The organism is Caldibacillus debilis DSM 16016 (assembly GCF_000383875.1).
GTDB classification, from domain to species: Bacteria; Bacillota; Bacilli; order Bacillales; family Caldibacillaceae; genus Caldibacillus; species Caldibacillus debilis.
In genome coordinates, this window is the sequence record NZ_KB912882.1 from 1 (window position 1) to 57,671 (window position 57,671).

Below are 57,671 nucleotides of genomic sequence, written 5' to 3' on the forward strand. Positions count from 1 at the left end.
AATCGTTTCTATCTTACCTTTAAGGGATTGAAACAAATCGAATAGCACGGTTTTAATTTCTTCGAGGGTAAGTTTCTATCTTACCTTTAAGGGATTGAAACATATCTTTCATGATGTCAGCTGTCAGCTCTGCAATCGTTTCTATCTTACCTTTAAGGGATTGAAACTGCGCTTGACGATCCAGCTTGGGCGTTGGATCGTCTGGTTTCTATCTTACCTTTAAGGGATTGAAACTTTTGTTCGCACGATTTTTCATGCTAAAATCGTGCGCAGTTTCTATCTTACCTTTAAGGGATTGAAACGATTATTATCGCGCTTGTGGATTCGATAGCGAAAAGCGTTTCTATCTTACCTTTAAGGGATTGAAACTAATCGTCAACGGTCATGCGAATTTTCGGCATGCACAGTTTCTATCTTACCTTTAAGGGATTGAAACAACGAAATATCGATCTGTGTGTTTACCCTTGATGTGTTTCTATCTTACCTTTAAGGGATTGAAACTTCATGAATTCGACTTCTTCTTTCAATCGGCTTAGCTGTTTCTATCTTACCTTTAAGGGATTGAAACTTGATCACCAGAGTCCGCACGGGTTTCCCGTTGAAAAGTTTCTATCTTACCTTTAAGGGATTGAAACGCAACTGTTGAAAAGACTGTTGCAGAGCTGCCAGCGGGTTTCTATCTTACCTTTAAGGGATTGAAACTTATACTCATCTTTGCTATGAAATGCAACATTTTTTGTTTCTATCTTACCTTTAAGGGATTGAAACGATATTTTTTTGTATCATCTTTCTCAAAGTGTATGTAGTTTGTCTTACCTTTAAGGGATTGAAACTTTGAAACCGATTCAAATCCTCATCACGGATCATTGGTTTGTATCTTACCTTTAAGGGATTGAAACAACTCACGGAAAAACTCCGTGAATTCAATCCGGCAGAAGTTTGTATCTTACCTTTAAGGGATTGAAACTCTCACTAAAGTGTCGCCCATGGCTAACCATGGGCCGTCGTTTGTATCTTACCTTTAAGGGATTGAAACTCGGAAACATCTACGAATACCCCCATTTGTTGGAGGCGAAGTTTGTATCTTACCTTTAAGGGATTGAAACTTCAATCGGATCATCTTCAAAACGATAACCAAGTTTTCTGGTTTGTATCTTACCTTTAAGGGATTGAAACAACCACTTTGCCGCCGGTTTTCGGTTGGGTCGCGGCCGTTTGTATCTTACCTTTAAGGGATTGAAACCTTTCTGTGCCAATTCTTTCATCAAGAACGGCACGTTTGTATCTTACCTTTGAGGGATTGAAACAACATATATAAAATTGATTATACAAATGACAAAATTCGTTTGTATCTTACCTTTAAGGGATTGAAACAGTCCCGCTTCGATATAGAGCTTGGCCGTAACCAGAGCGTTTGTATCTTACCTTTTAAGGGATTGAAACCAGAAGGAAAGGGTTCCGTGACCTGGACGCTTTCTGTGCCGTTGAGGTTTTGGTTTAAGTTTGTATCTTACTTTTGATAGATAGAAAACAAGATTTCATTATCTATCTGTTCCTCTAATTTCAATCTTTTACCTATTAAAGATGTCGAAATCGTTTAACCGTTCGGCCGAAAATCTTTGATTGCGTTCGCCAGTCCTTTTCGGACATAAAACCGGCAATGAACGTTTATAAATAGAAACCTTTTTTAATTTTTGCTGGCAACAAATTGTTTTTTACTCCTTCATTTTTGTAAAATACACATGCTTTTTTATTTCCAATGATGGGAATCAGCAGATATGTATCTGACACCGTTTCCGCTTTTTCCATCCCAAACATAGCGAAAGAAAGCATTCCTTCATAACAAAGATTGGCAGGTGCGGTATTTGGCGCGGAAAAAGAAAGTGATCGTGGATGTGGATACGGGGATTGACGATGCGTTAAGCATCCTCTACTTGTTGAAACAGGATGTGGAGTTGCTGGGGATCACGGCGGTTTTCGGGAATGTTTCCGCGGAACGGGCGGCGGCAAACACGTTAAAAATCTTGGAGCTGGCCGGTGCGCCGGAGGATATTCCCGTTTTCCAAGGGGCGGAACAACCGCTGTTTCGCCCGTGGCAAGGCCCGGCCGTCCGATTCCATGGGGAAAACGGCCTTGCCAATGTGGAGCTTCCGGAATCCGCCCGATCCGTCCAGCCGGGCCACGCCGCGGATTTTATCGTCCAAAAGGCGGAGGAATATCCGGAGGAATTGACGCTCCTCTTCCTCGGCCCGCTGACCAATTTGGCGCTGGCGCTGGCCAAGGACGTCCGGCTTCCGGAAAAGGTAAAAGAAGTGGTCATCATGGGCGGCGCGATCCGCGTCCCCGGCAATGCGACCCCGGTTTCGGAAGGGAATATCGCCGGCGATCCGGAGGCCGCCCATATGGTTTTTTCCGCCGGATTTCCGCTGACGATGGTCGGGCTGGATGTGACGATGAAGGCCATTTTTACGGAAAGGCATCTGAAACTTCTTGAAGAAAAATACCGGAAAGATGCGGGCGGCCAAAAAATTGTCCGGGTCGTGAAAGAACTGCTCGAATTCCGTTTTGGCGCCTATGCAGGGTACTGGGAAGAACGGGGCTGCCCCCTCCACGATCCCTTGGCCGTTGCCGTCGCCTTGGATCCTTCCCTGGCGGAAAAAGTGCCGATGCAAGTCCAAATCGAAACGAAGGGAACCCTTTCCTTGGGAGCGACGGTCGCGGATTTCCGTATCGGGAGGGGCGCCGAACCGAATGTCCTCGTTTGCGTAAAAGCGGACTACGAAAGGTTTTTCAACCGTTTCATCGATGCCTTGGCAAAATAGGGAGGAAACGGAACGATCCCTGCGCAGAAAGTGTCATGCGGAGGGGACGTCCCGCTTCAATGGGACCCCTTTAAACCGGAACAAAAACATTTGCGGGTGAACCGAATGAAAAAAGTCATCCTGGATGTGGATACCGGCATTGACGACGCCCTGGCGCTCGTCTATGCCCTGCGTTCGCCGGAGCTGGAAGTGCTCGGGATCACCACCTGCTTCGGCAATCATACCGTGGAACAGACGACGAAAAACACGTTGAAGGTGTTGGAGCTTTTGAACAGGACGGATATCCCCGTCGCCAAGGGGGCGCGGGAGCCGGTTTTCCGGCGGAACGACAAAGATCCGTCCTCTTTCCATGGATCGGACGGCCTTGCCTGCGCACCCCTTCCCGAACCGAAGGCCGAACCGGCGGACGAACATGCGGCCGATTTCATCGTCCGGACGGTCCGCGCCTATCCCCATGAAGTGACCCTGATCCCCGTCGGCCCGTTGACGAATCTTGCCCTGGCCGTCATGAAAGATCCCTCCATCGCCCGCCTCGTGAAAAATGTCACGCTGATGGGCGGCGCCGTTTTCCATCCGGGGAATTACACGCCGGTCGCGGAAGCGAACATTTACGCAGATCCGGAGGCCGCCGAGCTGGTCTTTCGCTCCGGGATGCCGGTCACCATGGTCGGCCTCGACGTGACGATGAAAACCCTTCTTCCGCGGAGCGTTTTGGAAGAATGGCGGAAAATCGGCACGCCATTGGGCAGATTTTTAACTCATATTACGGAATTTTACATGGACGCTTATTTAAAGTTTTATCCGTCCATCGGCGGCTGCGCCCTCCACGACCCTTTGGCCGTCGGCGCGGTCATCGATCCGTCCTTTGTCAAAACGGAACGGCTGTACGTGCAGGTGGACACGGAGGGGGAGATCTCGAAGGGAAGGACCGTCGCCGACTTGCGGCCGGGCCATCCGGAACCGAACGTGGATGTGTGCACGGAAGTGGACGCCGAACGTTTCCTTCGGCATTTTCTCGACCGAATGAACCGTCCCGGATCATGAAGGGACGGTTTTTTCTTCCCGTTTCCGAATAGGGGTTGCGTCCAAATCTTTGTAAAAATTTTGCCTCCCGCTTCGCGGGCACGGGTCTTGGCAATAGGACCCTTTCCCGTCCGCTTCTTTTTACACGGTTTCTTGGACTTCATCCAAATAGGGCGGCGGAAACCAATACCGTCCGGGTTAGCCCGTTTAATCCTTACAACCTGTTTCAGGCAAAATCCCAGCTAGTTTCTGTCGCCGCCGTCATATAAGCCGTCCTAAATACCGGTCACGTCCGCCCGTCCTTCCTTTGAATGCTCCGCATGGTCCGCAGCCGGCCGCAAGACGCCTCCCTTTGAAATTCCTCCGAAATACCGTTGCGGGCGTCAATGAGCGAATACGCCGCCGGTTTCTTCTCCATTAAATTCCGGATGAAATGCCGGAGCTTTTTCATGACGGATAGAAGGAAATGTTTTATCATATCCTGGGAGATGATTTTTTCCTTCTTGCCCGGATCTTTTCGCATCAGGAAGGCAGGTGGCTGGGATGAACGAGCGGCAGAAGGAAATGTTAAAAATATTGTTGACCGGAAAAAAGGAAATTTTTCGCGTCGAAGAATTGGCGAAGCAGCTCGGCTGTTCGGAAAAAACCGTGAGGAATGATCTGGACCAGATCGAAAATTTCCTCCGGAGGACCAGCGGGGCAAAACTCATCCGCAAACCCGGGGTTGGCATATCTTTGGCGATCGGGGAAGGGGAAAAGGCCGGGCTTTTCCGGGAGCTTTTTTCCACACGCTCGCTGAGCGGCGAAGAACGGCTGTTTGAGATCGCTTTCCAGCTGCTGACCAGCCGGGATCCGATCCCGCTTTCCCGATTTGCGGACAAGTATTTTGTTTCGAAAAATATCATAAACAAAGATATGAAATCTCTCGCCGGCTGGCTGGAACGGTTCCGTTTGCGGCTCGTTTCCAAACCGAAACTGGGAAATAGGGTCGTAGGGTCGGAGCTGGACAAAAGGATGGCCCTGGCCCACTTGAATGAACTGTTCCCGGAAGCCGCCTGCCATAAAAGCTATGTCCTTGATCTGTTTTTGCCCCATGAAGTCACGACGGTAAAAAACGCCTTGGATGATATGCAGCGGAGATTCTCCGTTTCTTTTACGGACGATGCCTTGGAAAGTTTGCAGATCCACGCCTTGATCATGGTCAAAAGAATCCGGCAACAGTCGCCTGTGGCCGTTCCCGAAAAGGAAAGGGAAACCGCCGTCCGGCAAAGGGAATATCATTGTTCGGAATGGTTTTGCCGGCGGCTTGCGAACGATCTCCGGTTGGCTTTTCCGGAAGAGGAAAAGATCTATTTTACTTGGCTTCTTGTCGGCAGCCGGAAAAAATGGGACGAGGGGACCCGGGACAAATTCCGATGGGACGAGGAAACGGCCGGCATCGTCCGGCGGCTGATCGAAAAAATGACCCGGTTGACCTTCCTTCCTTTTGCCGATGACGAGGCTTTGTTTCATGGTCTCGCCGTCCATATGCACGCCGTCCGGTTCCGGATGAAATACGGGCTGCCGATTACCAATCCCCTCTTGGAAAATATCAAAAAGATGTATCCCTATATGTTCAGCATGGTCATTCTGGCCATGGAAGGCATCGACGAAATCGCGAATATGCCGGAGGATGAGGCGGGGTACATCGTCTTGCATTTTCAAGCTTCCGCCGAGCGCCTGGAAAACAAAAGAGAGAAGGTAAAAGCATGCATCGTCTGCCACATGGGGATCGGGATGTCCCGGCTCTTGGAAACGAAAATCACCCGTCAGTTTCCGGATATCGAGATTTTGGGCTGCTTGGGAAAAGCGGAACTTCCGGATTTCTTAAAGAACCACGCCATCGATTTGATCCTTTCCACCGTTCCCGTTGAAAAAACCGAGATTCCCTGCATCGTCATTTCGCCCCTGTTTGAAACGAGGGACGGGGAAAAGCTGAAACGGCTTCTGGCCGGGTGGGACAAGGGAAAATCCTTTGTCGCCGGGAAACCCGTGCTCGCCAATTTCATCCGTGAAGATACCGTCTTTTTCGGATGGCAAAAAGAACACCGCTATGAAGTGGTGGAAATGCTGTGCATGGAACTGTACAGAAAAGGCTATGTCGAAAAAGGGTTCATCGCCAGCGCCATGCAAAGGGAGCGAAAATCGGCGACGGCCATAGGCGGAGGCCTCGCGATTCCCCACGGCGACCCTTCGATGGTTTTGCGTTCCGCGGTTGCTTTGGCGGTATTGTGGGAGCCAATGGAGTGGGGAAATGAGAAGGTATCCCTCGTCTTCCTGCTCGCCATCGGCAGCCGGGAAAAGGACGAAGCCCGCGGCGTCATGAAGGAAATCGCGTTGATCAGCGAAACCCCGGATGCCGTCAAATCCTTCATGGAGGCGAGGAATTATCAAGATCTTCTGCGCGTGCTGAAGGACTTGGGGGAAGAAAAAGCCTTTGCAAGTCCTCTCGGTACGGTGCCGCAATAAGGGGACGCTTTTTCTTCTATTGAAAGGAAAGTTCTTGCAAAGATTCGCTGGCTGCTGCGATTTCTGCCGGGTGCTTTTTCTTCTATTGAAAGGAAAGTGCTGAACATATCATCAATCATCCGGTAGTGCATTGGCGCTTTCCCTTCTGAAAGAAAAAGGCGTCAAAGCCATGGGATCCTGCGGCGATACCATGTTCGGACGTTCCCGGACGGGCGGGAACGCCCTTATTTTTTAGGCCGAACGCTTCCCCCGCACAAACCAAACGCAAGGATCCGCAAAGGGTAGCTTTTTCCTCCTCAGCCGGCGCGTAACGGCCTTTTCCCGGAAATCCGTACCGGGCCCGCCGCCCTTGCCGCCATCGTTTTTTTTGTGGGATGTCCGGACGGGCGGAGGCAACAGGACTTGTTTTTCCGCCAATAAACATTTCTTCCCGCAAATGTCCGAACGGGAGAAGGCAATACGGCTTGTTTTTTCCGCCGAACAACCTTTTTTCCCGCGGAACATCCGAACAGGGGGACGAAAATACGGACTTTTTTCCGTCAATAAATGTTTCTCCGGGGGCGGCAACACGGTCTGTCCTTTCCGTAAATAAACGTTTCTTACCGCAAGTTCCGGTAAAAATTAAAAATATTTTTCGGACAAACCGGCATTATGATAAAGAGGAAAGAAAATCATGCATCAGAGAAAACGCTTCAGGGAGGAACAAGAAAACGATGGGAAAGGCAAAAATACTTGCGGTTACGGCGTGTCCGGTCGGCATCGCGCACACGTATATGGCGGCAGAAAACCTGCAAAAGGCCGGTGAAGCGCTGGGCGTAGACATCAAAGTCGAAACCCAAGGTTCCATCGGTGTTGAAAACCCCTTGACGGAAAAGGATATCGCCGAAGCCGACGGAATCATCATCGCCGCGGACAAGGAAGTCCCGAAGGAACGTTTTGCCGGGAAACGGGTGCTGATCACGGGCGTCCAGGACGGGATCAAACGCCCGGAAGAATTGATCAAACAGGTACTGGAAGGGGACGTCCCCATCTATCGGCCCCAAACCGCCGCGGCGGATGCGGACCAAAAAAGCGTCCGGAAAGAAAATCCGGTGTATCGGCATTTGATGAGCGGCGTTTCCTACATGGTTCCCTTCATTGTTGTCGGCGGGCTGCTGATCGCCCTGTCCTTGTCCCTCGGCGGGGAACAAACGCCGAAGGGGATCGTCATTCCGGATGATTCCTTCTGGAAACACATCGAAAGATTGGGTGCCGCTTCCTTTATGTTCATGGTCCCGATCTTGGCGGGCTTTATCGCCGTAAGCATCGCGGACCGGCCGGGTCTCGTTCCCGGCATGATCGGCGGCTACATCGCGGCAAACGGCAGCTTCTACGGAAGCGAAGCCGGAGCCGGGTTCATCGGCGGGATCATCGCCGGATTTCTCGCCGGTTACGTGGCCCTTGCGATCAAGCGGATCAAAGTGCCGAAGGCCGTCCAGCCTGTCATGCCGATTATCTTCATCCCGATCATTTCTTCGCTGATCGTCGGGCTCTTGCTGATTTTTGTCATCGGCGCTCCGGTCGCGAAGCTGTTTGAATCCCTGACGGACTGGCTGGCAACGATGGAAGGCGGAAGCTCCATCGTCTTGGCCATGATCCTTGGCGCGATGATCGCCTTTGATATGGGCGGTCCCCTCAATAAAGTCGCCTTCCTGTTCGGCGCGGCCATGATCGGGGAAGGAAACTACAGCATCATGGGTCCGATTGCCGTCGCCATCTGCATTCCGCCCATCGGCATGGGATTGGCTACCTTCATCAACAAACGAAAATACAGCCAGGAAGAAAGGGAAGCCGGAAAAGCGGCCTTCACCATGGGATTGTTCGGCATTACGGAAGGCGCCATCCCCTTTGCAGCGCGGGATCCGCTGCGGGTCATTCCGGGCATCATCGTCGGCTCCATGGCCGGTTCGGTGATTGCCATGATCGGGAACGTGGGAGACCGGGTCGCCCACGGCGGTCCCATCGTGGCCGTCCTCGGCGCGGTGGACAATGTTTTCATGTTTTTTGTGGCGGCCATCATCGGTTCCTTCGTTACGGCATTCATGGTTAATCTTTTGAAAAAGGACGTGGAGGACGGGAACGGAAAGGCTGCAAAAAGGGAAAAAAAGGAGAAATCCGTCGCCGATGAAGCCCAAAAACCTTCGGATTCCGCTGAAACCCCGGAAAACTTTAAACTGGCCGATCTGACGAATATGAATTTGATCGAACCGGATTTGAAGGGCTCAACCCGGGACGAGATCATCGACGAAATGATCGAAATGCTGGACAAGGAAGGAATTCTATCTTCCAAGGAAGAGTTTAAAAAGGCGATCTTCAACCGGGAAAAGGAAGGCTCCACGGGCTTGGGCATGTCCATCGCCATCCCCCACGGCAAATCGGCCGGGGTAAAACGCCCCGCGGTCGCCTTCGGGCTGAAACGGGATGGCGTGAATTGGAACAGCATCGACGGAAACGACGCAAAACTGATTTTTATGTTGGCCGTTCCCGAACGGGCCGCCGGAAACGCCCACTTAAAAATTCTTCAAATGTTGTCGCGGAAATTAATGGATGAAACCTTCCGGTCCCGGTTGTTGAATGTCCAATCGAAAGAGGAAGCCTACCGGCTTTTGGGAGAAATCCAATAAACAGTACGGGGCCGGTTTCATCCCGGCAATAAGGCCATAGAAGTTGCGGAAAAAGCGGATGCAAATAGGTGCTTATTCCGAGTCCGCAGCGCAGGAGAACGGTTTTGCCGGAAACCTGCGGGCTTGAACCGGCTGCGGGGGAAGGGGCATGATGCCCCCTCTTTTTTATGGCCGGAAAAATTCCCTCCATTTTCCCGCAAATTCCGTTGACATGAAAGCACTTACATTTTATAATGAAGGAAAAGATCGCGAATCTTTGAAACTTCTTTGTGGAAAAGAAGTTATATATTTTTTGAAATGTGTAACCGGTTACCTATCGGAAAAATCCCAAATCTTGATGAAACGGCTGGTAGGAAAGATGGCAACGATCCGTGATGTGGCAAAGCTGGCGGGCGTATCGGTCGCCACCGTATCCCGGGTGCTGAACAACCGGGGATACGTGCACCAGGACACCCGGAAAAAAGTCGAAGAGGCCATTCTGAGCCTCGACTACAAACCGAACGCGGTGGCGCGGAGCCTGTTCAAAAAAACTTCAAAATCGGTCGGTTTTATCATTCCGGACATTACGAACCCCTTTTTTCCCCAACTGGTCCGCTCCGTGGAAATGGTCATGAAAAGGGCCGGGTATACGATCCTATTGTTCAACAGCGATGAAATCCTTGAAAACGAGCTGAAGAGCATCGACTTGATGGTCTCCAAATACGTGGACGGGTTTTTGGTCGTATCGAACACTTTGAAAAAGGAGCACATCAGCGAGCTCCCGCTTCCGGTCGTTTGCCTGGACCGGGTGATCGGCGAGGAAATACCTTCCGTCTCCGTCGACAACTACGCCGGCGCACGCAAGGCCGTCCGGCATTTGCTCGAACGGGGGTGCAGAAACATCGCCCATATCCAGGGCCCGGCGAAGGTCTGCACCGCGGAAGAGAGGTTGCGGGGATACAGGGACGAAATCCGGGCAAACGGTTTGAAACCGTATATCGTTCCCGGAAACTACGATCTGAACACGGCGATGGAGAATGCGCTGGAATTGTTCGAAAAACACCCGGAAATCGACGGGGTTTTCGCCGGAAACGACGTGATGGCGGTCGGCGCCATGAAGGCCGCTTCCAAATTGGGCATTCCGATCCCGGGCCGGCTGAAAATCATCGGGTTTGACGGCATCGAATGGGGAACGGCCGTGACCCCCGAATTGACGACCATGGAGCAGCCGATCAGCGAACTGGGGAAAAAGGCGGGGGAACTGCTACTCGAGCTGATCAACGGCGGAAAATTGCGGACCAGCCATTACGTTTTTGAGGCGAAGCTGATCGTCAGGGAATCGACGTAAGCAAAAATTTCAAATTCGCGAGGAGAGCGGAGGTAGACCATGATCACCGTTGTCGGAAGTTTGAATATCGATCTGATTTCCACCGTCGACCGTTTTCCGAAACCCGGAGAAACGCTCATCGGCAGCGAATTCCGAACCAGCTTCGGGGGAAAGGGGGCCAACCAGGCCGTCGCCGCCGCCAGGCTGGGCGGAACCGTGCAGATGATCGGCTGCGTCGGGGACGATCCTTTCGGGCATGAATATTTGACCTATTTGAAAAAGGAAGGCATTCTTGTCGACCATGTGAAACCGGTTACACACGTTTCCACCGGCACCGCCCTCATCGTTCTCGCCCAAGGGGAAAATTCCATCATCGTCGTTCCGGGGGCCAATTTCCAATTGGCTCCGGAAGATATCGACCGGATGAAAGACGCACTGGAAAAAAGCGACATCATCCTCATGCAGCTGGAGACCCGGCTTGACACCGTCGAACGGGTCCTCTTCTGGGCGGAACGGTTCGGGATCCGGACGATTTTAAATCCCGCTCCGTTCCAGCCGATCCCGGACGGCTGGTGGGAGATGATCACCTACCTTACCCCGAATGAACATGAGGCGGAAGCGCTGATGAAAAGCGCAACCTTCAAAGAAGAATTCCTGGAAAAGCTCATTATCACCCTCGGAAAAAAGGGAGCCGTCTATCATGAAAAGGGGAGGAAGATCGAAATCCCGGCTCCGCAAGTGGATGCGGCGGATACGACCGGCGCCGGGGATACGTTCAACGGGGCGCTGGCCCATTTCCTGAGCGAAGGCCTTTCCTTGGGAGAAGCCTGCCGGTATGCGGTCCATGCCGCCAGCCTTTCCGTAACCAAGCCAGGCGCTCAAGGGGGAATGCCGACAAGGGCGCAGCTGGAAAGTTTTATGAACGGACGGTGACGTCCGCAAACCGGAAAATGAGGGCCGGCCAACCGGAGCCACAAAAGATGCGGGGAGGATAAGAGCATTGAAAAAATATCGAATTGGTGGGACCAGTTGGCGAGATCCGCATCCTTCCCCGACTCCGATGAACCGGCCCGGCCGTCGATTCCCGCGATCTTGGCCGCCTCGTCGGTGATGCTTCGCAGGGCGGCGGTTTCATCCAATCCGCGCTTTACGGTCATGCCATGAAAGGTTCCGCCAGTCCCGAAAAAAGGGTAATCGCGGAATTGCCAGACCGGCTTGTCCTTTCCCTTTATCCCTTTCCTGGGTCATCGCCGGCGGCCCGGTCAAAAAGTTCTTCACAATTTGTTCATCTTTTTTTCACATCCTGTTCCTTTATCTGAACCCCGCATTCCGTCAAAATGGAATGGGAGATTTCGTTCTGTCGAACGTCAAAAATTCGACATGTTTTTTACCGTTCGGCGAATGGCGGGGAGCCGGAAACGCCCCGCCATTCCGATTCATTTTCAATCCTGCATCCATCGGGGACGGGTTGTAAAACAACGGGAAAGCGAAGGGAGGAACGACCGATTCGTTAACACCTTTTCACATGGACAGCACGGATGGAATGCTGGGAGGACAGAAGATGGAAAACAAAAAATGGGGACTTTCCGTTTTGACGGCCATCGTGGTCGGGAACATGATCGGCGGCGGCATTTTTATGCTGCCCGCTTCCTTATCCCATGTCGCCAGCCCGATGGGGACCACCTTCGCTTGGATGCTGACGGGATTCGGGGTGTTCATGATCGCCCTCGTTTTCGGGAACCTGGCATTAAGGAAGCCGGAACTGAAAGCGGGGCCGCAAAGCTACGCCCAGGCCCTTTTTTCTTCCCCGAAGGCGGGAACCGTCGCCGGCTACAGCATGACCTGGGGATATTGGGCGGCGAACTGGAGCGCGAACGCATCCATTATCATTTCCTTCGCCGGATACCTTTCCACATTTTTTCCCGTCTTGCAAAGCCGTGAGGTGCTGTTTGCGGTCGGGAATTTTCAGCTGGAGACCGGGCGGGCGCTGACCTTTGCCATCTGCACGGCGGTTTTATGGGCCATCCATTGGATCTTGTGCCGGGACTTCAGCAGCGGCGGAAAAATCAGCGTCCTGGCGACGACGGCAAAGGTGGCCGGCTTTCTATTATTTATTTTGCTGCTCGGGGGAAGTTTGGAACTGGCCTTCGCCAAGGATGATTTTTCTTTCGTCCGGCCCGGCGGAGAGACGGTGCCCCTGTTGAAACAGATGAACGCCGCGGCCGTATTGATGCTCTGGGGATTTATCGGCATCGAATCGGCGGTGATGCTTTCCAATCGGGCCAGATCGCAGAAGGATGTGAAACGGGCGACCCTTCTCGGGCTGATGATAACCGTCTTCATCTATATTTTTATTACATTGCTGACGATGAAAGCTGTTCCCCTCGCCCAGCTGCAGGAATCGCAAAAACCTTTGGTCGACGCTTTGAACCGGGCGATCGGCGGCGGGGGTGGGATGATCTTGGCCCTCTTGGCCTTGATTTCGTTAACCGGCTCCATCATCGGCTGGATTGTCGTGAGCGCCGAAGTGCCTTATCAGGCGGCAAAAAACGGCTTGTTCCCGTCCTTTTTCGCAAGGACGAACGCCAAGGGAAGCCCGGGCCGTTCGATGTTTTGGACCAATTTGTTGACGCAGGTCTTTCTGTTTTCCACGGTGTCGGGAACCGTCGGCCAAGCCTATAATTTCGCCGCAATCGTCGCCACTCTTTCCTATTTGGTGCCATATTTCGTCACCGTCTTATACCAGCTGAAGCTGGTCGTGACCGGCGAAACCTATCAAAGCCGCTGGATAAGCCGGACGAAGGACGGGATCATCACCTTTTTCGCCCTCCTGTATTCGCTTTGGGTGATCAAGTCGGGAACGGACGACTGGCTGACGTTCGTTCTGGGGATCGGCCTGTTCGCTTCCGGGCTCATCCTGTATCCCATCCTGATGAAAAATCGGGGAGAAGAAGCGGATAAACCGGAAGGGGAAGGGATGCTGCCGGCCAAAAACGCGTTGCCTTTTCAGCAAATCAAATAGAAATCAAGAATCCGGGAAAGCGGAAATTCCCGGATTTTTTTTTGCGCGAATGCGCGCCGGCATCCGGGATGACGGAAGGGAAAGGCCGGAAAAAGGAGTCCTTTTTCCCATTTTTTTGAAGAATTTTTTCCCTTGACAAAAATATAAAAAGTAGTATAGTAAAGTATCTGATCAGTTCTTTTCTTTTTCGGTCCATCGTTTCTTTGGAACGAAGGGTGTCCTTTGTTCCCGAAACCTTCGGCCGAAAAGCGCTGACCCTTTCTAGATTGAAAGCGAGTGATCGTTGATGATAGGAAAAGCAAAACGGAATCTTTCCACAGCGACAGGTTTTTTCCTTTTGGCCGTCGTTCTCCTTTGGTTAAAAACCTACGTGATCCAGCAGACCCAGTTTGAGCTGGGGACGGAAAAAGCCATCCAGAAATTTTTGCTGTTTTTGAATCCGCTGGGATCGTCCCTATTGTTTTTGTCATTCGCTTTATTTTTGAGCGGACGGAAAAAGTACGCCGGGATCCTTTTCATCGACCTGGTCCTTTCCGTTCTTTTGTACGCCAACGTGGTTTACTACCGCTTCTTCAGCGATTTCATTACCTTTCCGACGATGTTCCAAACCCAGAATTTCGGGGACTTGGGCACCAGCGTTCTATCCTTGATGTATCCGTCGGACATTTTGTTCTTCAGCGACTTCATCCTGCTTGCTGCCGTTTTTGCTTCCCGCTATAAAAAACTGGACGCTTCCAGGATCGCCCGCAGGAAAGTCGCCGCATTGCTCATCTTTGCCCTGGGCGTCATCAGTTTCAATATCGGTCTCGCGGAAGCCGACCGGCCGCAGCTTTTGACGAGGGGCTTTGACCGGCACTACATCGTCAAATATTTGGGGATGTACAATTACGTTCTCTATGACGCGGTGCAAAGCACCCGTTCCACGGCGGAAAAGGCCTTGGCCGATTCCAGCGACGTGACGGAAGTGCTCAACTTTACGCGATCCCATTACGCGAAGCCGAATCCGGAATATTTCGGCGTCGCCAAAGGGATGAACGTGATTTACTTCCATTTGGAATCGATCCAGCAATTTTTGATCAATTACCGATTGAACGGGGAAGAAGTGACCCCGTTCCTGAACTCCCTGATCCGGGATAAAAATACGATCTACTTCGATAATTTCTACCATCAAACCGCGCAAGGGAAAACCGCTGATGCGGAATTCATGATCGAAAATTCCCTGTTCGGCCTGCCGCAAGGGGCGGCCTTTACGACGAAAGGGTTGAATACCTACCATGCCGCCCCGGCGATATTGAGCCAGCTGGGAGGATATACGACGGCCGTGTTCCACGGCAATAACGGGACTTTCTGGAACCGCGACGAAATTTATAAATCCTTCGGCTACGAAAAGTTTTTCGACGCGGATTATTACCAAATGGATCCCGAAAACACCGCGGAATACGGGTTGATGGATAAACCGTTTTTCGCCCAGTCGATCCCGTATCTCGAGTCGCTGCCGGAACCGTTTTATGTGAAGTTCATTACCGTTTCCAACCATTATCCTTACCTGATCGATGAAAAAGACGCGACGATCCCGCCGCACCATACGGGGGATAAATCCGTCGACCGTTATTTCCAAACGGCAAGATACGCGGACGAGGCCTTGAAGGAATTCTTCGACTATCTGAAGGAATCCGGCCTCTATGACCGTTCGGTGATCATCATGTACGGCGATCACTACGGCATTTCCGAAAACCATAAAGAGGCGATGGAAAAGGTTCTCGGGAAGGAGATCGACGCCCTCGAAAACGCCAAATTGCAAAGGGTGCCGCTGATCATCCGCATCCCCGGGGTCAAGGGAGGCGTCAACCATACGTACGGCGGACAGATCGACTTGCTGCCGACCCTCCTGCACCTTCTCGGCATCGATTCGAAGGATTACATCCATTTTGGAACGGACCTGCTGTCGAAAGACCATGATCAAGTCGTTCCGTTCCGGAACGGGGATTTTGTCAGCCCGACGATCAGCTACATCCACGGAAAATTTTACGATACCCAAACGGGACTGGAACTGCCCGAAGATCGGATGGACGAAGCGAAGGAATACCTGAAACTGGTGGAAAAGAAACTTTCCCTTTCCGACAAGGTGGTCAATGGCGACCTGCTCCGCTTCTACACGCCGAAAAACTTCAAGCCCGTGGACCGGTCGAAATACGATTACAATCGCCATGAAGAAACCGTGAATCATTGAGGACCTGAAAACCTGCCTTTCCGGCAGGTTTTTTTATTTGCTGCGCCCGGCATGGGCACAAACGTTGAGCGCACCGGCCGCTGCGCGTTGTGAGCGCCCGGCGCGCCAAAAATAGGGGCGATACGCCGGCGCGAAAAATTCCGGACGGGGACCGGCGGGCGTCAGGCCCCCCTCAGGAGACGGAAAATTTATGCCTAAAGCAATGAATATGAAAGGATTTTCGTCAATGGCCTAGAAATTTAAAAGAAAAATCTCCTTCGGAAGGTGACCCGGATGGAAAAGAAAGCGATCATTATCAAGGCCATTGAATATATGAAAGACCATTTGGATGAAGAAATTACCACGGAAGAATTATCGAAATATGTGGGGTACAGCCCCTACCATTTTGTCCGGATTTTTAAGGAAGTCACCGGCGTGTCTCCCCGCCATTATTTGTCGGCGCTGCGGATTGAAGCGGGCAAAAAAATTTTGGCCGATTCATCCTCATCCATATTGAAGGCGTCGTTATCCGTCGGGTATCGGAGCATGGGAACCTTCAGTTCCCTTTTCAAACAATATGTCGGTCTGCCGCCGAAACAATATCAAAACAGCATCCAAGATTTGTACGGGTTTTTGAATGCCTACGATTTTCAAGAAACGGACCGGGCGTTTCAACCACCCCATCCTTCCGTCGTCTGCCATCTTGAACCGCCGGAAAAGTTTAAAGGGATCATTTTTGTAGGTTTATTTCCGAGGCCGATTCCGGACGAGCGCCCCGTTGCCGGCACGGCGCTAAAGCCCGGTGAAACGACATGTGCCTTTTATCATGTGCCGGACGGCACGTATTATGCTTTGGCCGCAGCGATCTCCTGGAGCCTGAATCCAAAAGACTATTTTTTGTTAAACCGTGCCCTTCGCGGGAAAGCCGAACGACCCGTGGCCGTGAAACAGGGGTCCCAATCCGTCGTAAGGATCAAGCTGCGCGAGCCGCTGCCCTATGATCCCCCGATATTGATCAATCTGCCCAGATTGTTGTTTGAAAAAGTAAAGGGGGCAAACAAGAAGAAAAATGATTCCGATTTTTTTGATAAAGTAAAGGAAAACAATACGTAGGAGGTGGGCAGCGGCACAGGTCTGAATTTGCCGGTTCGGAAAGTCTTCAGGCACCGCGGCCGATTGCTTGACGGGTGTTTTGCAAGAAAGACATTCCAAAATTTCTGCCATCCGATGATGTCCGGGAAAGAGGCGTGAATTCGTATCATCCTTCCAAGCCTGTCGTCCTGCCGGCCATTCCGTCATGTCAAAAAAGCGGGTTGGGATCGAGAAATACCCTGTCCTGCTTTTCCATAGTTTTCATATTTTCTGTGAAACGGATCCAGCAGGATTTTCGAAGCGGACCAGCAGAAAGGAGGAACCGTCCGTGGATCGCGAGGCAATCCTCTCCGAAATCCAACGTTTGGAAAAAGAAATTGCCGAAAAGAAAGAACGGCTGGCTGCATTAAGAAAATCTTTTCCGGCCAGAAAAGTAAAAAACTATCAATTTTTCAATTCGGATCATCGGCGCGTTACCCTTTCGGATCTGTTTGGCAATCATCATGAACTCATTGTCGTGCACAATATGGGCAAATCTTGTTCCCATTGTACCATGTGGGCGGACGGATTTAACGGCGTTTATCATCATATCATTGAGAAATGCGCCTTTGTGGTGGCAACGCCCGATCCCCCGGAGGTGCAAAATGCTTTTGCGGCTGAACGGAGATGGCAATTTCCCATGATCTCAACAAGGGGCACGACCTTCAAAGAAGATTTCGGTTTTGCAAAAGATGGAACCTATTATCCGGGTGTCTCCACCTTTCAAAAAGATGCGGATGGAAATATTTTTCATATCGCCGACGCCCCTTTCGGGCCCGGGGATGATTATTGTGTCGTATGGCACCTGTTTGACCTGCTTCCGTCCGGTTCGCAACATTTTCATCCAAAACGAAAAATCAATAAAACCTCTCACCTCGATCTGACGAATAATATTGCGATTCAAGTCAGAAATTACGCAGAAGCCGTGCATTTTTATAAAAACACGATTGGCATGACCGTTATGGATGAAACGTCCGGAAGCGAAACGAAGTTTTCCTTCGGAGGCCAGAACTTCTATGTCGAAAACAATGAAAAAGAGTATGGAAATGTCTGCTTCGAATTGGCGGTCGAAGATTTTCAAAGGGCAATAGAAGCGCTCTTAAAAAATGGCTGCCGGATCGCAAAGACGTTCGGCGAAAAAAGCGTCCTGATCGACGATCCTTACGGGATGAAATTCCATTTGTTTGAAAGCGTATGAGAAATAACCGTTCAGGAATCGAAGAATATTTTGGGAATTTATCGGAAACATCTGGGCGATATGCTTGAAAAATGAAATCCAATGAATTGCTGAAAGCCGTTTATTTCCGATTGAAGATCTGAGCATTGGGGGCCAATCGATCGGAAGCGCGTACGGAAAACGAACAGGACGGTTTACCGGAAGGCGGTAAAGGAGGGGGAGACAAGATTTGATATTTGAATTGACCATTCAAGTGCGGGTGAAAGATATAAATGAAGGAATACGATGGTACCAGACTTTATTAAACAAGCCGCCGGACTTTATCCCCCATGCGGGGATTGCCGAATGGGAGATTATCCCGGGCTGCTGGCTGCAAGTGGCGGAAGGGGACCCGGCAGAAGGAAGCGGACCTTTACGCCTTGGCGTACCCGATATCGCGTTTGAAAGAGAAAGGCTTGTCCGGGATTTGCACATCGAGAACTTCAAAATCTATTCGAGGGAAGAAGTTCCTGTAAAATGGGGAACTTTTGCTGACCCTTGGGGAAATCTCCTCGGTTTCTTCGAATATCTGGACAAGACCGAGGAAAAAGAGCGAATAAAAACATTATCGGGCAATCAGCCTCCATCCTATTCAAATGCGCGGACGCTCAAAGAAAAGGAGCCCAATTTTTGAAACCCTGTTGCCGGACTAATGAAAAGAAAAGGGAAGGGTTCTGGCGGTTTCCAAACACTTCCTTTTTCTTTTTGCGCATAAAATCCCCGTTAATCCTTTCGGTCCGGAAATCCTTGAGATCGCCGCCCTGTAGTATAATGGGAAGGGATTACCTTTAAGGAAGGAACGGGACCATGAAATATGAACGAACGATAAAGGGGACCTTCATCCGGCGGCTAAACCGGTTCATTGCGGAGGTGCAGGCCGGGGAAAAAACGGAGAGGGTCCATGTCAAAAACACCGGCAGGCTGAAGGAATTGCTGGTCGCAGGGGCGGAGGTGGGATTGGAAATTTCGTCGAACCCCGGCCGGAAAACGAAATATTCCCTCGTTTCCGTGAAGAAGGGAGACCGTTGGGTCAATATCGACTCCCAGGCGCCCAACGCGGTCGTTTACGATGCCCTAATGAGCGGCGGAATCGCCGAACTCGGCCCGATCCGCCTGCTGGCAAGGGAAAAGGCCTTCGGCAAGTCACGCTTTGACCTCTATTACGAAGGGGAGACGGAAAAAGGGTTTATGGAAGTCAAGGGCGTGACCTTGGAAAAGGACGGGGTGGCCTTATTCCCCGACGCGCCGACGGCAAGGGGAACGAAACATATCTTGGAATTGACGGAGGCGGCAAAGGAGGGCTACGGCGCCGTCCTGTTTTTCCTCGTGCAAATGGGGGGATGCCGGGCATTTTCGCCAAACCGGGAGATGGATCCGCCCTTTGCCGAAGCCCTTTCCAAGGCGGCGAAGGAAGGGGTCAAAATCCTCGCTTACGATGCCTTCGTAACGGAAGATGAAATGGTGATCGGCCAGCCGGTGCGGGTGATGATTTAACCGGCGGACCGGCCGGATCGGGACCCGGAGAATGCCTCGCCTCACCGGATCGGGCGGCGTTTTGCGGTAAAGTTGACATCGCCACGGAAATATGATATGTAAATAATGTCGATTAGCACTCGGGGGAAAAGAGTGCTAACCGTTTCTTCACCATCGGTTCATCCTTTAGGAAAGGAGAATGCGGGCCATGGCGAAAACCGAATTTAAAGCGGAATCGAAGCGGCTGTTGGAAATGATGATCCATTCCGTCTATTCCAAGAAGGAAGTGTTTTTGCGGGAACTCATATCCAACGCCAGCGACGCCATCGACAAGATTTATTACAAAGCGTTGACCGACGACTCCCTGACCTTTAATAAGGACGATTATTACATAAAGATTATCCCGGATAAGCAGAAACGGACATTGACGGTCCTCGATACGGGGATCGGGATGACCAGGGAAGAACTGGAATCGAACCTGGGGACCATCGCCAAAAGCGGTTCCCTGGCCTTCAAACAGGAACACGAAATCAAAGACGGGCATGACATTATCGGCCAATTCGGCGTCGGCTTTTATTCGGCCTTTATGGTGGCCGACCGGGTGACGGTCATCAGCAAGGCCCTGGGAAGCGAAGAAGCCTACAAATGGGAATCGGAAGGCGCCGACGGTTACACGATCGAACCGTGGGAGAAAAAAGAAGTCGGGACGGAAGTCATTTTGCATTTGAAAGAAAACAGCGAGGACGAAAATTACGACGAATTTTTGGAAGAGTGGCGCCTGCGGGAGATCATTAAAAAATATTCCGATTTCATCCGTTATCCGATCAAACTGGCGGTCACCCGGAAGAAAAAAGACGGCGACTCCGGCGAAACCGCCGATACGGTGGAAGAAGAAACGGTAAACAGCATGGTCCCCATCTGGCGGAAGAACAAAAACGAGCTGAAAGACGAAGATTACGAGAATTTTTACACGGAAAAACATTACGGTTTCGACAAGCCGCTCAAATATATGCACATCCGCGTCGACGGCACGATCCGTTACCAGGCCATCCTCTATATTCCGGAAATGGTGCCCTTTGATTATTACACGACGGAATATGAAAAAGGGCTCGAGCTGTATTCCAACGGCGTCCTGATCATGAACAAATGCCCGGACCTCCTTCCAGACTACTTCAGTTTCGTCAAAGGCATGGTCGATTCGGAAGACGTGTCCCTGAACATTTCCCGCGAAATGCTACAGCATGACCGGAACTTGAAAGTGATCGCCAAAAACATCAAAAACAAAATCCGCAAGGAACTTTTAAACATGCTGAAAAACGAGCGGGAAAAATACGAGACCTTTTTCAAAAACTTCGGCAGGCAGCTGAAGTACGGCGTCTACAGCGACTTCGGGGAACACAAGGAAGAACTGCAGGATTTGCTCCTGTTCTATTCCTCGAAGGAGAAAAAGCCGGTTACCTTGGAGGAATACGTCTCCCGGATGCCCGAGGACCAAAAATATATTTATTACGCGACGGGGGATTCGGTGGAACGGATCGAGAAGCTGCCGCAAACGGAACTGGTCGCCGACAAAGGGTACGAAATTCTGTACCTGACGGATGACATCGATGAGTTCGCCATCAAGATGCTCGAAAAATACAAAGGCAAGGAATTCAAATCCGTCACGAGCGGCGACTTGGGAATCGATACGGACGACAAGCAAAAGAAAGAAGAAACGAAGGAAGATAAGGCGCTCTTTGACTTCATGAAGGACGTGCTCGGCGACAAAGTGAAAGCCGTCAAGGCTTCGACCCGGTTGAAAAGCCACCCCGTCTGCTTCTCCACGGAAGGCGAGATTACCATCGAAATGGAAAAAGTGCTCAGCGCCATGCCGAACGGGCAAAAGGTGAAGGCGCAAAAGGTGCTGGAAATCAACACGGACCACCAGGTTTATCAAACGCTGAAAAACGCCTTTGCCCAAGACAAGGAAAAACTGAAACTTTACACGAACCTCCTCTACAATCAGGCCCTGCTCATCGAAGGGCTTCCCGTCGAAGACCCGGTGGAATTTTCCAACGACATCTGCAAGATCATGACCTGATGTTCGGAAAGGCGGTGCAAACCGGTTTGCCCAAGGTTTGCATCGCCTTTTCTTTTTTCAAACGGGGGGCGGGCGAAAATCGTGCCCCTCAGGGGAATTCACACCGGCAAAGGCGGACTGCAACGTCGGAAAATGGCGGTTCGAAACTCCCGAATGGATGCCTCCCCTAACAACGGTCATATCAGATTTGAAGAATCGCAGATGCCAGCGGTTGCCGAAGAAAGCGGAAAAAACGAGGAATCCGTCCGTTATCTTTCCCGCGAGGGGGCTTTTGAAACAAGGGACGGACAAGGAACCGGCCTTTCCCCCGGATCATTTCCTGCCATTCCCACTGGGAATCTTTTTCCCCGGGGATTATACTGTTTAAATGGGGGAGAGATGCAAATGTTTTTCGCCATTCTGATTAGCGCCATCGGAACCCTTTTGTTCCATTCCTATAAAAATACGAAAAAAGTCAGTGTGAATACGATACGGATTTCCAAGCCGGGCACGGCCTGGAAAAAATTGAGGATTCTCCATTTGTCGGATCTGCATCTGGAAAAGCTGTCCATCAGCCCGGAAGAGTTGTATCGGATCATTTCGAACAAAAAGGTGGATCTGATCGCCATTACCGGCGATTTCCTCGACCGGAAGCGGACCATCCGGAAGCTGCCCGAATACCTTCAGGTTTTGCAAAAAGTCAAGCCGGCATACGGCATTTACGCGGTCTTCGGAAATCACGATTACATGTTAAACGGGGAATCCTTCGAAACCTTGAAAAACACCCTGGAGGAGAACGGCTGCGTAACCTTGCAAAACGAACATGTTTCCGTCCCGATGGGGAATGCCATGTTGAACATTATCGGCATCGATGATTTCAGCACGAACCGGAGCGACTTAAATAAAAGCTTTCACCGTCTTCCGAAAGGGTTCAACCTGGTGTTGACCCACGATCCGAATGTGGTGCTCCATATGAAAAAATTCCCTTACGATTACTTGTTGTCCGGGCATTTCCACGGGGGCCAGATCCACTGGCCGAAGCCTTTCCATCTCGTCAAAATGGGAAAACTCGTCCGCATGAACATGATTAAGGGACTGCATGTGCTGAACGGGAGACCTTTTTACATCAGCGAAGGATTGGGGCAAACGGGGGTGAATATCCGGCTCGGAAGCCGCCCGGAAATCACGATCCACGAAATTGTCTGAAAACGAACCGGCAGCATGAACAGGTCGGGAAATCAGCGTCCGTCACCCGAAATCGGTCCGGCTCCCGAAGGCGGCGGAAAATCCCGGCCGCCTTTGTCCCGGGACGAGCCATGATCCGGGTATTTTCTTGTTTGTGCCCCTGTTGCTTTCCGTTCCTGTTCTTCTTCGCCGCCGATGCCGGGCTTGCCCCCGGCGTTTTTTCATTTCCTCCTTTTTGCATGCGCAGCCCTCCCGAAGGTTTTTACGGAAATTCGAGCCTATGCTCGATGAATACGCGAGAGCATGGAAATCGCAGGAAACCGTCTTACTCACGTGGGAGCCGGAACCTCGATGAGCAGGTGCAGGCAGGGAAATGCCTCCCGAAGGTTTTGCGAATTTCCCTCTCCCGATTTTGCGGCAAGGGAACTTGAAAACGCGGAAAATTCCGGCAGCCTTTCAGATCGGCCTTTGCGGACGAACGGACGAAGCGGCCTATGGTATAATGGGGAGCGGGAAGAAAACGCGTTTAAAGGATGGGAAACATGGAAGAATGGACGAAAGAGACGTTTTTGGAAAAACTGGAAAGCGGAGAGAAGGGAGCCTTTTATTTATATACCCCCTTTTGCGGGACGTGCGCGCTGGCGGGCAAGATGCTCGCCGTCGTCTGCGAACTGCTGCCCGAACTTTCCGTCGGGAAGGCCAATATCAACTATTTGCCGGATTTGGCCGAAGCCTTTGCGATTGAAAGCGTGCCCTGCCTGCTCATCTTCCGGGACAAAAAAATCCTGGAAAAGATCTACGCCTTCCGTTCCGTCCCGTATTTGTACGAAAGACTGCGGATCTGATCCGTCCCCTTTTAACGGGCTTTTCCACCGAAGAGATTCCGGACATCTCCCCAAGGCGGCGGGACGGCCGCCCGCCCGCGGCGGTATTTGCGTCCTTGCCATCCCCGGATCCCCATTTTCCCTCCCATTGATGGCCGCCCCTTTCAAACAAAGTCCTCCATCCATTGCATAAATTGGATAAAGTTGCAGACAGTAAAGATAGATTCCTGTTGAACGCACGGCGAAGAACATTTCCCGAAAGGGAAGCGTTCCCCGAACGGTAGGAAAGCGGCCCGGCCCGGATCCCGTCCGAACCGGTTTGGAAGGGGCCGTTTGCCGAAAGATCCGGTCTGCGGGGAGGATTTCACGGCCGGGTGCCGGTTTCCGGTAAAAGGCTTCGGTAAAAGGCCTTAATCCGGCTCCAGGCATCTTCCGGCCCGCCGGACAGCCGGCTTCCATCAACAGGGAAAAGAATCTTAGAGAATGGGAGGGGAAAGCGTGAAAGGGGCCGCAGTCAAATGGGTGAGCCTTTTTTCCCTTTTGTCCACCTTGTTGTGGATCACCGGATTTTTCATCGCTTTCCACGATCAGGCGGCGAAACATTCCCCGCCCCCGCCCGCGGAAGGCATACCGGCCATGTCGCCGAAGGGGGATGATGGCGCCTTCCGGATCGTGGCGCTGGGGGATTCGCTGACGAGGGGAACGGGGGATGAAACGGGAAAAGGCTATGTCGGTTATCTCGCGGATCATATAAAAAAACGGACCGGCAAAAAGATCCTGCTGCGCAACTTGGCCGTCCGGGGAATGGTCTCGGAAAAATTGCTGGGCCAGCTTCGGCTTTCGGAAGTACAGCGGCAAATCTCGGACGCAGATCTCATCTTGATGACGATCGGCGGAAACGACCTTTTTCAGAAGGGAAAGGCGCTGCAGATCAAATCCAAGAAAGACGTCGGTCCGGTCGAGAAGAAATTTTTGCGCCATTTGGACGCCATTTTCCGGGAGATCCGGAAACGTAATCCCAACGCCTACGTCTTTTTTATCGGCCTGTACAACCCTTTCTCCGACCTGGCGGAAGGGAAAACCTATTCGGAAATCATCCGCCGCTGGAATTTTGCCGCTTTCGAAACCGCCGAAAAATATCCGCGCGTCGTCGCCGTCCCGGTCTTCGATCTGTTCGAAATCGATGTCAATGGGTTTTTAAACGTGGACAAATTCCATCCGAATGCCGAGGGCTACCGGAGGATCGCCCAACGGCTCGCTCCCCTCGTGCCGCTGGCGGAAAGGAAAGAAAGCGGATGAATCCCGGTCCGGTCATCCTGGAAGCCGTCCGATTGACAAAAAAGATCGGGAAAAGGGAAGTGGTGAAGGACGTTTCCTTTTCCGTCCGCGCGGGGGAAGTTTTCGGCTTTCTCGGCCCGAACGGCGCGGGAAAGACGACGACGATCCGCATGCTGACGGGGCTGGTCAGGCCGAGCGGGGGAAGGGTCACCGTTTGCGGGTTCGATATCCGGCGGGATTTTTTAAAGGCCGTCCGTCAGATCGGCTGCCTCATCGAATATCCGGAAATGTATCCCTATTTGACCGGATGGGAAAACCTGGAACATTTTCAACGGATGACCCCGGGCATCCCGAAAAGCCGAGTGGGGGAAGTGGCGGAAATGACGGGTTTGGCGGACCGCATCCACGACCGGGTGAGCACCTATTCGCTGGGCATGCGCCAACGGCTGGGCATCGCCCAATCGCTCCTCGGAAGGCCGAAAATATTGATCTTGGACGAACCGGCCAACGGCCTCGATCCTTTCGGCATGCAGGAGATGCGGACATTCATCCGCCGTTTGGCCGCGGAAGAGGGGATGGGTGTGCTGATCTTCTCCCATTTATTGAACGAAATCCAATTGGTGGCCGACCGGGTGGCGATCCTTTCGGACGGAAAAATCATCCATAGCGGCACGGTGGGGGAATTGCTTGCGCGGAAGGAAAAGGTCCGATGGCGGATCTCTCCGTTGGAAACGGGAAAAAGGATCTTGAAGGAAGAAGGGGTGGATCTTTATGAGGAAGACGGGTTCCTGATCGCCTCCCATCGCCCGGAAAAAGCGCACCTTTTCAACGAAAAGCTGGTAAAAAACGGGGCCCAGGTCTTTCAAATCGAAACAAAACTGCCGACCCTTGAAGATTTGTTCATGGAGCTGACAGGAGGAACGAGCCGTTGATTCCACTCGTCCATAATGAAATGTTAAAAATGATCCGGAAAAGGCGTTTCACCGCCATCGCCTGGATCATCGCCGCCCTCACCCTCCTGTTTTCCTACGCGGAGAAAAAGGAATTGGATACCCTCTATGAACGGCTGGGTTCCGATGACTGGCGGACGGCCTTGCAAACGAAGATCGTCGACGCCCAAAACCGGCTGAACTCCCCGTCGCTTCCGGCAAAAACGAAAAAAAATTTGCGGCTTTTGATCCGCCAGCAGCAATATTATCTGGAACGGGACATCAATCCGCACGCGCCGGGAGCGCCGGGATTCATGCGCCTTTTGCTCGATGATTCCATCCATTTGTTCATTCCCCTCCTTGTCGTCGTTGTCGCATCGGATTTGGTCGCTTCCGAAGCCGGAAGCGGGACCCTAAAATTGCTGTTGACCCGGCCGGTGAAAAGGTGGAAAGTCTTGGCGGGAAAATATATCGCCCTCCTGCTTTCCGTTTCTTTCATCCTCTTGCTGATGGGGGTCTTGTCCTGCCTCCTTTCCGGCTTCTTTTTCGGTTTCGGCGGCTGGCAAAACCCGGTTTTGACCGGTTTTCGCCCGGCCGGGGAAGATCTGGACGTTTCCAATGTGCATTTGCTTCCCTTGTGGCGATATTTGCTGTTTCAATTCGGTTTCGCCTGGTTTGCCGGCACCGCCGTCGGCAGCATGACCTTGATGTTTTCGGTTCTGTTCAAAAGCACCCCCCTTGTCATCGGGATCATGGTCGCTTTCCTGACCTCGGGGGCCACCTTGTCGAACATGGTTTCCTCCTGGCCGTCGGCCAAGTATTTGTTCATGATCAATCTGCAGCTGGCCAATTATTTGAACGGCCGAATGCCTCCCGTCGAAGGGATGACCCTTTCATTTTCTTTGGCGGTCCTTGCCCTGTGGGCAGCCGCGGCCTTGGCGGTTTCGTTCATGATCTTTACGAAGAAGGACATCTATTGAGGGCAAGATGGAAAATCAAACGGGAAAATGCCTCGGGCAATGGCGGCCGCGGGAAGAAAGCGGTGCCAAACTTCGCGGGACGCCCCGCGTTCACAAATCCGGAAGACTTTCCGGATTTTTTTTGCGGAAACGAAAGGCAGGCATTTTTGTTCCAAAAACGGATTTTTATTTTGCGGCAGAAATAAGAATGGAAATATACGAAGGAGGGGATCGTTTTGACGAAGCCGGAAAGGTGCAAGGCCGCGGTGGAAGACGCCATGCCGACTGTTTTGGCGCGGCTGAAAGACTATGTCTCCCGTCCTTCCGTTTCCGCCCAAAAGAAAGGGATCGGCGAGGCGGCCCGTTTTGCCGCCGCATTGATCGCAAAGGCGGGGGGAAGAGCGAAGATTTTGAAGGAGCCGGGCGCAAATCCGCTCGTCTACGGATTTTTCCCAGCGGGAACGAAGGGAAACCCTGCGAAAACCCTCTTGTTTTACAATCATTATGATGTCCAGCCTCCCGAACCGCTGGCGGAATGGGACACCTTCCCCTTTTCCGCGGAAGTGAGGGACGGAAGGCTGTTCGGGCGGGGAACGGCGGATAACAAGGCGGATTTTGTCGCGCGGCTGCAGGCGGTTCAAATCGTGAAGGATTCGGAGGGCGGGCTGCCCTGCCATATCAAATTTTTGGTCGAGGGGGAGGAGGAGATCGGCAGCCCGAATTTGGAGCGGTATTTGAAGAAATATGCGGATCTCTTCCGGGCGGACGGCTGCATTTGGGAATTCGGGGGGAAAAATGAAAAAGGGCAATTGGAAATCGCTTGCGGCGTCAAAGGGATCGCCTATTTCGAGTTAACCTGCAGGACCGCGGACGCGGATATCCATTCTTCGGCGGGGGCCATCATCGACAATGCGGCGTGGCGTCTCGTCCGCGCCCTCGCGTCGATGAAAAATGCCGAGCATGAAATCCTGGTGGAAGGGTTTTCCGACGGAATCCGGGAACCGGCGCCGGAAGAACGGGAGGCGGCCAAAAAGCTCCCCTTCGATGAAAAGGTGCTGCGGGACATCTACGGGTTGAAACGGCCGTTGATCACCGGGGAAAAAGGGACCGACCCGCGGGAGGCGATGGTTTTTCATCCGACGATGACCATATGCGGAATCTGGAGCGGGTATACCGGAGAAGGGGCGAAGACGGTATTGCCCAAAGAAGCGAAGGCGAAAATCGACTGCCGGCTGGTTCCGGAACAGGATCCGGCGCACGTCTTCGCCTGCATCCGAAAACATCTCGCCGCAAAAGGCTTCGCCGATATTCAAGTGGAATGGCTGAACGGCCAACGGGCGCACCGGTCCGATCTGAAGGATCCGTTCATCCGGCATGTGATCCGGTCCGCCGCGGAAGCCTACGGACGGGAGGCCGCCGTTTGGCCGAATGCCGGCGGAACCGGCCCGATGCATCTTTTCGGCCGGTATTTGCACGTCCCGATTGCCAGCGTCGGTGTCGGCTGGTACGGTTCCCGGGCCCATGCCCCGAACGAAAACATCCGGCTTTCGGATTTGCAAGAGGGAATCCTTTTTCTCGTTCATCTGCTTTCCGGTCTGTCTCTCCTATGGCCGCCGGAAAATTCCTAAAACCCCGCCCGCGAAAAAGCGGACCCGGCGAAGGCCGCCATCCCGTTTTCGGACCAAGTCCTCCCACTTGTGTAAAATCCCGCTTCCAGTCAAGGGAACATCACCATTCGGAACTGGAACGGCTTTAGCGCCCGCTTCTTTTCACACAAATTCCTGGACTTCCTTCCCTTTCCGACCGGGCCGGACTAAAGCCGTTTCCGTATGGAAAAAACGGTCCGGGCAAGGGCAAGTCTCGGGTTTTCGTTCAAACTTCTCCTTTCCTGCCAATCTTGCAGCTTGTATCCCGTGGGAATTTTTACAAACCGGCAAAAGATATGATACGATTGTAGTAGCCGCCCGCATGCGGGGAAAATGACCGCCTGCGAACTGTACATAACGCCGTACGGCCGCGGCAGGAAAAGGGGGAGAAAGGTTTGAAGCGAATCAGTATTACGACCGACATCACTTCCGACTTATCCCAGGACTTGCTCGAAAAATACGGGATCCGGACCGTGCCGCTCTATATTACCCTCGACGGGAAATCCTACAAGGATACGTTGGAAATCAGCCCGGAAGAAATCTTCGCATACGCGGAAAGGACGGGAAAACTTCCGAAAACCGCGGCCGCTCCGATCCAAGAGTTCATCGATTTCTTCCGGAAAGTCTCCGCGGAATCGGAAAGCGTCATCCATATCAATTTGGGGAGCAAATTTTCCAGCACCCACCAAAACGCGGTCATCGCCGCCCGGGAATTTGAGAACGTCTATGTCGTCGATTCGGCCAACTTGTCCACCGGCTCCGGCCACGTCGTCCTGGAGGCCGCCAAACTGGCGGAAGAAGGGCTTTCCGCCCGGGAGATCGTGGAAAAACTGGAACGGCTTGTCCCGAAGGTCGAAGCCAGCTTCGTCATCGATACCCTGGACTATTTAAAAATGGGCGGAAGATGTTCGTCCCTTGTGGCGATGGGAGCCGCCCTGCTAAACATCAAGCCGTGCATCGAAGTGATTAACGGGGAGATGACCGTCGGAAAAAAATACCGGGGAAAGATCGAGAGGGCGATCGAGAAATATGTCACCGACCGGTTGAAGGACCGGGATGACATCGTCACCGACCGGATCTTTATCACCCATGCCGGTTGTCCGGAAGAAATCATCGAGCGGACGAAAGATTTGGTGAAAGAGCTGCAGCCCTTTGACGAAGTCATCGTCACGACGGCATCCTGCACGATCTCGTGCCATTGCGGGCCAAAAACGCTCGGGGTTCTGTTTAAAAGAAAATGAGCGTCCGAAGGATTGGGACACGAATTTGTCCGAAAGCCGAAGCCCCTTCTTCGGACCTTTTCGAAAAATCACGGAAATCCGTGCCGGGGGGCCGGGGGATGGGACCGACCGGCGATCCGGGACCTTTTTTGGAAAACGTGAACAAAAGAATCGAAAATGGAATGGCGAACATGAATCGGAACGGCATGTTTTGCCCCTTGCGGGAAAGGAAATATCGGCCGTCCATCTTCCCGCCCGCGCCCTTCGGCGCGGGTATTTTTTGCATAAAAGGCGCGGAGGCGACCGGACACGGATTAAAGGATCATCGGATCATGGCCTGCGACGGATAGCCCAAAGGTACCCTGAATAGCCCCTCTGTGCCAAATGAAAATCAACAAAAAATCGGCAAGTTAGTGAAGGAACGAAGAATGACGAAAAAAGGGCCGGAGAACCGGGGATGCTCGTGAATTTCAAAAATAAGAGCCAGGTTGGCGGCAAAATCTATATAAAAATTACAAACTATTATAATTGTGGTAAAATTTAGCCGTAGATAAAGGGTTCAAGAGACAACACGAAAAGATGCGGGAAGAACTCACCGGACGAAACCTCAGGGAAGGGGCGGACCGGAAACCTGTGAAATCGGGTAGTTGATTGCGCCCATATTTTTGGGATATTGCGCAAATTCGGCAGGTTTTACATTTTTTTTGCCGTCGCCTTCATCTTGATGTCATGCTTTATTCCTCATACGCTCTGAAACATGAAAGAAACCAAGATATGGGCAGGAGGGATTCCTGATGAATTACGGCCATGTGCTGATTTTTGGCGGGACGGGGATGCTCGCCAAAGCGACCGGGTGGATTGCCGCCCGCTCGGAAAGAACGGTTGTTTTCGGAAGAAACCGGCACCGATTGGAAAGGATCGCAAAACAATACGACGGTTATGGGCTGGAGGCGAAACAACTGGACTATACGGACAATGCGGCATTAATCCGGGAGATTCATGCTGCCCACACCCAACATGGTCCGATCGGCATGGTGGTGGCCTGGATCCACGGCACGGCCCCGAAAGCCCTTCCGACCATAAAAGAGCAAATTTCCCGGCTTCAAAGCGATCCTTGGACGCTGGTCCATATCAAAGGCAGCAGCAGCCGTCTATCGGACATCACAAAACCGGATCCCGACGCACCGGAAAATTGCCAGGTAAAAGAAGTGAGGTTGGGTTTCGTTTATGACGGCACATCTTCCAGATGGCTGACCCATGAAGAAATCTCGGACGGGATAATCGAAGCCATCAAAGGAAATCAACCGATAACGGTTGTGGGCACTTTGGAGCCTTTGGACAAAAGGCCATGAATCGGGAATAAATGGCTTCGGAAAAGAACTTTGCAATATCTGTAAAGGGGATATAAAGATTGTAAAAAAGCGGGCGCTTTCAGAGGGTTGTCAAGGGAAAATTCCATGCAGTTTTTGGACCGGTTTCCAGAAATGGAAGGGAAAAAACAGATTTGGCAAGGGCGGATGATTTTGACAAAAGGCGATACGGCGCGGGTTCGGCACGCTTTTTCGGCGGCGGGGCGGGAGGCCTTCGGACAAGGGGCCGCCATCATCTCCGATTTCCAGAATCTTGCTGAAATATTACATCAACCCCATGTTATCATAGACTTGCAAGCAAGATTCATAGAATAGGAGGGAACAAGCGTGAAAAAATCCGTAATCACCATCGCCGCTTCACTGGTTATCACGGGCTCTTTGCTCATCCCGAAAGCCGGCGCCCAAACCGCTGATATAAAAGTCGTAAAATTGAACAATTATGCCAATTGCGGGGCAACCGCCGGGGAGATGAAGTCCTGGCTCCTGAAAAACATGCCGGATCTTTACAAACAGCTGATTCCTTCCGAATGGATGAAGCCGTCCTCCGGCCAGCAAAAAACGGTCGTAAAAACGCCGGCCTCCGGGCAGAAACAGGCCGATAGACAAACCGGCCAAAATCAAGGAAATAAGCAAACGGTGCAAACGCCGGCAAACAATAAGCAAACGAACGCCCCGGCCGGCGGAAATAAAAACACTGCCGTTCAAAATCCGAACGGGCAAACCGGCGGAAATTCATCCGGTTCCACTTACAGCCTGAAAGCCTATGAACAACAAGTGGTGAATTTGACGAACCAGGAACGGGCGAAACACGGTTTGGCCCCGCTGCAAGTCGACCTGGCTTTGAGCAAAGTCGCCAGGGAAAAATCCCTCGACATGGCGAGGAACAATTATTTTTCCCACAACAGCCCGACCTACGGTTCACCCTTTGACATGATGAAAGCCTTCGGCATCCAATACCGTACCGCCGGAGAAAACATCGCAAAAGGGCAGCGGACGCCGGAAGAAGTGGTGAATGCCTGGATGAACAGCGAAGGGCACCGGGCAAATATCTTAAACCCGAATTTCACCCATATCGGCGTCGGATTTAGCGAAAACGGAAATATTTGGACGCAACAATTCATCGGAAAATAACGGAATCTTTGAAGGGAATATCCGGTCCTGCACCGGATATTCTTTTTTCTGTCAGGAAGGCGTCGGTATAGGCCCCGGCCGCGGCCGGGGACACGGAAGAGCAAGGGACGCCGATCTCCCCGAAACCGCTGGGGACACAGGGAAGCGGCTCCGTCCGTTGCAACCGGGGGAAAACACGTCAGGAACGCCTGCGATCATGGCCCTTTTCCATTCCCATTTTCCATTGGTAGGTGATTTTCAAGCCTTCCATCAGGGAGACTTTCGGCTGGAAACCCAAGATCCGTTTTGCCTTTTCATTGTCCAGGCAGCTCTCCTTAATGTCCCCGGGTTTTTCCGCCTGATAGTTCACTTTCAAGGCCGTGCCGTGGATCCTTTCCAGCGTGCGGATCAACGTGTTGAGGGATGTTTTCTTCCCGGTGGAGACATGGATGATCTCCCCGTCTCCCTTGTCCGCTGCGGCAATGGTCGCTTCAACGACGTCCGAGACATAGATGAAATCCCGGGTCTGTTCGCCGTCGCCGTAAACGGTGAAAGGTTCCTTGCGCGAAAGTTTTTCCAGGAAAACCGCGATGACCCCGGCTTCCCCCTCGCCCCTTTGCCTCGGGCCGTAAACGTTGCCGTATCTTAAAATCGTAAAGGGAAGATGGTGGATCCGGCTGAACAGCTCGATATATTTTTCGCCAGCCCATTTGGAAAGGCCGTAAAAGGAAACCGGATCCGGCGGGGAAGTTTCGCGGATTTTCCCGTCCTTTTTCTCGCCGTAGACCGCCGATGTGGAGCTGAAGATGATTTTTTTCACCCCCGCCGTTTTTGCCGCCTCCAAAACGTTCAGCGTGCCGGCGAGATTGATATCGGCATCCTGGCGGGGGCTTTTTACCGACCGGCGGACATCGACTTGCGCGGCCAAATGGAATACCGTGTCGGGCCGAATCCCTTGAAAAATTTCTTTAACCTTTTCGCTTCGGATATCTTCCGCGTGGATTTCCGCCGACGGATGCACAAAGGCGGAATCCCCGGCGGCCCGGTTGTCGATGATATGGACTTCGGCCCCTCTTGCGATCAGCTCATCCGCAAGATGGGACCCGATGAATCCCGCCCCTCCGGTCACCACCGCCCTCATTTGGCTTCACCCGCCGATTTTTGAATTCGCATCAAAATTTCCACTCCATTCAAACGTGTTCAACATTTTCCAACAGCTCCGCGGGATCGCCGACGGTACGGAGGGGAACGGAATAGCGCGGATGATTAAACACAAAAGAATTCAGCAGTTGATAGCCTTCCGGCAGATTCCGTTCCATCCTTTCCCAAACGGCCGGATCGACGGATGCGTTTTTGAACTGCAAGCGCCAATAGTTTTCTTCGGCCTCCTTCAGCAGGGCCAATATCCTTTCGTTGGGAAGTTTATACCCTTCCGGCAGCGAGCGGATGATTTGATCGAATACGGGCCGCGGCATGTAAATATTCGGTTGGGAAAAACCGGAAAGAAAGATGGATTGGTAAGCTTCCTGCGGGATCGTGTCGAACGCCTGGCTCTCTTCGGGGAAAGGGCCTTTTTCCTCAGGGCTCTTTCTTCGGAACAGCCGGCCGAAGAATTGGGCCGTCCGGATATAAGACAGGAAGAGATAAAACCGCACAAGGGAAAGAAAATTAGCCACGGCGTCCACCTGCCAATCGTTTCTGATCGATCGCCTGGTAATAGATCTTTAAAAGATTTCGGGTCGACTTTTCAATCGACCAATGGGGCAATCCCCATTTTCTTGCGTTGGATCCCAACTGTTTCCGGTATTTCTCGTTATCCAGCAGCAAGTTCAAGTTTTGCGTGAGCATGTTGACATCCTTCGGCGGGGTCAATAATCCCGTTACGCCGTGTTCAATAATCTCGGGAATCCCGCCCGTATTGCTGGCGATGATCGCCTTTCCGGCGATTTGCGCCTCAATGACAGATAGCGGTTGATTTTCAATAAGGGTGGGGAGGACGAAGATATCCGATTGGGTCAAAAGTCCGGGGACGTCGTCCCTTCTGCCGAGAAACTGCACATCCTGATCCAGTCCGAGGGCCATAGCTTGATTTTTCAAGGCGGCTTCCTGTTCGCCGGATCCCACAATCCAGCATACCCAGTCACTGCGGATGGCTTTCAAATTCTTCAGCGCCTCGAGCAGATAATTGAGCCCCTTCAATTCGGCCAATCTTCCGGTATAAAGGATGACCTTTTTATCGGCGGGCTTAACCAGCGCCGGTTTGATCCGCATCCGCCGGATAAAGTTTTCCGCGTCGTAGCCGTAATGTAAAATGGTCAGTTTTTCCGGCGGGACATCGAATTCGTCGAGAAAGATATTGCGCAGCCACTCGTTGCATACGATCGTGATATCTGCGGATGTGGCCCCTTTCTTTTCCACATCGTCGTAGTAATCCCGGGCCATGTAGGAAGTTTCGGATTTATGGATCGATTCCAACTGCATCCTGATTTCATGGGCGACGGAACCGTGGATCGTCGCCACGTGGGGGATATGTTTCGGCTTGATCCGGCTGACCGCCGTCGTCGAAAGCACATCTTGCGTGTGGATCAGGTCGTATTTATCCAAACCGAAATAGGCCGCGCTCAATTCAAAAACATAACGTTGAAACTCGGTCCACCGGACAAGAAAGTTTCTGTAAATGAGCGGATAGTTTTGCTCGGTGAGATTGGCGTTAATGATGGGAATCACTTTTTCCCGCGGCAGTTTTCGCCCTTTGTTGTACAAGTGGACGGAAATATTGTCCTCGTCATAGCCGAGGAGATCCACTTCATGACCGTAGGATTCCAATTTTTCCTTCAATTGCGTCATATACGTCCATACGCCGCCGACATGAGGGATGGGCCAATAGGTTGCAAGCAATATTTTCATTACCATACCTCTTTCTTTAGGAAAATAACTATTATGTAGAATATGTATATTTTGTGGAGCTGCTATCGGCATAGACTTTTATTCCAAAATAAATAAAAATGGGCGTTCCCTTTTTTGACGAATGAAAAGGAACGGGGAAAGGGAGGGGAAAAGAAAAAGGGGAGGCAGGGGATTTTTCCGGTTCCCGATGGAAGCGCGAAAAAATACGGTCACAGGATGATCATTTGCAAGATGATCGGCGTTCCCCTCAACGGAACGTCATCGGTTTTTAAAAACAATTTTCCCGCTTTCACTTCATAATTGGCCTTGGGCTGCAAAATTCCATTTATATATAAACTGTACAAGGATACATCGCCTGGAGGCAGTATTTTCTGCGAACCGTACCCGTTCATTCCATCCTCATCGGTATAGACCCGCTTTTTTCCGTCGGAGACGGCAAAATACTCCGCGATCATGACCGGTGCCGGGACGGCAAAATGGCGCAAATCCCGTTCATCGCCATCCGGAATCATCAATACCGGCCGGGGCAGGGAGAAAGGCAGGTTATAAAAGTAGTGATAACCGCTCATCATGATCCCCCTTTAGGGAAAAATCCAAGGATTCCTATGGTTATATATATAAAAAACCCGCGGAATTGGTGATCGATCATGGGTAAATTCATTATTTTTCCATTGTCCATTTCATCGGAATCTCCTTTTTGAACGGGGTGCATATGCTGTAGTGAACATGAAAGGAGCGGGGTGTGAATGGGTTTAAAGATCATCAAGCCGTTGATGACCACGGATGTCCAAATCTCTGTCGTACCGGTCGTTCAACGATTTTTCACGGAAATGGAAAAATCCATTCCCGAAAATACCACGTACCGAATTGACGCCGGCAAATTTCTGGACGACTCGGGCAACAAGGTGGAATATTTTCCGCCGTTAAACTTAAATAACAGTTATTTTAATGTGTATATTAACGGATTTCTGCAAATGGAAGAGAATTTTGCGTACACCGCCGGCGAAGAGGGAATCGGCAATTTGTTGATCACCGTCCCTGAAGGGTCGGAAATCCCTGCCGGAACGCCGATCATTTTGGAAGTGGTAAACTTCGAACCGGTTGTCAATAATTCGCGGAAAAATTGACCGTTTTCCCGCGCAAATCCAAATGGAGAGAAAGGCCGAAAAACCCGGCCTTTCTTTTTGGTTTGTCCGAAAATGGCAAGCATGGGGATGTTGAAAGCGGGAGCGGGACAGTCCAGAGCTGGGGCCGCAGGAAAACAAGGCCCGTTGGTATGGCGGAATGGTTGAGAAAAGGGGATGGACAGGCTTCGGCCGAAAGGGATGCGATCCGGGCAAGGATGCCGGACCTTGCGCGAGGATGCGGATGAAACGCCGTCCCCAAGGGACAGATTAGGCGGAAGCCGCAGAAATGCCGCCCTTGCTTTGGGAGCTTGAGCGTCTTCCTGTCCAATTTGGTCGACGATCCCGCGGAACGGCCGCTCTTGCTTCGGGGTACCGCCCGCATATACGCGATAGACCCCGAGGTGCCGTTGAAACGGGCGGGAGCCGGTAAAGCCGCAGGATCCGGCACGGCCCGGGGAAGGGAAAGGCCATTTCCGAACGGTTTTCGGCCGGTTCGGTATCCGGGAATGAAAATCTAAATCCTTTCGGATCGGGGACTCAGGCCGGCGACTCCTTTTCCCTCTCAGAGGCCAAAACGGGGAGGCCGCAGCTTTTCCCAAGGTTTTTAGGCATCATACAAGGGAAAAAATATGCAACAGGACGGTGAGAACTTGAACATAATGATTCATCGTCAAATGGGGGGAAGACTCGCCGATCAGCCAGGCGAAAACCAGGCAATGCAAAAAATCATTTTCCACACTTATCCATCCTTCACAAACATGATCTTCCCGCCCCGCGCAGGTACGGGCACATCCCGCCGTTTCGATAGGGCAATCCGCCCGGCGGAGTTTTTTTCCCCGGTTCTGCGAAAAAAGCCGGCGGATGGCGGACGAGTCAGCGATGGCGCCGGGCGGATTGCCTGTCTGAAGATCTTTCCGAAAATGCGAAAAGAGGCCATCATGTTTCCAAGAAAGCTTTATACCATTCGACCGTTTCCTTGAGCCCATCATCCAAAGACACTTGGGGGACGTAATGGAGCAGCCGCTTCGCCTTTTCCAGCGAAGGGATTCTGACCGGAATGTCTTCAAACCCCGGTCCGTACGCTTCGGCGTAAGGGATGAATTCGACGGTCGACCGGCTGCCGGTTAACGCTTTAATCCGCGCGGCCAATTCCAGGATCGTCACCTGATCCGAGGAGCCGAGATTGAAGGCGTGATGATCCGCTTCCTTCGCCATGGCCAGTTCCAAACCGCGGACAATATCGGATACATAGGCGAAACAGCGGATTTGCGAACCGTCGCCGTGCACGGGAATCGGCTCATCATTCAGCGCTTTGCTGATGAAAACCGGGACGACCATGCCGTATTCGGAAAAAATCTGCCTCGGGCCATAGACGTTAAAAAGGCGGATGACCGTTACCGGCAGCCCTTTGTTCGCGTAGGCAAAACAGATATGTTCGTCCAAGGCTTTTGCCGTTGCGTAACACCACCGGTGAACCGACGGGTCCCCGAGGAGACGGTCGGAATGCTCATGGTAAGGAAGATTCGGATTTTTTCCGTACACTTCCGACGTGGAGGCGAAGATCACTTTCTTTTGCTGCCGGTGGGCGAGCTCCATAATGATTCGTGTTCCGTTGATGTTCCCTTCGATCACCTTTAACGGATCGCGGACGGTGTTTTTGACTCCGAGCACCGCCGCCAAATGATAGATGACATCATTTTTCTGGATCAATTCTTCCATCAGCTTTCCGTCCAGGACGCTTCCCCGGTAAAATTGAAAGCGGGGGTGGTCCCGGACTTCATTTAAGAAATCCGGCTTCCCGTTGGAAAGATCATCGACCACGTCCACCGCATGTCCTTGTTTCAGCAAATGTTCCGTCAGGTGGGAGCCGATAAATCCCGCTCCCCCGGTTATCAGGATCTTTTTCGCCATCATTCCTTCCCTCCCCGGCCATCGGTTTCCCTTGTCCAGGGAAGGAAATAGCTTTCCGGAAAGATCACTTGCTTTGCCGCGGCGGAAATTTTTTCCCGGTCCATGACGGAATGCTCCGTAATGACGACCGCCAGGTCATATCCGGAAAGCGGATCGTCGGCCGAACGGAGGACCTTCCCGCCGACGGTCAGCTCCGGAACAAGGGGATCGAAATAATCGACGGCGGCGCCTTTTTCCATCAGCCGCCGGATGACCTCAATGCTGGCCGATTCCCGGACGTCATCGATGTCCTTTTTATAGGCGACGCCGGCAACGAGAATTTTTTTGCCTGCCAATCCCCCGGTTTCCGCCAGAAGCCGCAGCACCTTTTCGGCAATGTACGCGGGCATCTTTTTGTTGATCCGGTCGGCAAAATGAATGAAGGGGGTCTCGTGGTCGTATTGTTTCGCCTTCCAGGACAGATAGAGCGGATCGATCGGGATGCAGTGGCCCCCGATTCCGGCGCCGGGCAGATAGCGGGTGAAGCCGTACGGTTTTGTCGCGGCCGCATCGATGACTTCGTATACATCTATGCCCATTTTTTCACATAATAGGGCAAAATCGTTGATGAAGGAAATATTGATAAACCTTTGGGTATTTTCCAGTATCTTCGTCATTTCCGCCGCCCGCGTGGAAGAGACGGGGTGGACGGCCACAAAAATCCTTTCGTATAAATCTTTTGCTTTTTGCAGGCACGACGGGGTGATGCCGCCGACGACCTTCGGAATGTTTTCCAGCGGAATTTTGCTGCCCGGGTCGATCCGTTCCGGGGAATAGGCCAAATAGAGATTTTCTCCGGGGCGAAATCCCCGCTTTTCCAGTTTCGGGAGGATCAATTCCTCCGTTGTGCCCGGAAAGCTGGTGCTTTCCAAAACGATGAGCTGTCCTTCCCGAATGTGGGGAAGGATAAGATCGACGGCGCTGTTCACATAGGAAAGATCCGGTTCTCCCGTTCCGGTGAGGGGGGTCGGTACGCAAATGAGCACGGCTTCGGTTCCGGCCGCTCCTTCGCCGTCCTGAAAAAGGGAAAATTTTTGTTCCCGGATACAGGTTTGAAGAAACCCGCTGTCCACATCCGGGAACAGAGATTCACCCTTTTCGATGGATTCCAGTTTTTTTTGATTAATATCGATTCCGTGGACGATAAAACCATTTTGCAAAAAGAGCTGGCTGAGGGGCAGTCCGACGTATCCTAATCCGATGACGGCTACTGAATTTTTCTGGATGCTGGCCATTCATACTCCTCCCTTGATTGAGACTAAAATATTGTATGAGGAACCGGTGCGGCGGTTATAGGCAGAACGGATAGCTTCCGTGAAATTGTGTGTTACCCTTAAAATTTTTGTGAATTTGGATTGCAGCCGAAGGGGAAAAGGGGAGATCGGATGAAAAAGTTCCCGTTTTCCGGGAACGGATGCCCTTGAGACGCAATCTTTCATATAAAACGGGACAGGAGGAGTAAAACGATGAAAAAACGGGCCGTATTTTTGGACAGGGACGGGGTCATCAATGAAGTCCTCAGCAAAAGGGTAAAATTCGTGAACAAGCCGGAAGAATTCTACTTTTTGCCCGGCGTTCCGGAAGCGATCAAAAAATTGAACCGGCATTTTGATTACGTCTTCGTCGTCACCAATCAGGGAGGGGTCGGTTTGGGCTATCTGACGGAAAAGGACCTCCGCCGCATTCACGACCATATGAAGCGGGAATTAAAAAGAAAAGGCGCGGAAATCCACGATATTGCCTGCTGCATCCATCCGCCCCATCTGGGCTGTGAATGCCGGAAACCGGGGAGCAAAATGATCGAGGATTTGGCGGAAAAATACGGGGTCGACTTGTCCCGTTCCTACATGGTCGGCGACCAGGAAACGGATATTGCCGCCGGGAAAAGGGCGGGGACGAAAACCGTTTATATCGGCGCTTATTCCCCGTCGGCCGATGCCTCTTTTCCCGACCTGGCCGCCGCCTCCGACTGGATGGCGGCGGAAGCCGGAAAAGGGAAGGGGGAGGGGTGACCTCCTTGTCGGAGGAGCAAAGGGCCGGGATGTCCTGTTTTTCCTTCCGGAATTCTTAAGCCGTTGCGGAAAGGGACGACATGAGGGTGAGGGTATTCCCCAGCGAAAGCGATTGATGGAAGGGCTGACGCTTATCTCCCGGCAGAATACAGGGGAGGGGTATTCCTGGCGAAAGCGGTTGGCCTCTCTCGTGACGTCCTCCGGAAATCGGCCGGCACGAGTTGCGCCTTGTCCTTCAGGATGGGAATGTCCGACATTTGTTTTGTTTCTGGAATCGGATCGTCCAACATGGCGGCCGGATGGTTCGACATTTTTGTTAAATGACCAATAACCGGTCGCATTTGTCCAAGATTTCGGAAAAATCGTCCAACATCTTTTTTGCCGGAGAAACCGGTATGTCCGACATCGGATTTTCAATGTTCATCATCGGGTCTGGAATGTCCAACACCGTATGCCGATGTCCATCATCGAAAAATATTTGTTTAACATCTGAACTTTAATGTCCAACACGGAAAAAAGTTCGTCCAACATTGAAAAAAATTTGTCTATCATCGCAAAAAATATGTCCATCATCGCAGAAAAAATGTCCATCATCCATCTGCGTGTCCAACACCGGCCGCGGAATGTTCAACATCTTCATCCTATGGTTCAACATGGGACGGACGGCCTCGTGGTCCATGCAATTAGCGATCCGAATGGGTTCCATATCGGTCGGTTTTGCATTGCGATTTTTTCCCATCCCGTTCATGAAAATGATCTGCGGCGTGGTCCACTCATCGGGCGTCCGACTTTGGCAATTACTGACACCCAACCGAAAAGTGCCGCCATGATCGTCCGGATTGGACATGGGGCCATCGGCTTTTTCCATCTGCCAAAATAAAAACGCCGGCCGTTACGGGTTCAATAACGGAAGGCGGAAAAGGGCCGTGGGAACTGGGCCGGATTCCCGGTGTTCCGGAGCTGTCCGGCCTCCGGTTCGGGAGAAAGGTCAAAAAGCGGCCGTTCAATATCAAAACGGGACGGCAGCGGTTGCCAAAGCGAGCAATGGACACGGATCGTGCCGATGCAGAAATCGTTTCCATGGAAGGGGAAAAGACAGGAGGCCGCCCTTTAATTCCATTTATTCCTTATAAAAATCAAACCCCGGGTTTCCCGGCAAAGGGCCGAACGGCGGAGGAGATGCCGTCTCCCGAAGGATGCCGACAGATGCGGTAAAAATGAGAACTTAATGCATCTAGCCATGGACAATCGATAAAATTGCCGGAAAGCGGGCGGCGAGCCCGCTTTCATCTTTTCCTCGGGATGGTTAACGTCTGCCAATCCGTTCCGGTCAGCAGTTTGGCCGCATAGACGATCTGCCCGATGTGATACGAATAATGATACATTTGCCGCACGATTGCCTGGAGGACGGTATGGGGTTCATTGCGGATGGTGACCGTCTTCAGCAAATCCTCTTCCTTGATTTCCTCCAACGCACGAAAAAAAACCGTCCATCCCTTTTCCCAGGAAGCCATGATTTCTTCCCTTGTTTTCCAGCGGTTGATAAATTCTTCGTCCCGGTTCCGGTCCGGTTTTTCCCCGTCCGTATGGAAAAAATCCGTCCATCGGGAAACCATGTTCCCGCTTAAATGCTTCACGATGATGGCGATGCTGTTGGATTCTTCGTTGAAACTGTGAAAAAGCCCTTCATCGGAACATTGTTCCATCGCCCTTTCCCCGATTCTTTTCATTTCCCGGAAACGATCCTTCACGACTTTTAAGTATTCCTTCCCGATTTCCATGGGACAACCTCCGTTCATGGGATTTATCAACCATCATTTCGATTTTTATTAGAAAAAATCCTGCCTAGATCCCTTCTCAAAGAAAAAACGAAAGGCTAAAAAAGGATTTTCCTGACATAAGAAGAATTTCATTGAAAAGGGCATTTTCCGACCCCGGAGAAACGGGAGCAAGTCAACCATGAAAGGAGCTGGAAAAATGAGACAAATCATCGCCCTCGGCGGGGGAGGTTTCTCGATGGAACCGGACAATCCCCTAATGGACTTGTATATTTTGAAACAATCGGGAAAGCCGTCCCCGAATATTTGTTTTCTTCCGACGGCAAGCGGCGACGCGGAAAACTACATCAATAAATTTTACCAATTTTTTCGCCGGTTTCCTTGCCGGCCGTCCCATCTGTCTTTGTTCCGCCCTCCGACCAGGGATTTGGAAGGATTTTTGCTGGAAAAGGACATCATCTACGTCGGCGGCGGCAATACGAGAAACCTGTTGATCTTATGGAAAGAGTGGGGGCTGGTGCCGGTTTTGAAAAAAGCCTGGGAAGAAGGCATCGTCCTTGCCGGGATCAGCGCGGGCGCCATCTGCTGGTTTGAGGAAGGGGTCACCGATTCCTTCGGCGAAGAACTGGAACCGATTGCCGGTCTGGGTTTCCTGAAAGGGAGCCACTGCCCCCATTATGACGGAGAACCGGAGTGGCGGCCGGCCTATCACAAACTGATCCGGACAGGGGCGATCCCCGGAGGCCTCGCCGCGGACGACGGGGCGGCCATCCATTTCGTCGATCGGGAGGTCAAAGCGATCGTCAGCTCCCGCCCGAAGGCAAAGGCATACCGCGTGCACTGGGATCAAAAGAAAAAACAGGTGACCGAGGAAGAGCTGCCCACGAAGTTTTTGGGAGCGCAGCCGTCGTCCCCGTAACCCGGGGCTGTCTCAACATGTGAGACAGGCGCGTTTTTATAAAGGAGTTGACCATCATTGACTTCTTTATATTGGCAGTATATCATCCGGCACAAACGGGCATTTTTCGTAACGGTGCTTTTGCTTGCCGTGATTTTCACGTTGCTCCCTGCCGCCGCACAAATCTGGCTGCGGGGACATGAAACCGTTCTTGCGGATATTACCGACTTTGCCCGAGGAAAATACGATATCCTCGTCCGTCCGAAAAATTCGCCGATCGAAGAAAAATTAGGGATTGTGGAAGAAAACTATTTAGGCGTGGGGGACGGGGGAATCACGCTGGATACGTGGCAGAAAATCGCCAGGGATCAACGGATCGAATTTGCCGCCCCCGTGGCTTCGTTGGGTTTTTTTACGAAAATGAATCAATCGTATCAGCTTCCCAAGCCTGACGGCCCAACCCGTTACAGGGTGAAATACGAAACGACAGACGGGGTCCATCGCTATGTCATCCAAGAGCAAACCGCTTACCTTCTTTTCCCCCTGGCGGCGAATCTTTCCGATGCCTTTTATCCGAAAGAATTGATCAATGTGTTCGGATTGTGGGGGAGGGCGAATTTTCAACTGCCGCCTTCCTATCATCCTGTGATCGCCATTGATCCTGATGCGGAAGAAAAGTTGACGGGGATCGACTTTTCGGCCCTGAAGCAAGAGTTAAACGGAGCCGATTTTTGGCCTCCGGAAGCCCATTATATCCCTCTCCTGGACGTGAAAGATTCGGCAACGCCCATTGACGCAATCATTACGGTCGAAAACTTGGATCTGTCCGAAGAAGATGTCCTTTCACTGAAACGAAAAGCGGGATTAAAAGAGGAGGATCCGCTTTTCTACGCCGTGAATCCCAATCACGAATCTTCCGACGCCTATCGCTTCATCGAAGAACAATTGGCCAATATCCCGCCGACATCGAAAAAAACGTATCAAATTCATTTTTCCGAATTTCTGAGTCCTTTTGAACAAGAATGGTATATGCTGGACAAAGATTTCCATGTGGTGATGGAATCCGAATATGATTTTAACAAACATGGCGAAATCGGCCGGGTGAGCAGCTATGAATCCCAGAACACGTTCTTCCGGGCTTCGCCGCCTGCTTACCGTTTGAAAGACGGCGGGCTTTCAATCCGGCTGGTGGACACGGAAGGCCGTCTTCCCGTTTACCGAAAATTGGAAGAAATCCGACATCAACAATTTCAATCCTCCGGTTCCAATCAAGATCTGCATTTTTTCGTACAGGTCGGCAGTGTTGCCGCGGGACAAGCCTATGAGCAACTGGCGGCCAGTCCGTTGGGAATCTACCAATTTCAATACGGTGTCCATCAGGCGACGGGCAAAAAACTTCAGCCGACCCATCACCCCGGAAGTTTTCTGCCCTTGCCAGCCCACGGACTGGTTTCGATTCGGTGGGCGGAATACTTTAAGGGAGCTGCTCCCATCGATGCGATTCGGATAAAAGTTGCCGGGATCTCCGGTTATACCGAGGAAGCGGCGGAAAAAATCCGGGAAGTGGCAAGGGATTTGGAAGAGATGGGCCTTTATGTGGATATCATTGCCGGAGCGTCCCGCCAGGACATGGTAGTGGACGTGGAAAAAATCGGAACGGTGATCATGCCCTGGACAACGTTGGGTGCTGCGGAATCAATTCTCTCAAGTTGGAATGTGTTTTCCATGGTCATTGCCGCCGTTTTTGTCTTGAGCGCCCTTTTGACGCTGTTGTCCCGATTCGGCGTCGCGGAAGCGGAAACCAAGGAAGAACGAGGCCGTTTGGCGATGTTGGGGTGGAGCGATTCGACGATTCGGGCTATTTTCCGTTTCCAATGGCGGATCCAACTGTTAACCGCGGCCATCATCAGCGGAGGAATATTGGCGGCAGCCGCCGGATTTGACTCGATTTCCTTCGCCGGTTTTGGAACGGCGATCCTCATCACATCCGGATTAAAAGCGGTGACCGGAAAACTCCATCAACGGCCGTCCAAAAGGGATCACTCCTTCCGGCCCGGCCGATCCCTTTTGACAGCTAATCTGCGTTTTTATAAAAACCACATCCTCGCGGCAAGTCTCCAGCTCATATTAACCACCTCCTGCACGGCATTCATCTTTACCGTCAATCACGCCACGACCGAACGCATCAAGAAGACCCGTTTGGGCGAATACATCCATTTTCATATCAATGAACAGCAAATGCTGCTTTTTTCGGGAATCATCCTGTTGACGGCTTTTACCCTGGCCGAGTCCTTCTACCGGCTATGGCAAGAAAGAAAAAAGCAGATCCAATTTTTAAAGATTGTGGGCTGGCAAAACCGGGAGATCCGCATGTTGCTGCTGAAAGAGTCCGTCGCATGGGCAGGAATTTCAACCGGGTTCGGAGCGATGATCAGTGTTTTTTTGGCAGGGTCCGTTTTGGGTTTCAACTCGGCGGCCGTTTTGCTGCAAATCGGTTGGGCCGGCGCCATCTTCCTCGGGACCCTTTTCATCTTTTCCATCGTCCTGTTCGGGACACTCAAATACGGTTTGAAAGGGGAACAGACATGGATGTAATCGTCCGCCATTTGTCCAAAACCTTTCGTTCCGGTTTCGAAGAAAAACTGATTTTGAAGGATGTCACGTTCGAAGTGAAAAGTGGAGAATGGGTCAATTTCATTGGACGTTCCGGCTCGGGGAAAACTACCCTGTTAAAATGTTTGGCGGGCCTCCTGCGGACGGAAGAGGGGGCTTCCATCTTCATCGGCGGCAGCCCCATTCACCAAACGCCGGAAGAGAAATTGCGCGAATTTCGCCGGAAACACATCGGATTTATTTATCAAGATTTTCAATTGTTTCAAGCGTTTACGGCAAAGCAAAACGTGATGCTGCCGGAATGGCCGTATACGAATAGAAAAAAGCTGGAAAAACGGGCGGAAGAATTGTTGGAAAGACTCCAGTTGACCGACCGGATGGACGCTGTCCCTGCCCAACTTTCCGGCGGGGAGCAACAGCGGATCGCCATCGCACGGGCCCTGTTAAATGATCCGGAAGTTTTGCTTTGCGATGAACCCACCGGAAATCTTGACCGGAAAACGAGGGACGAAATTCTGGGAATTTTGCACAACTGCCGGGAAGAAGGGAAAACGATCCTGTTCGTAACCCATGATTATGAAGTGCTGAAATACGGCCAACGGATCTTTCAAATCGATGACGGCGTCATCACAGAAATTGATAAACCGGCTATCCCCGGCTAAAGAAATTCCATACGGGGGCATAGAAGCAGGCTTTTCGCGGGAGGCAGGAAGCTGTTTTCTTGGAAAATGATCCCATTCAGCCGGCCTCATCCGAATGCTCAGCCTATATTTTTGGGCTTTGATCGGGATTTTGTATGTCCCGGCTTCGGCCTTATCCCTATGCTCAGCCTATATTCGCGGAGCCGTCTGCCGGCCGAACATGGCTGTCTTGGAATACCGTGTCCGCAAACTTTTTCGCGGCGAATTCCCATATTCCGAAAAACGGAGTTGTCATGTGGAGGGAAGAACCGTAAGGAGGCGGCGATTGGGGGAAAATTTCAAATCATGCGGATCGGGAAGCATTCGTCCAACCAGGCAGGCAATCCAACTTGCCATCCATCTTATCGATACGCCAGTGATGAATCTTTCGGCCGTTCCGCTCCGAACCGTTCAATACGATATTTTCTCTGTTATAAAATTGTTGTATTATTATAAATTAAAAGCTTAGTTATTTTCGTTTCCATCAATGATGGCAGGCAACTCCCGCATTTGCTTCTGCAGCGGCTCCCGCGGAACGCTCGCATGCCCTTGAAAGGCGAATGCCGCAACGGCCGATTCGGGACGACTTTGGGCTTTTTTCGGAACACCCGCCGAAGAATTGGACGGTCCGGCCACCGGCGAGGCGGCCGGATGAATCCCGATCCGGCGATGAATTTGCCGGCGAAAAAGATTGGAACAGCTTGTCGGCAAAAGACCACGCATTCAAAACACCGAGTCCATTCCAAAATGGACGGACTCGACGAACAGGAGGCTTCCGATGAACATCCGCAGCTTTCGTAAAGAAGATTGGCCCCAGGTGAAAGAAATTTATGAGCAGGGGATCGCGACCGGAAATGCCACTTTTGATACGGAATCTCCCGCGTACGAGAAATGGGTGTCCTCCGTCGCCGACGGTTTGTGCCTGGTCGCCGAAGACGAAGAGGGCATCCACGGCTGGGTGAAGGTCAGCAAAGTTTCCAGCCGTTGCGCCTATGCGGGGGTGGGCGAGGTAAGCATCTATATCCGGGATCGGAGCAGGGGAAAGGGGGTTGGAAAGAAACTTCTGCAAGCCATCATCGAAGAATCGGAGAAAAAAGGCTATTGGACGCTGCAAGCCGGCATATTCCCGGAAAACAGCGCAAGCCTCTCCCTCCACGAAAAGGCCGGATTCCGGAAAATCGGCGTTCAGGAGCGGATCGGCAAACTGAACGGCGTCTGGCGGGATGTGGTGTTGCTGGAAAGGCGCAGCCGCAAGGCGGGCAACGATTGATCGATGCCAAAAGAAAAGACAGCATTCATTCGACGGCCATTTTTGGGGGTGAATGCTGTCTTTGTTTTTTTCGAAAAATCTCCTTTACGCATTGGATGGCCCTGGCGATGAGTTCATCTTGAACGGCGGTTTTCCGGTAAATGAGATGGATCGGCTGTTGCTCCATTTTATGCCGGGGCTCATAATCCAGCTTCTTGAAAAACATTTTCTCCCCGGACAGCTGAACGATTCGTTCGGGAATGAAGGCGAGACCTTTTCCGTTTCGGACAAACTCCAGCAGCGCCTGACTGTGGCCGACCTCGACGAAGGGAACATACTCCTCGCCAAATTCCTGGCGAAACCAATGTTCGAAAGTTCTTCCCCAGTTCAAGTATATGAGGGGAAGGGCGTTCAGGTCCCCGGGACCCAGCTTCCGTTTGATTTGAAAATTTCTGGCACAATAAAGGAAAAAGGTATCTTCCCCGAAGGTTTCCTTTTTGATCTCCGCATCTTCCGGCCCGTGATAAACCAGCCCGATATCGATCCTGCCTCCCAAAACCTCATCCACAATGATGTGGGAATGATCGGCATGGAAAGAGAAACGGAGGTTTTCATCCGTTCCGGCCAATCGATCCACCCAATCGGTAAAGCGGCTGTCCCACAACGAATAGGTGATGCCGAACCGGATCCGTTTCCTTTCCGATTGAAACCTGCGGGCGATTTTTTTGCTGTCTTCGATCAGCTTTAACTGTTGTTCGAACAGGGGCAAAATTTCTTTGCCGAAAGGGGACAAATCCACTTTTTTGTTCGTCCGCAAAAACAGATGCTGGCCGTAAAACCGTTCTAAATTTTTGATCCTTGACGTGACGGTCGATTGGGTGACATGCAGTTCATCCGCCGCCCAAGTGAAATTTTTCAATCTGGCCACGGCAAGAAAGGTTTTTATTTCTTCAAGATCCACGGGTGCTCACCAACCCTATTGGAAAGATTCCCAGATTCCTTTAAAGGATGCCGCCGCGAAAGGAGGGGACAAGCGTCCATGCCCGGAAAAATATATATTTCCTGTCCGGTTTTGTCTGCAAGGGTTTTTCTGCATGGAAGGGAGGAAAGACAGCCGTTCCCGGCGCGGGAAAAAACGAACGCCTGCTGGGATATAAAAACTTCCAGCCGGCGGAAATGCCTGGTTCGAAGCACTTCTTCGGTCCCGTCCGGACCGACGGTTCCGGCGGCGAAGTTTTTCGGGGAGTTGCAGATTCAAACCGATGAAAGCGATGATGAAAAAATGCTTACACCCGCATCAACGAATGGGCCGGCGGGTGTTGCGGCCGATAGATCTTGTCCAATTCGTCCGAAAACATTCATCCCGCTAAAGGAGCAAATCCGGCAAGCCTCAGGCGCATGATCCCGATGTTTGGGTTTCCGCACGGAAAGAATCGATTATAAACACTATAAATACGTTGCCTTTCATGGCCTTTCCCTGAATCATTACCTTTCGGAATCGGTTTCGAATTAAATTTTAACCCGGAAAAGAATCCCTCGTCTAATTGATTTCATTGATAGAAATTATTGATATTTCCAATCATTCGCAAAAAATGTCCCTGTATGCGAAAATTGAATCGGATGAAAGGAAAGGAGCAGGGAAAAGGGGAAAGATGTCGAACTTTTGTTGTATGAAACGATCCGGACGCATCCGCCAAAGGATCTGCGGACAAAAGGAAACGGAAAACCGGCGTATCCGAAGTTTTCCGAGAAAAAGGGGGCCATCGCATCTTGATCCAATATCCCGTTTTCAAAAGAGGAGCGGCCATCGGCGTTACGGCAACCTCAAGCGGGGTTAAACCCGAGCTTCATCCCCTGCTGCGCAAAGCGAAGGAACGGATGGAAAAAAGAGGCTACCGGATCGTTTTGGGGGAGACGGTATGGACGCAAGAAAAGGCAAAGTCGGCGAGCGCCGAAAAAAGGGCCGCGGAATGGATGAAAATGATGGAAAACGATGCGATCGACCTCATCTTTCCGCCCTGGGGCGGCGAACTGCTCATCGAAATTTTGGAACATATCGATTTTGATAAAATAAAAACGAAATGGGTGTTGGGCTATTCCGACACAAGCACTTTGCTTTTGGCCATGACCTTGAAGACCGGAATCGCCACCGCCCACGGGACAAATTTCATCGATTTGCGCGGGGAAGAAACCGATGAAACGACGGCCATGTGGGAAAAGGTTTTGTCGACGGAAACCGGCGGTTCCATCACCCAGCGCTCTTCCCAAAAATACCAGCGGTCCTGGCAGCGGAACGATTCTCCCCGCGTCTTTTCTCCCCGCGTCTTTCATTTGACGGAAGAGACCCGTTGGAAAACCGTTACCGGTCAGCCTGAAATTTTAGGGAAGATTGCTGGGCGGCTGGATCGACGTCATCCGGCATTTGATCGGCACCCCTTACGGCGATGTCCGGGCGTTCAGGGAAAAGCATCTGCCCGGCGAACCGATCCTTTGGTACATGGAAAACTGTGAACTTTCCGCCGCCGATTTGCGCCGTTCCCTCGTGCAGATGAAGCTTGCCGGGTGGTTCGATCATTGCGCCGGAATATTGTTCGGGCAAGCAAGGCCAACGAACCGGTTGAAGGTTATACCGCCGAAGACGTTTATCGCGATCTGTCTTCCGAATTGGGAGTCCCGATTGTCTATGACATCGATTGCGGGCATCAGCCGCCGCAAATCACCTTCGTCAACGGTGCGTTTGCGGAGGTGGAAGCGGGAAACGGAAAAGGGGTTGTCGTGCAACATTTCAAGCCCTGACGTGAATGGCCGGAAGGCAATTTTTTGCGCGCAAAACCCTTTCCCGCATAGCAAACCCTGATCCGTAACCTTTTTCCGTTGAATCGGACCGAAACGAGGTTGGAAGGATGCTGAAGTATACGATCGGATTTTTAAAGCGAAAGGACGAAATTTTGCTCCTGAACCGGGAAAAACCTTCCTGGATGGGATGCTGGAACGGGGTCGGCGGGAAGATCGCCGAAAACGAGACCCCCGATCAATGCATCTTGCGGGAAATCGGCGAAGAAACGGGAATCATCCTTTCCGATATGGAATTCAAGGGGATCGTCACCTGGCGGGTCGACGGGGAGGAGGAAGGGGGCATGTATGCCTTTTTGGCCGAACTCCCCGCCGATTTCCCGTACCCCACCCCGGTCAAAACCGATGAAGGGATCCTCGATTGGAAAAAACTGAACTGGATCCTCCATCCGGACAATGCGGGCATCGCCAATCTCCAATATTTTCTCCCGACCATGCTGAAGGGGGAAGGCCCCTACGAATATCACTTCGTTTATGAAAAAGGAAGGGTGGCGGGCTTTCAAACGAAACCTTTGGAAAAGGGGAGGGATGCCGATGTCCGGTTTCTGCCGGCCGATACAAGGAAGGCGGGGGGAAGGGACGGCTGAATGGCGGGTTTGGCGTTCCCGCGGCGGCCCGGTCCTTTCCGGCGGACCCGGAAAAACGGCAGGATCGTCCGGGGTGTCCGACCTTTTCCGAAAGAAAGATGGCGGGCGCATACCCGGGGCGGCCATGTTTTCTTTGGCAGCCGCTTCGGAAGTTTTGCTTGAACGGGCAGGCGGGAACGGCCTCGGCGTTTTATCCGCCATCCGTTGCAAATGCTCCGGATTTCCGCTATCCTTATATCATCGGGAAGAATGTTGATGTTTTTTCGACAACATGCGAAAGATTGATATAAAAACATCAACTAAGAGGGAGAAGAGGATGCCTGTGCCTGCTGTCTGTTTTGCCGCCGACGTGAAACATTCGAAACAGATGGAAAAAGCCTATCTCATTCAAGTCCTGGAAGAATGCCGGGAAACCCTCAACCGGGAATTTTCCGGGGACCTGATCATTCCCTTTTCCGTCCGGAACGGGGATGAACTGGTCGGCGTCAGTGAAAATTTTTCTTCCGTCTATCCGGTCGTCAAACGATTGTTAACCCTGTCGGCACTCCGGAAATGCCCCTTTTACCTGGGGATCGGCATCGGCGGATTGGAAACGGCCGGCCGCAGCGTACATACCATGAACGGCAGCGCGGTGATCCGGGCCTTTGAAGCCAGGGACAAACATTTGAAGGAAAAAAGCGAAGACGCGCGGATCTGGAACGGTCCGGATTCGGAAACCAGCGTCTATTTTTCCTCCGAACACGTCCCGGAAGGACCGTTGAACGCCTTGTTCAACTTTATCACGACGATCCGCAGGGGATGGTCGGAAAAGCAAAGACAAGTGATCGAAACGATCGAAAAACATCCGGAATGGACCTATGAAAAAATCGGCGCGCACCTCGGGTACAAGTCGCCGAAGTCGACGGTCAGCCATCTGCTGAAACGGGCCGATTACCAAAAACTGAAGGCGGTGGAAGAGAGCTTCATCCGGCTGCTCATCCTGTATGAAAAGGAATTGAACCAGAAGGAGCGATAACTTTGTGGATCTATTTCTATGCCGCCCATTTGCTGGGGGATTTTGCCGTTTTTCCGGACGCAGTTGCGGAGAAAAGCATGGACCGGAAGGGAGGAGCGCTCCTCCGCCACGCTTTCGTCCATCTCCTGTTCATGTTTGCCGCCGGACTGTTTATCTTTTTTACCGACCCGCATTCTTCCCTCCGCTTGCTGGGGGCATTGGAAACGGCCGCCATCCTGATCGCCATCGCCCATTTTGCCGTGGACGCGGCAACGCTTCGGCTGGGCGGAAAATTGCAAAGGCCCGGATCCCGGGCCCTGCTGTTCCTGCTTGACCAGGCCGCCCATCTGTTCCTCATATTGTTCCTGCTTCGGCTCCTTACCGGCGGTGCGGCGGTCTCCGGCGGCCTCGAAGGGCTTTTTTCGGGCAATTTGTCCGTATCTGAAAAGGCGGCCGCCACCCTTTGCATTTTCATCTGGGCCACGTCCGGAGCCGGAACTCTTCTCGCCATCCTCCTGAAGAATATCGCCCCCGTCGATCAGCTGGAGGAAGGCGTGTTCCGCATATCGGATGAAAGGACGGAAATCAAAACAAAATATGCCATAAGCGGGAGAGAGGAGACGGAAATTACCACCGTCAAAACGGAGCATTATTTCCGCGATTCGCCGGAAAAGACCGGAAAAACGATCGGCATGCTGGAACGTTCGCTCATTGTGCTCCTGTTGATGATCCGTCTGCCCGAAGGGCTGGCGTTTTTGGCTGCGATAAAAACATTAACCCGATTTAAGCAGTTCGATCAGAAGCAATTTGCGGAATATTATTTGATCGGCACCCTGTCGAGCGCCATGATCGGGATCTTATTGGGGGTCGCCGCCGCAAGTCTTTGGTGAAAAGCTCTTGGTTGACCAACGCAACCTTCACGCGGCATCCGCCGCCGCAAGTCTTTGGCGAAAAGGCCCCCGGGGCCGGCTCAAACCAGCTAACGGGGCCCGCTCCGTGATGGAGGCTTCCATCTCAGTCGCAGCAAGATGAGCTTCTTTTTGCCGCCTTATCTTTAGAAAGAAGCCGGTTTTGGCGTTTTGCCGCCCCCGTTGACGAAAGGCGGGATCCCGGCCGAATCCGTCGTCCGCGCTTTTTTCGACGCGGCATTCGTAGCATTCGCTGAAAAAGCTTGCCGAAAGAATTCATTGGAAAGCAGGGAGAAAGGTGATCCGCACGACAGCCGTCCTGGAAGACAATACCATTGCAACCGGTCTGTCCCTGGAGGAACTGAAAGCAAAGGAGAATGAAATCCGCTGGTTTTGGACGGATTTTAACCTTCCGGACGAAAAGGAAATCGCCGAATTGGAACGATTCTTCGGCTTCCACCCGCTCGCCGTCGAAGACTGCGTGAACCGGCTGCAAAGGCCGAAAATCGATTATTACGAAGGCTACGCCTTTTTTGTCCTCCATTATCTGCACACGGAAAAAATACAAAAGAAGGAAATCAATATCTTTTTGGCCGACCGCTACATCGTCACTTTCCATTCCGAGAAATCGGATCAGGTGGAGCGGGCCTGGAAGGAAATCACGATGGGGACGGTGACGAAAAGATGGGGCCCCTTTTACGTCTTCTATCTGATTTTGGACAAGACCGTCGACGATTTTTTTCCGATTCTTTACGATTTGGAAGACCGCATCAACGTCCTCGACGAACAAAGAAATATGGAAACCTTGTTTGAACAGCTTTTTCAAATCCGAAGACAGCTTTTATATCTCCGGCATACCATCCACCCGATGCAGGAAATCGTCATGGAAATCCTGGATTCGGAACATTTGATCCGGCACAAGACGGACAGGGCCTACATCAAAGATATCTACGACCATCTGTTGAAAATCTCGGAAATGATCGAATCCACCCGGGAAATCACGGCCGACATCCGGGAAAACCATCTTTCGATCAACACCCACCGGACAAACCGGATCATCCAGGTTTTGACCGTCATCACGACGATCTTCATGCCGCTGACGCTGATCACGGGAATTTACGGGATGAATTTTTCCAACATGCCCGAGCTGAAATGGAAATACGGTTATTTTGCCGTGCTGATTTTCATGGCCCTTCTGGGGACGGGGTTGTATCAATGGTTCAAACGGAACGGATGGTTAAAATAAGGATCGTTTGCCGCGGACCATCCGATGAGAATTCCGCCGAATTTGAAGACCGAAGGGGGAGGGGAGATGGACTTTTCAATAAAAACCATCCCATTGGGATCTGCGGCAACCTTTCTTCTTCACCAACGGGACAGGAATGATTATCAGCACAAAAAACCATTCGGGGGAAATGGAATGGGGATTCAACGATAGAAATGCAGATCGGGAAGATAACCCTCTTTCTTAATATAACAGCAACAAAAAAGGGGGATACAAGTGAAAACGAGAACCGAACAAGAAATGTTGGATTTGATCATTACATTTGCTAAAAAAGATCATCGTATACGCGGAGTGCTAATGAACGGTTCTCGTGTAAATCCGAATATAAAGAAAGATATATTTCAAGATTATGATATTGTATATTTAGTTACGGATGTTGAACCATTTAAAGATGAAAACTTTATTTTGTCTCACTTTGGGGAAGTAATGCTTATGGAAAAACCCGAAGATAAAATTTTTCCGCCTCCCATTGGCGATGGCCGTTATACCTATTTAATACAATTTATGGATGGGAACCGAATTGATATGCATTTTATTCCCATAAATAAAGCGGATGAACTGATTCAGGACAGTTTGACAAGGGTTTTACTAGATAAAGACCACAATATTCCAGATATCCCGCCTCCAAGTGAACAAAGTTATCTTACTTAAAAAACCAACGGAAAAATTATATAACGATTGTTGCAATAGTTTTATATGGGGATTAGGAGCCCATATTCCAAAAACCATTTGGAGACAAGAATTACCATTGTTAATGCGTTTAATCGATATTGTTTTGCGTGAGCCATTAATTCAAATGCTTGAATGGTATGTGGGGATTAAAACAGATTATAAATACTCCATCGGGAAAGGAGGCAGGTATTTAAAAAAGTTCTTGGAGCCTGAAATTTGGAATGACTTTGAGAAGACGTATACAGATGCTAATTATGATAATATCTGGAATTCGTTATTCTTATTCCATGACTTATTCAAAAAAACAGCTGAACATGTTGGACAAGTATATGGTTTTCAATTTCCTGAGGAAGAATGTAAAAGAGCGCTGGCTTTTCTAAAACACGTAAAAGAATTGCCGCAAGATGCAAAATCAATTTTTTAGGTTAGATGTAAAAATGAAATGCCACAAAAAAATAAATAAAAGCCATAGATAAACCGTGTTATGAATAGAGGTACCCAAACCACGATCTAATGGTCTGCGCCAAAACGCTGTACAACTACATCGAACGCGGTTTGATCATTGTAAAAACCAAAATTGAAACTATCAACAGTTTTCATTCTCGGATGAAGAAGGATTGACCGTTTTTTTTAAAGGTGTGGCTGCAAAATATCTTGATAATTACCTTGCTTGGTTCTCATTTGTGGATAGCCGCAGTAACGAAAATACCACGCCACATATCAAAGAGCTTCTGCTTACATCTGTATTTGAAATGACAGAAAATTTTGAAAGTATCTGTCTATCTAAGTTCAGTGCTTTAAAAGGTCATTTACGGGCAATCGGCTTATAAATACCGGGAGAGGAGAACTCAATTTATGGAAATTAGAAAACCAAACGATTCGGAATATAAAAAGATTTTATCACTTTCACCACAAGCATTATTCGAAGGTACATTAGGCGAAACAAAACCGTCAGATGAAAAAGTCAAACAACTTATTGAACCATTATTGCAGAAAGGAAGCTATTATTTGATAGCAACTGAAGGCGATAATCTAATGGGTTGGATTCTTATCGGAACAAGTAAAGACCAATTAACTGAAAAGATATATGGATTTATTTATGAATTGTTTGTGTTAGAGGAATTTAGGGGAAATGGAATTGCAAAACAATTGATGGAAACTGGTATCGAACATCTTAAACAAGATGGATATTCAGAGGTTCGCTTAAGTGTATATGCAGGAAATCAAGCGATTAAACTGTACGAAAAATTAGGATTCAAAAATAGAACCATTACAATGAGTATGAACATATAAAACAAACATCTTTATTGAATATTGAAAAAATCACCATTAAACATTAACAGAGGCTATGGAAAAAGCGAGATCGTTTTTCTGCCTTTTTTTTATTGGATCTTCTTTTTGCTTGTCCGGAATAAGAGGTTGACCGGGAAATCGCTTCGAACGGCTTCTTCATGGGGACGGCTCATCTCCCTTTGCTCTGAATCACGGGCAGATCGCGCCTGTGATTTTTTTCGAAAGGGAGAGGACGATGACCAAAAAAATAACGAGCGCAGAACTTGTCCGAAAAATGGCGGACATATTCCGGTGCCCCATCTGCAAAGGTCCGATGAGGGTGATCGAAGTTCCATTCGCGCATCAAAAACCCCCGGCCGGCCAGCGGTCTGATCGCAGGACCCGGCGGAAAAACGGGAACGGAAAGCGCATGTGGTTTAACCTGCTGCCCGCCAAAAAACGCCGGATAGTCGAGTGACACAATCTTCCCCACATAAAATGCATTGTTTGGGTAGATTTTTGTCACTGTTTGTGACAAAATTATACCAACAAAGGCGGAAATAGCAAATATCGAAGGAGGAAGACATGGACGTTTTTGCAAAATATTTGGCGGGTATCGATAACCCCGATCACCGGGCCCGAACAGAGGAAATTCTGAACTGGGTTTTAAATAAATTCCCAAATTTGGAACCGCAAATCAAGTGGAATACGCCAATGTTTACCGATCACGGCACATTTATCATCGGCTTTTCCACAGCGAAGCATCATTTGAGCGTTTCACCCGAAGAAGTATGCATTGCGCACTTTGCCGATGACATCGCCAAAGCCGGTTACAGCGCTACCAAAGGGTTGTTTCGAATTCCGTGGAATGAGCCGGTAAATTACGAATTGCTTGGGAAAATGATTGAATTTAATATTCGGGATAAAGCGGAATATACGAAATTTTGGCGGAAATAATACATCACGCCTTAGCAAAAAATCGCATGACACGAAAAAATTGTCATGCGTTTTTGCAACTCGATAAAGGCGCCAACGGCTCAATAGTAGCCGTGGGCGCTTTAAATGTGGGGGAAATTGTGTCACTCTATAGTTAAGAAAAGAAAGGTACGAGATGGATTTTTTCGCTTTTCTAGTTTACATAACATAAATTATAGGAAGTAATAGCAATTCGTTTTCGCAATACGCAAACCTATATTTTTTGTGCATGGCTCGTGAACCCCCTTCCTAAATTTTATACAGACAGAAAAAGGCATTAGGGATCGCCTAATGCCTTTCCTTGCGGTTTCAGCAACACTCGCGATCGGATCCGGACGGACAGCATTCCCGTTCCTTTGCGGATATGGGGACCATTTTTTCGCTTTCTTTCATTTCCACAATTTGAATAGCGCAGCAGCCTTGTTTTTCGCTGGATTTGCCCGAGAGAACTTTCAAGATGTTCATGTGAATTCCTCCTTAAATGATATAGAACAAAAATCCGGACAATGCCGCCATTGTTATGACGGAGGCGACAAACGCCAAAACCAGCTTTTTTCTAAAGATACCGTGCAACAGTGCGATCTCCGGCAGGCTTGCTCCTGCTGAGCTAATCAACAGCGCCATGACCGGTCCCAATGCCATCCCTTTTGCAATCAGGATTTGCGAGATGGGAATCATCGCGGAAAGGCGGATATACAAAGGGATCCCGATGATGGCTGCAAGGGGAACAAGCCACCACTTATCACCTCCCATATGGGTTGATATCCATTCCGTCGGTACGGCGCCGCGGATAATGGCTCCGATGCCCGCACCGATAAGCAAATACGGAAAAACCGTTTTCATTAAACGCAGGGTTTCCAACAAGGCATCCTTTGCTTTTCGTTTCTTTCCGAAATCGGCTTTTCCTTTCACCATGACCTGCTTCACTTGATTTTCAAATCCCAGTTTTTCAAGCGCA

At 51.0% G+C, this 57,671-nt stretch carries 50 protein-coding genes, 2 pseudogenes and 1 CRISPR repeat array (1 of these 53 running past the window's edge); of the genes and pseudogenes, 40 read left to right on the top strand and 12 right to left on the bottom strand.

Annotated features, from left to right (window positions below; genetic code table 11):
- Positions 1-4: 4 nt before the first annotated feature.
- A CRISPR array of direct repeats spans positions 5-1,374; the repeat unit is 30 nt; unit sequence GTTTCTATCTTACCTTTAAGGGATTGAAAC.
- 491 nt (positions 1,375-1,865) lie between these two features.
- From A3EQ_RS0105700 to A3EQ_RS22070, 23 genes are all read left to right on the top strand, one after another.
- Entirely contained in the window at positions 1,866-2,822 is a 957-nt protein-coding gene (locus A3EQ_RS0105700; RefSeq protein ID WP_020154223.1) for a nucleoside hydrolase, read from the top strand.
- Between the two features lie 105 nt (positions 2,823-2,927).
- Positions 2,928-3,866, top strand: a complete 939-nt coding sequence (locus A3EQ_RS0105705; RefSeq protein ID WP_026499774.1) for a nucleoside hydrolase — start codon at positions 2,928-2,930, stop codon at positions 3,864-3,866.
- A gap of 522 nt (positions 3,867-4,388) precedes the next feature.
- A complete protein-coding gene (locus tag A3EQ_RS20685) occupies positions 4,389-6,353 on the top strand; it encodes a BglG family transcription antiterminator (RefSeq protein WP_020154226.1) in 1,965 nt (654 codons plus the stop codon).
- A gap of 713 nt (positions 6,354-7,066) precedes the next feature.
- Positions 7,067-9,016: a PTS fructose transporter subunit IIABC gene (locus A3EQ_RS0105730; RefSeq protein WP_020154229.1), complete on the top strand. Its 1,950-nt coding sequence runs from the start codon at positions 7,067-7,069 to the stop codon at positions 9,014-9,016.
- Between the two features lie 358 nt (positions 9,017-9,374).
- Positions 9,375-10,343 (top strand): LacI family DNA-binding transcriptional regulator, encoded by a 969-nt coding sequence (locus tag A3EQ_RS0105735; protein ID WP_026499776.1) that lies wholly within the window; start codon positions 9,375-9,377, stop codon positions 10,341-10,343.
- 39 nt (positions 10,344-10,382) lie between these two features.
- The gene (rbsK, locus tag A3EQ_RS0105740; RefSeq protein WP_020154231.1) at positions 10,383-11,255 is read left to right on the top strand and encodes a ribokinase; all 873 of its coding nucleotides are present in this window, start codon (positions 10,383-10,385) and stop codon (positions 11,253-11,255) included.
- A gap of 628 nt (positions 11,256-11,883) precedes the next feature.
- On the top strand, positions 11,884-13,344 hold the full coding sequence (locus A3EQ_RS0105755; protein WP_020154234.1) for an amino acid permease: 1,461 nt from the start codon (positions 11,884-11,886) through the stop codon (positions 13,342-13,344).
- Positions 13,345-13,630: 286 nt separating this feature from the next.
- A complete protein-coding gene (locus tag A3EQ_RS0105765) occupies positions 13,631-15,574 on the top strand; it encodes an LTA synthase family protein (RefSeq protein WP_020154235.1) in 1,944 nt (647 codons plus the stop codon).
- Between the two features lie 273 nt (positions 15,575-15,847).
- Positions 15,848-16,666: a helix-turn-helix domain-containing protein gene (locus A3EQ_RS20690; protein WP_020154236.1), complete on the top strand. Its 819-nt coding sequence runs from the start codon at positions 15,848-15,850 to the stop codon at positions 16,664-16,666.
- Positions 16,667-16,973: 307 nt separating this feature from the next.
- Positions 16,974-17,882: a DUF899 family protein gene (locus A3EQ_RS0105775; RefSeq protein WP_020154237.1), complete on the top strand. Its 909-nt coding sequence runs from the start codon at positions 16,974-16,976 to the stop codon at positions 17,880-17,882.
- Positions 17,883-18,090: 208 nt separating this feature from the next.
- The gene (locus tag A3EQ_RS0105780) at positions 18,091-18,534 is read left to right on the top strand and encodes a VOC family protein (RefSeq protein WP_020154238.1); all 444 of its coding nucleotides are present in this window, start codon (positions 18,091-18,093) and stop codon (positions 18,532-18,534) included.
- 173 nt (positions 18,535-18,707) lie between these two features.
- Positions 18,708-19,394 carry a DNA/RNA nuclease SfsA gene (sfsA, locus tag A3EQ_RS0105785; RefSeq protein WP_020154239.1) on the top strand — a complete coding sequence of 229 codons (687 nt, stop codon included), beginning with the start codon at positions 18,708-18,710 and terminating at the stop codon, positions 19,392-19,394.
- A gap of 187 nt (positions 19,395-19,581) precedes the next feature.
- Positions 19,582-21,453 carry a molecular chaperone HtpG gene (gene htpG, locus A3EQ_RS0105790; RefSeq protein WP_026499778.1) on the top strand — a complete coding sequence of 624 codons (1,872 nt, stop codon included), beginning with the start codon at positions 19,582-19,584 and terminating at the stop codon, positions 21,451-21,453.
- A 384-nt stretch (positions 21,454-21,837) separates the two neighbouring features.
- Positions 21,838-22,638 (top strand): metallophosphoesterase, encoded by an 801-nt coding sequence (locus tag A3EQ_RS0105800; protein ID WP_020154242.1) that lies wholly within the window; start codon positions 21,838-21,840, stop codon positions 22,636-22,638.
- 521 nt (positions 22,639-23,159) lie between these two features.
- The gene (locus A3EQ_RS0105810) at positions 23,160-23,462 is read left to right on the top strand and encodes a thioredoxin family protein (protein ID WP_020154244.1); all 303 of its coding nucleotides are present in this window, start codon (positions 23,160-23,162) and stop codon (positions 23,460-23,462) included.
- A 477-nt stretch (positions 23,463-23,939) separates the two neighbouring features.
- A complete protein-coding gene (locus A3EQ_RS0105825; protein ID WP_026499780.1) occupies positions 23,940-24,740 on the top strand; it encodes an SGNH/GDSL hydrolase family protein in 801 nt (266 codons plus the stop codon).
- Entirely contained in the window at positions 24,737-25,651 is a 915-nt protein-coding gene (locus tag A3EQ_RS0105830; RefSeq protein ID WP_020154247.1) for an ABC transporter ATP-binding protein, read from the top strand. The genes A3EQ_RS0105825 and A3EQ_RS0105830 overlap by 4 nt, the downstream gene beginning before the upstream one ends.
- The gene (locus A3EQ_RS0105835; RefSeq protein WP_020154248.1) at positions 25,648-26,628 is read left to right on the top strand and encodes an ABC transporter permease; all 981 of its coding nucleotides are present in this window, start codon (positions 25,648-25,650) and stop codon (positions 26,626-26,628) included. The genes A3EQ_RS0105830 and A3EQ_RS0105835 overlap by 4 nt, the downstream gene beginning before the upstream one ends.
- A gap of 215 nt (positions 26,629-26,843) precedes the next feature.
- Positions 26,844-28,235 (top strand): M20/M25/M40 family metallo-hydrolase, encoded by a 1,392-nt coding sequence (locus tag A3EQ_RS0105845; protein ID WP_020154250.1) that lies wholly within the window; start codon positions 26,844-26,846, stop codon positions 28,233-28,235.
- Between the two features lie 413 nt (positions 28,236-28,648).
- The gene (locus A3EQ_RS0105850; RefSeq protein ID WP_020154252.1) at positions 28,649-29,494 is read left to right on the top strand and encodes a DegV family protein; all 846 of its coding nucleotides are present in this window, start codon (positions 28,649-28,651) and stop codon (positions 29,492-29,494) included.
- Positions 29,495-30,267: 773 nt separating this feature from the next.
- Entirely contained in the window at positions 30,268-30,825 is a 558-nt protein-coding gene (locus tag A3EQ_RS0105860) for a Rossmann-fold NAD(P)-binding domain-containing protein (RefSeq protein WP_020154254.1), read from the top strand.
- A gap of 105 nt (positions 30,826-30,930) precedes the next feature.
- Positions 30,931-31,158 (top strand): hypothetical protein, encoded by a 228-nt coding sequence (locus tag A3EQ_RS0105865; protein WP_020154255.1) that lies wholly within the window; start codon positions 30,931-30,933, stop codon positions 31,156-31,158.
- Positions 31,159-31,170: 12 nt separating this feature from the next.
- Positions 31,171-31,974 (top strand): CAP domain-containing protein, encoded by an 804-nt coding sequence (locus tag A3EQ_RS22070; protein WP_020154256.1) that lies wholly within the window; start codon positions 31,171-31,173, stop codon positions 31,972-31,974.
- 178 nt (positions 31,975-32,152) lie between these two features.
- On the opposite strand, the gene A3EQ_RS0105880 is transcribed toward A3EQ_RS22070, so the two are convergent.
- The 4 genes from A3EQ_RS0105880 to A3EQ_RS0105900 all read right to left on the bottom strand — a co-directional run bounded on the left by A3EQ_RS0105880 (position 32,153) and on the right by A3EQ_RS0105900 (position 35,429).
- A complete protein-coding gene (locus A3EQ_RS0105880; RefSeq protein WP_020154258.1) occupies positions 32,153-33,094 on the bottom strand; it encodes an NAD-dependent epimerase/dehydratase family protein in 942 nt (313 codons plus the stop codon).
- A gap of 49 nt (positions 33,095-33,143) precedes the next feature.
- A complete protein-coding gene (locus A3EQ_RS0105885; protein ID WP_020154259.1) occupies positions 33,144-33,629 on the bottom strand; it encodes a hypothetical protein in 486 nt (161 codons plus the stop codon).
- Entirely contained in the window at positions 33,622-34,860 is a 1,239-nt protein-coding gene (locus tag A3EQ_RS0105890) for a glycosyltransferase family 4 protein (protein ID WP_020154260.1), read from the bottom strand. The genes A3EQ_RS0105885 and A3EQ_RS0105890 overlap by 8 nt, the downstream gene beginning before the upstream one ends.
- 209 nt (positions 34,861-35,069) lie before the next feature.
- Positions 35,070-35,429 carry a DUF4183 domain-containing protein gene (locus A3EQ_RS0105900; RefSeq protein WP_020154262.1) on the bottom strand — a complete coding sequence of 120 codons (360 nt, stop codon included), beginning with the start codon at positions 35,427-35,429 and terminating at the stop codon, positions 35,070-35,072.
- 177 nt (positions 35,430-35,606) lie between these two features.
- On the opposite strand from A3EQ_RS0105900, the gene A3EQ_RS0105910 reads away from it, so the two are divergent.
- A complete protein-coding gene (locus tag A3EQ_RS0105910) occupies positions 35,607-35,987 on the top strand; it encodes a DUF4183 domain-containing protein (protein ID WP_020154264.1) in 381 nt (126 codons plus the stop codon).
- Between the two features lie 611 nt (positions 35,988-36,598).
- Here the strand turns inward: A3EQ_RS0105910 and A3EQ_RS23090 are convergent.
- From A3EQ_RS23090 to A3EQ_RS0105935, 3 genes are all read right to left on the bottom strand, one after another.
- Positions 36,599-36,724 carry a hypothetical protein gene (locus tag A3EQ_RS23090; protein WP_020154267.1) on the bottom strand — a complete coding sequence of 42 codons (126 nt, stop codon included), beginning with the start codon at positions 36,722-36,724 and terminating at the stop codon, positions 36,599-36,601.
- A gap of 199 nt (positions 36,725-36,923) precedes the next feature.
- A complete protein-coding gene (locus tag A3EQ_RS0105930; RefSeq protein ID WP_020154269.1) occupies positions 36,924-37,901 on the bottom strand; it encodes an NAD-dependent epimerase/dehydratase family protein in 978 nt (325 codons plus the stop codon).
- Entirely contained in the window at positions 37,898-39,172 is a 1,275-nt protein-coding gene (locus A3EQ_RS0105935) for a nucleotide sugar dehydrogenase (protein ID WP_020154270.1), read from the bottom strand. The genes A3EQ_RS0105930 and A3EQ_RS0105935 overlap by 4 nt, the downstream gene beginning before the upstream one ends.
- Before the next feature lie 231 nt (positions 39,173-39,403).
- On the opposite strand from A3EQ_RS0105935, the gene A3EQ_RS0105940 reads away from it, so the two are divergent.
- A complete protein-coding gene (locus tag A3EQ_RS0105940) occupies positions 39,404-39,949 on the top strand; it encodes a D-glycero-alpha-D-manno-heptose-1,7-bisphosphate 7-phosphatase (RefSeq protein WP_020154271.1) in 546 nt (181 codons plus the stop codon).
- Positions 39,950-40,448: 499 nt separating this feature from the next.
- Positions 40,449-40,829: a hypothetical protein gene (locus A3EQ_RS22435; protein ID WP_154652824.1), complete on the top strand. Its 381-nt coding sequence runs from the start codon at positions 40,449-40,451 to the stop codon at positions 40,827-40,829.
- A 406-nt stretch (positions 40,830-41,235) separates the two neighbouring features.
- Here the strand turns inward: A3EQ_RS22435 and A3EQ_RS0105960 are convergent, their stop codons facing one another.
- Positions 41,236-41,730 carry a DUF1572 family protein gene (locus A3EQ_RS0105960; RefSeq protein WP_020154275.1) on the bottom strand — a complete coding sequence of 165 codons (495 nt, stop codon included), beginning with the start codon at positions 41,728-41,730 and terminating at the stop codon, positions 41,236-41,238.
- A gap of 196 nt (positions 41,731-41,926) precedes the next feature.
- On the opposite strand from A3EQ_RS0105960, the gene A3EQ_RS0105965 reads away from it, so the two are divergent.
- The 4 genes from A3EQ_RS0105965 to A3EQ_RS0105990 all read left to right on the top strand — a co-directional run bounded on the left by A3EQ_RS0105965 (position 41,927) and on the right by A3EQ_RS0105990 (position 47,188).
- Positions 41,927-42,646, top strand: a complete 720-nt coding sequence (locus A3EQ_RS0105965; protein WP_020154276.1) for a Type 1 glutamine amidotransferase-like domain-containing protein — start codon at positions 41,927-41,929, stop codon at positions 42,644-42,646.
- Positions 42,647-42,703: 57 nt separating this feature from the next.
- Entirely contained in the window at positions 42,704-45,220 is a 2,517-nt protein-coding gene (locus tag A3EQ_RS0105970; RefSeq protein WP_020154277.1) for an FtsX-like permease family protein, read from the top strand.
- Positions 45,211-45,900, top strand: coding sequence for an ABC transporter ATP-binding protein (locus A3EQ_RS0105975; protein WP_020154278.1), 690 nt, complete (start codon positions 45,211-45,213; stop codon positions 45,898-45,900). Before A3EQ_RS0105970 ends, A3EQ_RS0105975 begins: the two co-directional genes overlap by 10 nt.
- Before the next feature lie 796 nt (positions 45,901-46,696).
- A complete protein-coding gene (locus A3EQ_RS0105990) occupies positions 46,697-47,188 on the top strand; it encodes a GNAT family N-acetyltransferase (protein WP_020154281.1) in 492 nt (163 codons plus the stop codon).
- Positions 47,189-47,213: 25 nt separating this feature from the next.
- On the opposite strand, the gene A3EQ_RS0105995 is transcribed toward A3EQ_RS0105990, so the two are convergent.
- Positions 47,214-48,128: a LysR family transcriptional regulator gene (locus A3EQ_RS0105995; protein ID WP_020154282.1), complete on the bottom strand. Its 915-nt coding sequence runs from the start codon at positions 48,126-48,128 to the stop codon at positions 47,214-47,216.
- An 809-nt stretch (positions 48,129-48,937) separates the two neighbouring features.
- Between A3EQ_RS0105995 and A3EQ_RS20695 the strand changes: the two are divergent.
- The 9 genes and pseudogenes from A3EQ_RS20695 to A3EQ_RS0106065 all read left to right on the top strand — a co-directional run bounded on the left by A3EQ_RS20695 (position 48,938) and on the right by A3EQ_RS0106065 (position 55,759).
- Positions 48,938-49,963: pseudogene (locus tag A3EQ_RS20695) on the top strand (S66 family peptidase).
- 107 nt (positions 49,964-50,070) lie between these two features.
- A complete protein-coding gene (locus A3EQ_RS20700; protein ID WP_020154285.1) occupies positions 50,071-50,607 on the top strand; it encodes an NUDIX hydrolase in 537 nt (178 codons plus the stop codon).
- A gap of 316 nt (positions 50,608-50,923) precedes the next feature.
- Positions 50,924-51,622, top strand: a complete 699-nt coding sequence (locus A3EQ_RS0106030; protein WP_020154288.1) for a SatD family protein — start codon at positions 50,924-50,926, stop codon at positions 51,620-51,622.
- 2 nt (positions 51,623-51,624) lie between these two features.
- Positions 51,625-52,491, top strand: a complete 867-nt coding sequence (locus tag A3EQ_RS0106035; protein WP_020154289.1) for a DUF3307 domain-containing protein — start codon at positions 51,625-51,627, stop codon at positions 52,489-52,491.
- A 316-nt stretch (positions 52,492-52,807) separates the two neighbouring features.
- Positions 52,808-53,755 carry a magnesium/cobalt transporter CorA gene (gene corA / locus A3EQ_RS0106040; RefSeq protein ID WP_020154290.1) on the top strand — a complete coding sequence of 316 codons (948 nt, stop codon included), beginning with the start codon at positions 52,808-52,810 and terminating at the stop codon, positions 53,753-53,755.
- Between the two features lie 255 nt (positions 53,756-54,010).
- On the top strand, positions 54,011-54,445 hold the full coding sequence (locus tag A3EQ_RS23095) for an aminoglycoside 6-adenylyltransferase (protein WP_280510702.1): 435 nt from the start codon (positions 54,011-54,013) through the stop codon (positions 54,443-54,445).
- On the top strand, positions 54,423-54,890 hold the full coding sequence (locus A3EQ_RS23100) for an aminoglycoside 6-adenylyltransferase (protein ID WP_280510703.1): 468 nt from the start codon (positions 54,423-54,425) through the stop codon (positions 54,888-54,890). Before A3EQ_RS23095 ends, A3EQ_RS23100 begins: the two co-directional genes overlap by 23 nt.
- Before the next feature lie 152 nt (positions 54,891-55,042).
- Positions 55,043-55,296, top strand: a pseudogene (locus A3EQ_RS22075) (hypothetical protein); the annotation flags it as partial.
- Positions 55,297-55,321: 25 nt separating this feature from the next.
- Entirely contained in the window at positions 55,322-55,759 is a 438-nt protein-coding gene (locus A3EQ_RS0106065) for a GNAT family N-acetyltransferase (RefSeq protein ID WP_020154293.1), read from the top strand.
- A 169-nt stretch (positions 55,760-55,928) separates the two neighbouring features.
- Here the strand turns inward: A3EQ_RS0106065 and A3EQ_RS22440 are convergent, their stop codons facing one another.
- Positions 55,929-56,219 carry a hypothetical protein gene (locus A3EQ_RS22440; RefSeq protein ID WP_154652825.1) on the bottom strand — a complete coding sequence of 97 codons (291 nt, stop codon included), beginning with the start codon at positions 56,217-56,219 and terminating at the stop codon, positions 55,929-55,931.
- A 104-nt stretch (positions 56,220-56,323) separates the two neighbouring features.
- Between A3EQ_RS22440 and A3EQ_RS0106080 the strand changes: the two genes are divergently transcribed.
- Positions 56,324-56,695, top strand: coding sequence for an iron chaperone (locus A3EQ_RS0106080; protein ID WP_020154295.1), 372 nt, complete (start codon positions 56,324-56,326; stop codon positions 56,693-56,695).
- 327 nt (positions 56,696-57,022) lie between these two features.
- Here A3EQ_RS0106080 and A3EQ_RS22445 read toward each other — a convergent pair whose 3' ends face one another.
- Both A3EQ_RS22445 and A3EQ_RS0106090 read right to left on the bottom strand, forming a co-directional pair.
- Positions 57,023-57,178 carry a hypothetical protein gene (locus A3EQ_RS22445; RefSeq protein ID WP_020154296.1) on the bottom strand — a complete coding sequence of 52 codons (156 nt, stop codon included), beginning with the start codon at positions 57,176-57,178 and terminating at the stop codon, positions 57,023-57,025.
- A 12-nt stretch (positions 57,179-57,190) separates the two neighbouring features.
- Positions 57,191-57,671: the 3' portion of a permease gene (locus A3EQ_RS0106090; protein WP_020154297.1), read on the bottom strand. It continues 386 nt past the right edge of the window; 481 of the gene's 867 nt are visible here — the last part of the coding sequence; its start codon lies off the right edge, out of view; its stop codon occupies positions 57,191-57,193.

Excerpts from the sequence above, each read along its gene's own strand:
- A3EQ_RS0105800 (WP_020154242.1), top strand. The coding sequence starts at position 21,838 with ATGTTTTTCGCCATTCTGATTAGCGCCATCGGAACCCTTTTGTTCCAT.
- A3EQ_RS0105960 (WP_020154275.1), bottom strand. The coding sequence starts at position 41,730 with ATGGAAATCGGGAAGGAATACTTAAAAGTCGTGAAGGATCGTTTCCGG.
- A3EQ_RS0105900 (WP_020154262.1), bottom strand. The coding sequence starts at position 35,429 with ATGAGCGGTTATCACTACTTTTATAACCTGCCTTTCTCCCTGCCCCGG.
- A3EQ_RS0105865 (WP_020154255.1), top strand. The coding sequence starts at position 30,931 with ATGCAGTTTTTGGACCGGTTTCCAGAAATGGAAGGGAAAAAACAGATT.
- rbsK (WP_020154231.1), top strand. The coding sequence starts at position 10,383 with ATGATCACCGTTGTCGGAAGTTTGAATATCGATCTGATTTCCACCGTC.
- A3EQ_RS0105890 (WP_020154260.1), bottom strand. The coding sequence starts at position 34,860 with ATGAAAATATTGCTTGCAACCTATTGGCCCATCCCTCATGTCGGCGGC.
- A3EQ_RS22445 (WP_020154296.1), bottom strand. The coding sequence starts at position 57,178 with ATGAACATCTTGAAAGTTCTCTCGGGCAAATCCAGCGAAAAACAAGGC.
- A3EQ_RS0105965 (WP_020154276.1), top strand. The coding sequence starts at position 41,927 with ATGAGACAAATCATCGCCCTCGGCGGGGGAGGTTTCTCGATGGAACCG.
- A3EQ_RS0106030 (WP_020154288.1), top strand. The coding sequence starts at position 50,924 with ATGCCTGTGCCTGCTGTCTGTTTTGCCGCCGACGTGAAACATTCGAAA.
- htpG (WP_026499778.1), top strand. The coding sequence starts at position 19,582 with ATGGCGAAAACCGAATTTAAAGCGGAATCGAAGCGGCTGTTGGAAATG.
- A3EQ_RS0105910 (WP_020154264.1), top strand. The coding sequence starts at position 35,607 with ATGGGTTTAAAGATCATCAAGCCGTTGATGACCACGGATGTCCAAATC.
- A3EQ_RS0105830 (WP_020154247.1), top strand. The coding sequence starts at position 24,737 with ATGAATCCCGGTCCGGTCATCCTGGAAGCCGTCCGATTGACAAAAAAG.
- A3EQ_RS0105930 (WP_020154269.1), bottom strand. The coding sequence starts at position 37,901 with ATGATGGCGAAAAAGATCCTGATAACCGGGGGAGCGGGATTTATCGGC.
- A3EQ_RS0105990 (WP_020154281.1), top strand. The coding sequence starts at position 46,697 with ATGAACATCCGCAGCTTTCGTAAAGAAGATTGGCCCCAGGTGAAAGAA.
- A3EQ_RS0105935 (WP_020154270.1), bottom strand. The coding sequence starts at position 39,172 with ATGGCCAGCATCCAGAAAAATTCAGTAGCCGTCATCGGATTAGGATAC.
- A3EQ_RS0106080 (WP_020154295.1), top strand. The coding sequence starts at position 56,324 with ATGGACGTTTTTGCAAAATATTTGGCGGGTATCGATAACCCCGATCAC.
- A3EQ_RS0105730 (WP_020154229.1), top strand. The coding sequence starts at position 7,067 with ATGGGAAAGGCAAAAATACTTGCGGTTACGGCGTGTCCGGTCGGCATC.
- A3EQ_RS0105880 (WP_020154258.1), bottom strand. The coding sequence starts at position 33,094 with ATGAGGGCGGTGGTGACCGGAGGGGCGGGATTCATCGGGTCCCATCTT.
- A3EQ_RS20685 (WP_020154226.1), top strand. The coding sequence starts at position 4,389 with ATGAACGAGCGGCAGAAGGAAATGTTAAAAATATTGTTGACCGGAAAA.
- A3EQ_RS20690 (WP_020154236.1), top strand. The coding sequence starts at position 15,848 with ATGGAAAAGAAAGCGATCATTATCAAGGCCATTGAATATATGAAAGAC.
- A3EQ_RS0106065 (WP_020154293.1), top strand. The coding sequence starts at position 55,322 with ATGGAAATTAGAAAACCAAACGATTCGGAATATAAAAAGATTTTATCA.
- A3EQ_RS0105940 (WP_020154271.1), top strand. The coding sequence starts at position 39,404 with ATGAAAAAACGGGCCGTATTTTTGGACAGGGACGGGGTCATCAATGAA.
- A3EQ_RS0105765 (WP_020154235.1), top strand. The coding sequence starts at position 13,631 with ATGATAGGAAAAGCAAAACGGAATCTTTCCACAGCGACAGGTTTTTTC.
- A3EQ_RS20700 (WP_020154285.1), top strand. The coding sequence starts at position 50,071 with ATGCTGAAGTATACGATCGGATTTTTAAAGCGAAAGGACGAAATTTTG.
- A3EQ_RS0105755 (WP_020154234.1), top strand. The coding sequence starts at position 11,884 with ATGGAAAACAAAAAATGGGGACTTTCCGTTTTGACGGCCATCGTGGTC.
- A3EQ_RS0105860 (WP_020154254.1), top strand. The coding sequence starts at position 30,268 with ATGAATTACGGCCATGTGCTGATTTTTGGCGGGACGGGGATGCTCGCC.
- A3EQ_RS0105810 (WP_020154244.1), top strand. The coding sequence starts at position 23,160 with ATGGAAGAATGGACGAAAGAGACGTTTTTGGAAAAACTGGAAAGCGGA.
- A3EQ_RS22435 (WP_154652824.1), top strand. The coding sequence starts at position 40,449 with ATGTCCAACACGGAAAAAAGTTCGTCCAACATTGAAAAAAATTTGTCT.
- A3EQ_RS0105735 (WP_026499776.1), top strand. The coding sequence starts at position 9,375 with ATGGCAACGATCCGTGATGTGGCAAAGCTGGCGGGCGTATCGGTCGCC.
- sfsA (WP_020154239.1), top strand. The coding sequence starts at position 18,708 with ATGAAATATGAACGAACGATAAAGGGGACCTTCATCCGGCGGCTAAAC.
- A3EQ_RS0105705 (WP_026499774.1), top strand. The coding sequence starts at position 2,928 with ATGAAAAAAGTCATCCTGGATGTGGATACCGGCATTGACGACGCCCTG.
- A3EQ_RS0105975 (WP_020154278.1), top strand. The coding sequence starts at position 45,211 with ATGGATGTAATCGTCCGCCATTTGTCCAAAACCTTTCGTTCCGGTTTC.